Source organism: Micromonospora antibiotica (assembly GCF_017599305.1).
Classification (GTDB): domain Bacteria; phylum Actinomycetota; class Actinomycetes; order Mycobacteriales; family Micromonosporaceae; genus Micromonospora; species Micromonospora antibiotica.
Window position 1 is genome coordinate 1 of the sequence record NZ_JAGFWR010000018.1, and the last position, 55011, is coordinate 55011.

General features: G+C 74.2%; 55 protein-coding genes and 1 pseudogene (1 of these 56 only partly in view). 31 read left to right on the forward strand and 25 right to left on the reverse strand.

Annotated elements, in window-relative coordinates; genetic code table 11:
- Positions 1-289: 289 nt before the first annotated feature.
- Entirely contained in the window at positions 290-877 is a 588-nt protein-coding gene (locus JQN83_RS23805) for a DUF1684 domain-containing protein (protein WP_208569380.1), read from the forward strand.
- A 69-nt stretch (positions 878-946) separates the two neighbouring features.
- Here JQN83_RS23805 and JQN83_RS23810 read toward each other — a convergent pair whose 3' ends face one another.
- The gene (locus JQN83_RS23810; protein WP_208569381.1) at positions 947-1534 is read right to left on the reverse strand and encodes a YflT domain-containing protein; all 588 of its coding nucleotides are present in this window, start codon (positions 1532-1534) and stop codon (positions 947-949) included.
- A 339-nt stretch (positions 1535-1873) separates the two neighbouring features.
- On the opposite strand from JQN83_RS23810, the gene JQN83_RS23815 reads away from it, so the two are divergent.
- Entirely contained in the window at positions 1874-3715 is a 1842-nt protein-coding gene (locus tag JQN83_RS23815; RefSeq protein ID WP_208569382.1) for a glycoside hydrolase family 15 protein, read from the forward strand.
- Positions 3716-3945: 230 nt separating this feature from the next.
- Entirely contained in the window at positions 3946-4446 is a 501-nt protein-coding gene (locus tag JQN83_RS23820; protein WP_208569383.1) for a metallophosphoesterase family protein, read from the forward strand.
- A gap of 2 nt (positions 4447-4448) precedes the next feature.
- On the opposite strand, the gene JQN83_RS23825 is transcribed toward JQN83_RS23820, so the two are convergent.
- On the reverse strand, positions 4449-4664 hold the full coding sequence (locus JQN83_RS23825; RefSeq protein WP_208569384.1) for a DUF3072 domain-containing protein: 216 nt from the start codon (positions 4662-4664) through the stop codon (positions 4449-4451).
- A 95-nt stretch (positions 4665-4759) separates the two neighbouring features.
- On the opposite strand from JQN83_RS23825, the gene JQN83_RS23830 reads away from it, so the two are divergent.
- Positions 4760-5698: an NAD(P)/FAD-dependent oxidoreductase gene (locus JQN83_RS23830; protein WP_208569490.1), complete on the forward strand. Its 939-nt coding sequence runs from the start codon at positions 4760-4762 to the stop codon at positions 5696-5698.
- Between the two features lie 19 nt (positions 5699-5717).
- On the opposite strand, the gene JQN83_RS23835 is transcribed toward JQN83_RS23830, so the two are convergent.
- Positions 5718-7013 (reverse strand): cation:proton antiporter, encoded by a 1296-nt coding sequence (locus tag JQN83_RS23835; RefSeq protein WP_208569385.1) that lies wholly within the window; start codon positions 7011-7013, stop codon positions 5718-5720.
- Between the two features lie 220 nt (positions 7014-7233).
- Positions 7234-9354: an ATP-binding SpoIIE family protein phosphatase gene (locus tag JQN83_RS23840; RefSeq protein ID WP_208569386.1), complete on the reverse strand. Its 2121-nt coding sequence runs from the start codon at positions 9352-9354 to the stop codon at positions 7234-7236.
- A 198-nt stretch (positions 9355-9552) separates the two neighbouring features.
- Between JQN83_RS23840 and JQN83_RS23845 the strand changes: the two genes are divergently transcribed.
- Positions 9553-10428, forward strand: coding sequence for a mechanosensitive ion channel family protein (locus JQN83_RS23845; protein WP_208569387.1), 876 nt, complete (start codon positions 9553-9555; stop codon positions 10426-10428).
- An 85-nt stretch (positions 10429-10513) separates the two neighbouring features.
- Here JQN83_RS23845 and JQN83_RS23850 read toward each other — a convergent pair whose 3' ends face one another.
- Both JQN83_RS23850 and JQN83_RS23855 read right to left on the reverse strand, forming a co-directional pair.
- Entirely contained in the window at positions 10514-10879 is a 366-nt protein-coding gene (locus JQN83_RS23850) for a DUF6401 family natural product biosynthesis protein (RefSeq protein WP_208569388.1), read from the reverse strand.
- A gap of 276 nt (positions 10880-11155) precedes the next feature.
- Positions 11156-12085, reverse strand: a complete 930-nt coding sequence (locus JQN83_RS23855; protein ID WP_208569389.1) for a hypothetical protein — start codon at positions 12083-12085, stop codon at positions 11156-11158.
- Positions 12086-12359: 274 nt separating this feature from the next.
- Here JQN83_RS23855 and JQN83_RS23860 point away from each other — a divergent pair, with 274 nt between their 5' ends.
- On the forward strand, positions 12360-13193 hold the full coding sequence (locus JQN83_RS23860; RefSeq protein ID WP_208569390.1) for a hypothetical protein: 834 nt from the start codon (positions 12360-12362) through the stop codon (positions 13191-13193).
- Between the two features lie 23 nt (positions 13194-13216).
- On the opposite strand, the gene JQN83_RS23865 is transcribed toward JQN83_RS23860, so the two are convergent.
- Positions 13217-13429, reverse strand: a complete 213-nt coding sequence (locus JQN83_RS23865) for a hypothetical protein (RefSeq protein ID WP_208569391.1) — start codon at positions 13427-13429, stop codon at positions 13217-13219.
- Positions 13430-13590: 161 nt separating this feature from the next.
- On the opposite strand from JQN83_RS23865, the gene JQN83_RS23870 reads away from it, so the two are divergent.
- Positions 13591-14907, forward strand: coding sequence for an MFS transporter (locus JQN83_RS23870; protein WP_208569392.1), 1317 nt, complete (start codon positions 13591-13593; stop codon positions 14905-14907).
- A 13-nt stretch (positions 14908-14920) separates the two neighbouring features.
- Here JQN83_RS23870 and JQN83_RS23875 read toward each other — a convergent pair whose 3' ends face one another.
- The 4 genes from JQN83_RS23875 to JQN83_RS23890 form a co-directional block, all read right to left on the reverse strand.
- Positions 14921-15184: a hypothetical protein gene (locus tag JQN83_RS23875; RefSeq protein ID WP_208569393.1), complete on the reverse strand. Its 264-nt coding sequence runs from the start codon at positions 15182-15184 to the stop codon at positions 14921-14923.
- Positions 15185-15320: 136 nt separating this feature from the next.
- Positions 15321-15782 carry an SRPBCC family protein gene (locus tag JQN83_RS23880; protein WP_208569394.1) on the reverse strand — a complete coding sequence of 154 codons (462 nt, stop codon included), beginning with the start codon at positions 15780-15782 and terminating at the stop codon, positions 15321-15323.
- 52 nt (positions 15783-15834) lie between these two features.
- Positions 15835-16251 (reverse strand): DUF2795 domain-containing protein, encoded by a 417-nt coding sequence (locus JQN83_RS23885; RefSeq protein WP_208569395.1) that lies wholly within the window; start codon positions 16249-16251, stop codon positions 15835-15837.
- 64 nt (positions 16252-16315) lie between these two features.
- Positions 16316-17299 (reverse strand): YihY/virulence factor BrkB family protein, encoded by a 984-nt coding sequence (locus tag JQN83_RS23890; protein WP_208569396.1) that lies wholly within the window; start codon positions 17297-17299, stop codon positions 16316-16318.
- Between the two features lie 164 nt (positions 17300-17463).
- Here JQN83_RS23890 and JQN83_RS23895 point away from each other — a divergent pair, with 164 nt between their 5' ends.
- On the forward strand, positions 17464-17865 hold the full coding sequence (locus JQN83_RS23895) for a ChaB family protein (protein WP_208569397.1): 402 nt from the start codon (positions 17464-17466) through the stop codon (positions 17863-17865).
- A 52-nt stretch (positions 17866-17917) separates the two neighbouring features.
- Here the strand turns inward: JQN83_RS23895 and JQN83_RS23900 are convergent, their stop codons facing one another.
- Positions 17918-19351 (reverse strand): aldehyde dehydrogenase family protein, encoded by a 1434-nt coding sequence (locus tag JQN83_RS23900; RefSeq protein ID WP_208569398.1) that lies wholly within the window; start codon positions 19349-19351, stop codon positions 17918-17920.
- Positions 19352-19421: 70 nt separating this feature from the next.
- Between JQN83_RS23900 and JQN83_RS23905 the strand changes: the two genes are divergently transcribed.
- Positions 19422-21035: a phytoene desaturase family protein gene (locus JQN83_RS23905; RefSeq protein ID WP_208569399.1), complete on the forward strand. Its 1614-nt coding sequence runs from the start codon at positions 19422-19424 to the stop codon at positions 21033-21035.
- Positions 21036-21092: 57 nt separating this feature from the next.
- Here the strand turns inward: JQN83_RS23905 and JQN83_RS23910 are convergent, their stop codons facing one another.
- Together JQN83_RS23910 and JQN83_RS23915 are read right to left on the reverse strand one after the other, a co-directional pair.
- Positions 21093-21860, reverse strand: coding sequence for a polyprenol monophosphomannose synthase (locus JQN83_RS23910; RefSeq protein ID WP_208569400.1), 768 nt, complete (start codon positions 21858-21860; stop codon positions 21093-21095).
- Between the two features lie 90 nt (positions 21861-21950).
- Complete coding sequence (locus tag JQN83_RS23915) at positions 21951-22409, reverse strand: SRPBCC family protein (protein ID WP_208569401.1); 459 nt, start codon at positions 22407-22409, stop codon at positions 21951-21953.
- 140 nt (positions 22410-22549) lie between these two features.
- Between JQN83_RS23915 and JQN83_RS23920 the strand changes: the two genes are divergently transcribed.
- The 8 genes and pseudogenes from JQN83_RS23920 (at position 22550) to JQN83_RS23955 (ending at position 31604) form a co-directional block, all read left to right on the forward strand.
- The gene (locus JQN83_RS23920; RefSeq protein ID WP_208569402.1) at positions 22550-24295 is read left to right on the forward strand and encodes an HAD-IIIA family hydrolase; all 1746 of its coding nucleotides are present in this window, start codon (positions 22550-22552) and stop codon (positions 24293-24295) included.
- Positions 24292-25266: a glycosyltransferase gene (locus JQN83_RS23925; protein ID WP_208569403.1), complete on the forward strand. Its 975-nt coding sequence runs from the start codon at positions 24292-24294 to the stop codon at positions 25264-25266. Before JQN83_RS23920 ends, JQN83_RS23925 begins: the two co-directional genes overlap by 4 nt.
- Positions 25251-26468 (forward strand): glycosyltransferase, encoded by a 1218-nt coding sequence (locus JQN83_RS23930; RefSeq protein WP_208569404.1) that lies wholly within the window; start codon positions 25251-25253, stop codon positions 26466-26468. The genes JQN83_RS23925 and JQN83_RS23930 overlap by 16 nt, the downstream gene beginning before the upstream one ends.
- Positions 26468-27172 (forward strand): annotated as a pseudogene (locus JQN83_RS23935) (D-sedoheptulose-7-phosphate isomerase); the annotation flags it as partial. The gene JQN83_RS23930 and the pseudogene JQN83_RS23935, both read left to right, overlap by 1 nt.
- A 230-nt stretch (positions 27173-27402) precedes the next feature.
- Positions 27403-28911, forward strand: a complete 1509-nt coding sequence (locus tag JQN83_RS23940) for a PfkB family carbohydrate kinase (RefSeq protein ID WP_208569405.1) — start codon at positions 27403-27405, stop codon at positions 28909-28911.
- Positions 28908-29609 carry an SDR family oxidoreductase gene (locus JQN83_RS23945; RefSeq protein ID WP_208569406.1) on the forward strand — a complete coding sequence of 234 codons (702 nt, stop codon included), beginning with the start codon at positions 28908-28910 and terminating at the stop codon, positions 29607-29609. Before JQN83_RS23940 ends, JQN83_RS23945 begins: the two co-directional genes overlap by 4 nt.
- Entirely contained in the window at positions 29606-30619 is a 1014-nt protein-coding gene (locus JQN83_RS23950) for a glycosyltransferase family 9 protein (protein WP_208569407.1), read from the forward strand. Before JQN83_RS23945 ends, JQN83_RS23950 begins: the two co-directional genes overlap by 4 nt.
- Before the next feature lies 1 nt (position 30620).
- Complete coding sequence (locus JQN83_RS23955; RefSeq protein ID WP_208569408.1) at positions 30621-31604, forward strand: DNA topoisomerase IB; 984 nt, start codon at positions 30621-30623, stop codon at positions 31602-31604.
- Between the two features lie 193 nt (positions 31605-31797).
- Here JQN83_RS23955 and JQN83_RS23960 read toward each other — a convergent pair whose 3' ends face one another.
- The 5 genes from JQN83_RS23960 to JQN83_RS33880 all read right to left on the reverse strand — a co-directional run bounded on the left by JQN83_RS23960 (position 31798) and on the right by JQN83_RS33880 (position 36759).
- Positions 31798-32832, reverse strand: a complete 1035-nt coding sequence (locus tag JQN83_RS23960) for an AraC-like ligand-binding domain-containing protein (RefSeq protein ID WP_208569409.1) — start codon at positions 32830-32832, stop codon at positions 31798-31800.
- 261 nt (positions 32833-33093) lie between these two features.
- Positions 33094-33597, reverse strand: coding sequence for a hypothetical protein (locus JQN83_RS23965; RefSeq protein ID WP_208569410.1), 504 nt, complete (start codon positions 33595-33597; stop codon positions 33094-33096).
- Between the two features lie 187 nt (positions 33598-33784).
- Positions 33785-35416 (reverse strand): RecQ family ATP-dependent DNA helicase, encoded by a 1632-nt coding sequence (locus tag JQN83_RS23970; RefSeq protein ID WP_208569411.1) that lies wholly within the window; start codon positions 35414-35416, stop codon positions 33785-33787.
- 188 nt (positions 35417-35604) lie between these two features.
- A complete protein-coding gene (locus JQN83_RS23975; RefSeq protein WP_208569412.1) occupies positions 35605-36555 on the reverse strand; it encodes a TIGR03557 family F420-dependent LLM class oxidoreductase in 951 nt (316 codons plus the stop codon).
- Positions 36556-36633: 78 nt separating this feature from the next.
- Positions 36634-36759, reverse strand: a complete 126-nt coding sequence (locus tag JQN83_RS33880) for a hypothetical protein (RefSeq protein ID WP_255470159.1) — start codon at positions 36757-36759, stop codon at positions 36634-36636.
- A gap of 139 nt (positions 36760-36898) precedes the next feature.
- Between JQN83_RS33880 and JQN83_RS23980 the strand changes: the two genes are divergently transcribed.
- Entirely contained in the window at positions 36899-38386 is a 1488-nt protein-coding gene (locus JQN83_RS23980; protein ID WP_208569413.1) for a glycoside hydrolase family 3 protein, read from the forward strand.
- Between the two features lie 120 nt (positions 38387-38506).
- On the opposite strand, the gene JQN83_RS23985 is transcribed toward JQN83_RS23980, so the two are convergent.
- Entirely contained in the window at positions 38507-39733 is a 1227-nt protein-coding gene (locus JQN83_RS23985) for a cysteine desulfurase-like protein (protein ID WP_208569414.1), read from the reverse strand.
- An 81-nt stretch (positions 39734-39814) separates the two neighbouring features.
- Between JQN83_RS23985 and JQN83_RS23990 the strand changes: the two genes are divergently transcribed.
- From JQN83_RS23990 to JQN83_RS24020, 7 genes are all read left to right on the forward strand, one after another.
- Positions 39815-40177 (forward strand): hypothetical protein, encoded by a 363-nt coding sequence (locus JQN83_RS23990; RefSeq protein WP_208569415.1) that lies wholly within the window; start codon positions 39815-39817, stop codon positions 40175-40177.
- 59 nt (positions 40178-40236) lie between these two features.
- Entirely contained in the window at positions 40237-41058 is an 822-nt protein-coding gene (locus JQN83_RS23995; protein WP_208569416.1) for a DUF1206 domain-containing protein, read from the forward strand.
- 80 nt (positions 41059-41138) lie between these two features.
- A complete protein-coding gene (locus tag JQN83_RS24000) occupies positions 41139-42377 on the forward strand; it encodes a mechanosensitive ion channel family protein (protein ID WP_208569417.1) in 1239 nt (412 codons plus the stop codon).
- 226 nt (positions 42378-42603) lie between these two features.
- Positions 42604-43038, forward strand: coding sequence for a phage holin family protein (locus JQN83_RS24005; RefSeq protein ID WP_208569418.1), 435 nt, complete (start codon positions 42604-42606; stop codon positions 43036-43038).
- A complete protein-coding gene (locus JQN83_RS24010; RefSeq protein WP_208569419.1) occupies positions 43035-43400 on the forward strand; it encodes a DUF3618 domain-containing protein in 366 nt (121 codons plus the stop codon). The genes JQN83_RS24005 and JQN83_RS24010 overlap by 4 nt, the downstream gene beginning before the upstream one ends.
- On the forward strand, positions 43397-43669 hold the full coding sequence (locus JQN83_RS24015; RefSeq protein WP_208569420.1) for a DUF4235 domain-containing protein: 273 nt from the start codon (positions 43397-43399) through the stop codon (positions 43667-43669). Before JQN83_RS24010 ends, JQN83_RS24015 begins: the two co-directional genes overlap by 4 nt.
- Positions 43670-44029: 360 nt before the next feature.
- Positions 44030-44233: a cold-shock protein gene (locus JQN83_RS24020; protein ID WP_067306996.1), complete on the forward strand. Its 204-nt coding sequence runs from the start codon at positions 44030-44032 to the stop codon at positions 44231-44233.
- A gap of 110 nt (positions 44234-44343) precedes the next feature.
- Here JQN83_RS24020 and JQN83_RS24025 read toward each other — a convergent pair whose 3' ends face one another.
- Entirely contained in the window at positions 44344-44538 is a 195-nt protein-coding gene (locus tag JQN83_RS24025; RefSeq protein WP_208569421.1) for a hypothetical protein, read from the reverse strand.
- An 85-nt stretch (positions 44539-44623) separates the two neighbouring features.
- The gene (locus JQN83_RS24030) at positions 44624-45607 is read right to left on the reverse strand and encodes an aldo/keto reductase (RefSeq protein ID WP_208569422.1); all 984 of its coding nucleotides are present in this window, start codon (positions 45605-45607) and stop codon (positions 44624-44626) included.
- An 85-nt stretch (positions 45608-45692) separates the two neighbouring features.
- On the opposite strand from JQN83_RS24030, the gene JQN83_RS24035 reads away from it, so the two are divergent.
- Both JQN83_RS24035 and JQN83_RS24040 read left to right on the forward strand, forming a co-directional pair.
- Complete coding sequence (locus JQN83_RS24035; RefSeq protein ID WP_208569423.1) at positions 45693-46487, forward strand: trans-aconitate 2-methyltransferase; 795 nt, start codon at positions 45693-45695, stop codon at positions 46485-46487.
- Positions 46484-47503, forward strand: a complete 1020-nt coding sequence (locus tag JQN83_RS24040; protein WP_208569424.1) for an adenosine deaminase — start codon at positions 46484-46486, stop codon at positions 47501-47503. The genes JQN83_RS24035 and JQN83_RS24040 overlap by 4 nt, the downstream gene beginning before the upstream one ends.
- 243 nt (positions 47504-47746) lie before the next feature.
- Here JQN83_RS24040 and JQN83_RS24045 read toward each other — a convergent pair whose 3' ends face one another.
- Positions 47747-49147, reverse strand: coding sequence for a HAMP domain-containing sensor histidine kinase (locus JQN83_RS24045; protein ID WP_208569425.1), 1401 nt, complete (start codon positions 49145-49147; stop codon positions 47747-47749).
- 29 nt (positions 49148-49176) lie between these two features.
- A complete protein-coding gene (locus tag JQN83_RS24050; RefSeq protein ID WP_204961325.1) occupies positions 49177-49866 on the reverse strand; it encodes a response regulator transcription factor in 690 nt (229 codons plus the stop codon).
- Between the two features lie 73 nt (positions 49867-49939).
- On the opposite strand from JQN83_RS24050, the gene JQN83_RS24055 reads away from it, so the two are divergent.
- Positions 49940-50863, forward strand: coding sequence for an ADP-ribosylglycohydrolase family protein (locus tag JQN83_RS24055; protein ID WP_208569426.1), 924 nt, complete (start codon positions 49940-49942; stop codon positions 50861-50863).
- 199 nt (positions 50864-51062) lie between these two features.
- On the opposite strand, the gene JQN83_RS24060 is transcribed toward JQN83_RS24055, so the two are convergent.
- A complete protein-coding gene (locus tag JQN83_RS24060; protein ID WP_208569427.1) occupies positions 51063-51962 on the reverse strand; it encodes a DUF1775 domain-containing protein in 900 nt (299 codons plus the stop codon).
- Positions 51963-52173: 211 nt separating this feature from the next.
- Here JQN83_RS24060 and thrS point away from each other — a divergent pair, with 211 nt between their 5' ends.
- The 3 genes from thrS to JQN83_RS24075 all read left to right on the forward strand — a co-directional run.
- Entirely contained in the window at positions 52174-54177 is a 2004-nt protein-coding gene (gene thrS, locus JQN83_RS24065) for a threonine--tRNA ligase (RefSeq protein WP_208569428.1), read from the forward strand.
- A 70-nt stretch (positions 54178-54247) separates the two neighbouring features.
- Entirely contained in the window at positions 54248-54820 is a 573-nt protein-coding gene (locus JQN83_RS24070) for an HIT family protein (protein WP_372444113.1), read from the forward strand.
- Positions 54821-54919: 99 nt separating this feature from the next.
- On the forward strand, positions 54920-55011 hold the start of the coding sequence (locus tag JQN83_RS24075) for a CG0192-related protein (protein ID WP_208569429.1). The gene runs 547 nt beyond the window's last position; only the first 92 of its 639 coding nucleotides appear in the window; the start codon lies at positions 54920-54922; its stop codon lies off the right edge, out of view.

The window sequence follows — 55011 nt, forward strand, 5'->3', positions numbered from 1 at the left end:
CGACCCGAAGCCCACAGATGCTCCAACACCTGCCGATGCCCGAACGTCAACACACCCGGCTTCGCCACCAGGACCTCCAACCCAACCCAAGATCAGTTGCACTGAAGCCTAGAAACCGCCGCGGAATGTTGACGCAAACCTCTTGATCACCGGGCAAGGCGGTGTGAGTGCGGGGAGTGGGGAAGGCGGTGTGAGTGGGGGGACGGGGGCGGGAGAGCGGGGACGGGCGGGGGAGTAGGCGAGCGGGGAGAGGGGGCCGGGGGGAGTGGTGGGTGGTTAGGGTCGGTGGGTGGACGATCTCGACGTGCTCGACTGGCGGGAACGCACCGCCGCTCTCTTCCTGTCCGACACCGACCTGGCCGGCTTCCGGGCCGCCCGGGACGAGTTGTTCCGCACTCACCCGGCCAGCCCGCTGCCGGCCGCCGACCGGGCCGGTTTCCCCGGGCTGGGCTGGTTCCCGGCGGATCCGACGGCGGTGGTCGAGGCCCCGCTGCGTCCCGCCTCCGGCACCGAGACCATCGACACCGGCGGCCCCGACGGGGTGGTGCGCTACCGGCGGGTGGCGGTCGCCGAGACCCCGTGGGGGCCGCTGACCCTGTGGTGGATCGAGGCGTATGGCGGTGGGCTGTTCGTGCCGGTCCGCGACGGCACCAGCGGCCGGGAGACGTACGGCGGTGGTCGGTACCTCACCGACACGGTCAAGGGGACCTTCGGGCGGGGACTCACCGTGCTCCCCGGGCACCGGGTCCGCCTCGACGCCAACTATCTCTACAACCCCAGCTGCGCGTACGACGACACCTGGGCCTGCCCGCTGGCACCCCCGGAGAACCGGGTCGACGTGCCGATTCGGGCGGGCGAACTGGCGTACCACCGCTGAGGCCGACCGGACGGGGACGCCGCCCCGACGCACGTGGGGTGCGGCGGGGCGGCGGTCACACGGAGCGGGTCAGCGGGCGGTGGCCCCGGTCGGGGTCAGGTGCATCCGACCGAGCAGTTGCCGCGCCTGATCGGCCAGGCCGGCGTCCACGGTCACCGCGTACTGGCCGGCCCGCAGGGAACTGGCCGAGGTGAAGTCACGCTGGCCGCCCGACATGGCGTGCGCCACCGCGCCGAATACGGCCCCCCAGATCGCGCCGATCACCAGCCCGACCAGGATCACCGCCAGCCAGTTGCCGACGGTGAAGATGCCGAACAACAGGCCGATGAAGAGGCCGAACCAGGCGCCGGTACCGGCGCCCAACAGGGCGGCGCGTCCCGTGGTGAGCCGGCCGAGGACCGTCTCCACCAGGGTGAGGTTGGTCCCCACGATCGCGCTGTGCTCCACCGGGAACCGGTTGTCCGCCAGGTAGTCCACCACCCGTTGCGCGGACGGATAGTCCGGGTACGCGCCGATCGTCACCGCCGGCGCTCCGGCCTGCGGGCCGTGCCCGTCCCCGGGGGGCGTCGCCGGCCGGCCGGCCGGACCGGACGGGAGGTTGTCGCCGCCCGGCATCCCGGGTCGCCAAGTGGCGGTCGGGTTCGCTGCTCTGGTCATGGCATCCTCCTTCGTCAACGACCGGCGTTCCCGCCGGCCCGCCGAGGTAACGCCGGCAGCTCCGGCAATCCGGGCCCGCCGGGGTGACGTGGGCAGCTCCGGCAATCCGGGCCCGCCGGGGTGGCGTCGGTCGGTCCGGCGAGCCGGGCCCGCCGGGGGTGACGCCGGCAGGCCGGGGCAGCCAGGGCTGCCGGGTGCGGGGCTGGCGGGGTGCCGGGATGCGGGGCTGGCGGGGTGCGGGGCTGGCGGGGTGCGGGGCTGGCGGGGGGAAGTCCACGGGTCGGACAGAAGACGGTGTGGTCGAGGAATGCGCTCCGGGGTGCCCGGGTAACCCGGCCCGTGGACAGCGGACGGATCAGCGAGCACGGGTTCCTTGCCGACGGTCGCAGCGCCGCGCTGGTGGACCGGCACGGCTCGGTCAACTGGTGGTGCCCCGCCCGGTTCGACAGCCCGTCGGTGTTCGGGCGGATCCTCGACGACCGGGCGGGGCACTGGACGATCGCGCCCGAGGACGACGACGTGCGGGTGACCCGCTCCTATCTGGACGACTCGTTGGTGCTGCGTACCGTCTTCCACACCGGGGCTGGGTCGGTGGCCGTCACCGACGCGTTGGCGCTGGAACCGGACGCACGCGGACACGACATCGGCCTGCGTTCGCCCCGGGTGCTCGCCCGGCTGGTCGAGGGGCTCTCCGGCGAGGTGCCGGTACGCGTCGAGTTCGCTCCCCGGTTCGAGTACGGCCGGGTCACCGCGTACCTGACCCGATCCGACGGGGTGATCGACGCGCGGGCCGGCGCGTGCCGGCTCAGCCTGCGCTCCGACGTGCCGTTGGCCTGCCGGCACGGCGACGCCGTCGGCCGGGCGACCGTCCGGGCCGGGGACACCCTGCGCTTCACCCTCGGGTACGCGCCGACCTACGACGGCGGCGAACCCGCGCTGCCCGACGCCGACCGGGTGGTGGCCGACGCGGTGGCGGGCTGGCGGTCCTGGGCCGACCTGCACGACTACCAGGGCCGCTACCGCGACCAGGTGCGACTGAGCGCGATGGTGGTGCAGGGCATGACCTACCAGCCCAGTGGCGCGATCGTCGCGGCGGCCACCACCTCGCTGCCGGAACAGCTGGGCGGCGACCGCAACTACGACTACCGCTACGTCTGGGTGCGCGACTTCAGCCTCACCCTCCAGGCGCTGTGGCGGTCCGCCTGCCCGGACGAGGCCGACCGGCAGTTCTCCTGGGTGGCGCGGGCGATGGGCCGCATCGACGACGGCCGGGTGCCGATCATGTACGGCGTGGAGGGCGAGCGGGACCTCACCGAGCACTCCCTCGACCACCTGCGCGGGTACGCCGACAGTCGGCCGGTGCTCGTCGGCAACGACGCGTGGAAGCAACGGCAGAACGACGTGCTCGGTGAGATCCTCGACGCCGCCTGGCTGATGCGGCACTACCTGGACCCGATGTCACCCGACGTACGGCACCTGCTGCGGGCCCTGGCCGACCAGGCGGTCCGCAGCTGGCACCTGCCGGACTCCGGAATGTGGGAGACCCGCGACGCCGAACGGCACTACGTGTCGTCGAAGGTCCAGTGCTGGACGGCGTTGGACCGGGCGGTGCGTTTCGGTCCCCGCCTCGGCGACCCGGCCGACGTCCGGCGGTGGTCGGGGGCCCGCGACGAGGTCCGCGCGGCGGTGCTGGAGCGGGGGTGGAACGACCGGCTGGGCGCGTACACCGGGGCCTTCGACTCCGACCGGTTGGACGCCTCGGTGCTGCTCATGCCCCTTGTCGGTTTCCTGCCGGCCGCCGACCCGAGGATGCGTACCACCATCGACGTGGTGGAGCGGCGGTTGTCGCGCGACGGTCTGCTGCGCCGCTGGGACGGTGATCCGGCCGGCTTCCTGATCTGCTCGTTCTGGCTGACCAGCTGCCTGGCCCTGGCCGGTGAGCAGGAGCGGGCCGTGCGGCTGTTCGAGCAGCTCGCCGGCCGGGTCAACGACCTCGGCCTCTATGCCGAGCAGATCGACCAGGCCACCGGCGAGCAGGTGGGCAACTTCCCGCAGGCCTTCTCGCACATCGGCCTGATCAACGCGGCCGGGTTGCTCACCGACGTCGCCGAGCGGCGGCGCGAGGTCCCGGCGGACCGGCCGCATTTCGTGACGACCGGCACCGACGTGGCGGCGACGTAGCCGTGAGCCGGGCCGACCGACGGGACCGACGGCGCGTCCGACGGGTCCGACGGGTCCGACGGCGCGAACACGCTGACGAGCGGACGGCCGGTGACGACGCCGACCACGCGAACGGGCCGACCACGTGACCGGGTCGACGTACGTCGCCGACGGGGGCCTGATGCAGAATCAGGGCCGGGACGCCTGAGTCGGCCGCCCACACCCGCCCCCGCTCCCGGAAGGCCCACCCGATGCGGTTGCTCGTGATCGCCGACACCCACCTGCCCCGCCGCGCCCGGGACCTGCCCGACGAGGTCTGGGCGGCGGTGGACGCCGCCGACGTGGTGCTGCACGCCGGGGACTGGGTCGAGGTGGGACTACTCGACCGGCTGGCCGGCCGGGCCCGTCGGCTGGTCGGCGTGTACGGCAACAACGACGGCCCCGACCTGCGGGCCCGGCTGCCCGAGGTGGCCGAGGTGGAGCTGGCCGGGCTGCGGGTGGCCGTGGTGCACGAGACCGGGCCGAAGACCGGCCGGGAACAGCGCTGCGCGGCCCGGTTCCCCGATCGGGACCTGCTCGTCTTCGGCCACTCGCACATCCCGTGGGACAGCGTCGCACCGGGCGGCCTGCGGCTGCTCAACCCCGGCTCGCCCACCGACCGGCGGGCCCAGCCGTACGCCACGTACCTGACCGCCGAGGTGGTGGCGGGGCAACTCGACCGGGTCGTGCTGCACCGCCTGCCACCCCGTTGAGGTCACCGGCCCCGGCCGGTCTCCTCCTGCAACTCGTCGATCCGCTGGGACGCCTCCGCCTTCGTCAGGTCGTCCGGCACCTCCTCGCCGGCCTCCCGGGCCAGGGTGTGCAGGTACGACTCCTGGGCGGCGGTCGGCGGTTCGTCGCCGGTCACCCACTCCTGCGGATCCTTGATCGCCCCACGTGGGTCGGGCTGCTGGTCGTTGCGGTCGGTCATCAGGATTCACCTCTCCTCGAACAGCCGTGCCAATACCCCGCCGGTCGCCCGGTCATGCCGGTCGCGGCGCATACGATCACCGGGTGGACGCGGATGTGATCGTGGTGGGTGCCGGCATCTCCGGGGTGGCGTGCGCCGCAGAACTGGTGCGGGCGGGCGTGCCGGTGCAGATCCGGGAACGCGGTCGGGTGGCCGGGGGCCGAATGGCCAGCCGACGCTTCGACGGCCGCCCCGCCGACCTGGGTGCGGCGTACCTGACCGCCGACGACCCGGACTTCGTCGAGGTGGTCGGGCGCTGGCAGGCCGCCGGGCTGGTGCGGGAGTGGACCGACACCTTCGTCGCGTACGGCCCGGACGGCCGGCGGGAGGTGCCCGGACCGGTCCGCTGGGCCGCCCCGCGCGGCCTGCGTTCCCTGGTCGAGGAGTTGGCCCGGGAGTTGCCGGTGACCGTGGACCGGTTCGTGTCGGGCGTCGCACCGGGCCCGGTGGTGGACGGGGAGTCCGCCGCCGCCGTGGCGCTGTGCACCCCGGGTCCGCAGGCCGCCCTGCTGCTCGACCCGGCGCTGACGGGTGCCACCGGGGCCGCCGTACGGCAGGGGTGGTCGCCGGTGCTCGCGGCGGTGCTGCGCTTCCCCGGCCGGCGGTGGGCCGACTTCCGGGGCGCGTTCGTCAACGGGCACCCGGTGCTCGCCCTGGTCTGCGACGACGGCGACCGGCGCGGCGACGCCGCCCCGGTGCTGGTCGCCCACACCACGCCGGAGTTCGCCGCCGGGCACCTGGCCCAGCCCAGGGCGGCCGGCCCGGCGATCGAGGAAGCCGTCCGCGACCTGCTCGGCCTCCCGGACCCGGCGGAACTGGTCCACGTGCACCGCTGGACGTACGCCCGGCCGGTCGAGCCGGACCCCGACGGGACGTTCTTCCTGGACGACGACCTGGTCGGGCTGGCCGGGGACGCCTTCGGCAAGCCCCGGGTGCAGAGCGCCTGGCGCTCCGGCCGGGACCTGGGCCGGGAGTTGGCCCGCCGACTGACCTGACCGGCCACCCGGCCACCGGTCAACCCCGCGCGCCGTCCAGGGCCGGCTCGTCGCGTCGACCCTGCTCCGACGGGTCGCCGGTGCGTTCACCGGCCCGGTCCAGCAACTGCATGACCGGGGTCGCGGCCATCCCGTGCACCACCACCGACACGACCACCACCAGGCCGACCGTCGCCCAGATCAGGTCCGCCTGGGCGAAGTCCGCCTTGGTGGTGGCGTACGCCAGGTAGTAGAACGAGCCGACGCCCCGGATGCCGAACGACGAGATCACCCAGTGCTCGGCCGGCCGACCCGGTGCGCCGCGCAGCGACAGCCACCCCACCAGCGGCCGGATGACGAACACCAGGGCCAGCCCGACCGTCGCCGCCTGCCAGGTGAGCGGGGCGAGCAGACCGGTGATCACCGCGCCACCGAAGAGCAGCAGCAGGAGGACGGTCAACAGCCGCTCGGTCTGCTCGGCGAAGTCGTGCAGCACGGTGTGGAACTCGTGGGTCCGCTCGGCGGCCCGGATCGCCCGCGCGGCGACGAAGACGGCCAGGAACCCGTACCCGCCGACCACCTCCACCAGCCCGTACGCCAGGAAGGTGGCGGCCAGCGCGAGGAACCCCTCGGCGTGCCGGGCCAGCCGCAACTCGCTCGGGGCGCGGAAGAAGAGCTTGCCGAGCAGCCAGCCGATCAGCAGGCCACCGCCGACGCCGACGGCCAGCTTGTAGAGCACGTCGACGGCGAACCACTCGGCGAACCAGCCCGACGGGGCCAGCCCGACGCTGGCGATCGCGATGGCCGCGTAGACGAACGGGAACGCCAGGCCGTCGTTGAGGCCCGCCTCGGAGGTCAGCGCGAAGCGCACCTCGTCCTCGGAGTCCTCGGCGTCGGTGGGTTCGCCGACCTGGACGTCCGAGGCGAGCACCGGGTCGGTCGGGGCCAGGGCCGCACCGAGCAGCAGCGCGGCGGCCGGCACCAGACCCGCCCACCACCAGCCGAGCAGCGCCACCGCCGCGATGCAGATCGGCATCGCGATCGCCAGCAACCGCCAGGTCGACGACCAGCGTTTCCAGCTCAACGGTCGGTCGATCTTCAACCCGGCGCCCATCAGCGCCACGATCACGCCGATCTCGGTCAGGTGGGTGGCGACCTGCGGGTAGCGCAGCGGGTCCGGGGAGGGCAGGCCGATGGGCAGCGCGAAGACCAGCATCCCGAGGCCGAGGAACGCTATCGGCATGGACAGCGGGCGACGCTCCAACAGTCGGGGTAGCACCCCGGCCAGCAGGGCCCCCACGCCCACCAGCGCGAACTCGACATCGACCAGTTCCACCCCGACCACCTCTCGCCCCCGGCCACGGATGTGGGCGGGGGTGGGACTGTGCCCCGTCGATGGCCGGGCTAAGCCTGGGTGTCCGGCTTGTCTGCGGACCCGTACCCAGGTAGGCAAGATCGCGCTACTTCCAGGTTGTAGTGGTCTACGGCCGTAGCGAGGCCACTACAACATGGTTCGAGCGTGACCTTGAAGTGTGGCCCCCGGCGGGGACTCCCGGTCAGGTCGGGGGCAGGAGGATCTCGAACCAGACGGTCGAGCCCCGCACCGTCGGGTCGGTGCCCCAGGCGTCGGAGAGCTGTTCGATCAACCCGAGGCCCCGGCCCCGGCTGCTCAGCGTGTCGGTCTGGGCCCGGGTCACCGTGCCCCGGGTGCCCGAGTCGGCCACCGACACCAGCAGGCGCTCCGGGCTGAGGTCGATCTCCACCCGGGCGGCGGTGCCGGCGTGCAGCAACGCGTTGGTGGTCAGCTCGCTGGTGCACAGCACCGCCGCGCCGATCACCGCGTCGGGCACCTGCCACTCGCCCAGTTGTGCCGTCATCCAGTGGCGTACCCGGCTGGGTGCGGTCGGCTCGGCGGGCATCTCCATCCCGGCGGAGCGGCTCGGCTTGAGCGCGTGCTCCACCGCGAGTACCGCCACGTCGTCCTCGGTGGCGCCGGGGACCGCGCCGGTGGCGACGGCGCAGAGCGCCCGGGGGTCACCGCTGGCCGCCCCGGTCACCGCCGCCGCCAGCCCGGCCAGGCCGGCGGTGAGGCTCTGCCGTCGCCGCTCGACCACCCCGTCGCTGTAGAGCAGCAGGGTGTCGCCGGGGGCGAACGGCACGGTGGCGGTGGGGGGCCGGCAACCCAACCCGAGGGGTGCGCCGGTCGGCAGCTCGACGAAGGTGGCGGTGGCGACGCCGTCCGGCCCGCCGCGCCGGATCAGCGGCGGGGGGTGCCCGGCGCTGGCCAGGGTGATCTCACTGCGGTCGGCGTCGACCACCCCGAAGACCACGGTGACGAAGAGTTCGTGGGTGCCCGTCTCGGTGCCCAGGCTCGCCACCAGCCGGTCCAGCCCGGCCAGGACAGCGTCCGGTCGCGGGTCGGTCAGCGCCAGCGCCCGCAGCGCCGCCCGGACCTGCCCCATCCGGGCCGCCGCCTGCACGTCGTGCCCGGCGACGTCGCCGAGCACCACGCCCAGGTCGCCGGAGGGCAGCAGGAACGCGTCGTAGAAGTCACCACCGGCGGCGTTGCCGTCGACACCCGGGTCGTAGCGGGCGGCGATGCGCAGCCGGGGCAGGGCCGGTAACTGCTCCGGGAGCATGCTGCGTTGCAGCAGTTGCGCCGTGCCGTGCTGGGTCTCGAACCGGCGGGCCCGCTCCGCCGCCTGGCCGACCAGCTCGGCCGAGGCGGCCAGCAGCGCCCGTTCCGCCGCCGACCAGCCGTGCGGGGTCTGGTAACCCACGGCGAGCCCGCCCCGGATCACCGACGAGCGCAGCGGCAGTGCGGCCAGCGAGCGGATCTTCTGGTCGTGCCGGTCGACGGCGGTGTCCCGCAGCGGCTGGCCGTCCCCGGCGAAGAAGGGCACCCCGCTGCGCGCGCCGACCACCACCGGCGCGGTGGTGTCCGCCGGGACCGGCCGCCACAGCGGGGGCAGCCGCTCGTCGGCCTCGTCGAGCAGTTCGCCCCGGATCCGGCGGACCAGCCGCCAGGCCGGGCCGTCGTCGACCGCGAAGGACACCTGGTCGGCGTCGAAGGAGAGCAGCGCGTAGCGCAACGTGACCCGGGCCACGTCGTCCAGGGTGAGGGTGCCCGACAGTGCCGCGGCGAAGTCGGACAGGCTCTGCAACTGCTGGGTGAGTTGCGTGGTCTGGGCGGCGACGGTGAGCACGCCGACGATCCGTCCGGTGCTGTCGCGCACCGGGGAGTGCCCCCGGGTGAAGACCGCGTGTTCGCCGGTGGCGTGCTGGTGGACCGGGAGCACCGACTCCTTCTGCAGGAACGACTCCCCGTGCCGGTAGGCCCGCTCGATCACCTCACCGACGCCGGGGGCGTGCCACAGGTCGGCGTACACCTCGGGGGCCGGCCGGCCCAGCGCGCCGGGGTGCCGGTCGCCGATCACCTCGGCGTACGCCTGGTTGTAGAGCAGCACGAAGTCGTCGCCGTAGTGCAGCGCCATCGGTACGGGGGAGGACAGGATCACGTCGACCAGCACGCGGACCGTCACGTCCCAGCCCTGTTGCGGGCCCAGCGGGGTGTCGGCCCACGGGTGGGCCCGCACGGCAGCCACCGCCGGTGAGACCCCGTCCGGTCCCGGTACGGGGGCTGGTGACGTCGGGACCCGCCCGACCGTGCCTGGCATGTCCGCAGCCTATCCGGCGGCGTCCCGGGGTGAACCGATCGTGCCCCGTGCCGCCTGCCCGACGCCGCTGCCGGAGATGTTCGTGCAGGTCAGGGGCCTTTCTAAAGACATGTCGTAAAAATCCGTACGGATTCTGCGGCGTGCTGGTCCGACGGACGGGTAACCGGGCGGCGCAGTCCATTGGACAGGAGGGACATCATGCCGGAAACCCTTGCGGTCAGGCAGGTCGACATCGGTAGCGCCTTGACCGACATGTGGCGGTCGGTGCTGCTCTTTGTGCCGAGGGCCATCGCGTTCATCGTCATCCTCGTGGTGGGCTGGCTCATCGCCCGCGCGGTACTCAAGATCGTGGACGCGGCGCTGGAACGGGTGGGCTTCGACCGGGCGGTCGAACGGGGCGGGATCAGACGGGCGCTGGAACGCACCAAGTACGACGCCAGTGACATCCTGGCCCGACTGGCGTACTACGCGGTGCTGCTGTTCACCCTGCAGTTCGCCTTCGGGGTGTGGGGGCCCAACGCGATCAGCGACCTCATCCGGGGGGTGGTGGCCTGGCTGCCGCGGGCGTTCATCGCGATCGTCATCGTGGTGGTGGCCGCCGCCATCGCCAACGCCGTCCGGGACCTGGTCTCCGGTGCGCTCGGCGGCCTGTCGTACGGCAAGGTGCTCGCCGACCTGGTGGCGGTCTTCATCCTGGCGCTGGGCGTCATCGCCGCGCTGAACCAGGTCGGTATCGCCACCACGGTCACCACGCCGGTCCTGATCGCGGTGCTCGCCACCGTGGCCGGCATCCTGATCGTCGGCGTCGGGGGTGGTCTGGTGAAGCCGATGCAGTCCCGCTGGGACGGCTGGCTGGACCGGGCGGCCGAGGAGTCGCGGGCGGTCCAGGAGCACCGGCGGGCCCGCGCGGCCGGGCAGGGCGACATGAGCCGGCAGATGGCCGACCGGGGCGGCGAGCGGACGCAGACCATGCCGCGCGTCGACGAGGCCCGGACGATGGCCGGTGGCCGGGGCACCTACCAGTCGGGTCAGTCCGGCGACGAGACCCAGCAGTTCGGTCGTCCGGGCAGCTGAGTCGGCACGTACCACCGGGAGGGTGTCCGCGCGACGCGGACGCCCTCCCGTTCGCGCTGCGCCGGGCCGTCCCCGCCGCGGTCGGTCAGGCCGGTTCGAGGTGCCGGGGGTCGAGGGTGCGGGCCAGGGCGCAGACCGCGAGCAGCCGGGTCAGCACCCAGTCCGGCGCGGCGAAGTCGGCCGCGCCGACGGGCAGCAGGCCGTGCGCGCTGGCGGTGTCCCGGATCCCCTCGGCATAGCCGGCCAGGGCCGCCGGGGTGAGCGGCCGGCGGTCACCGTCGAGGCTGTCCCGGATGGCGGCGGCGTGCTGGTCGACCAGCGCCAGCAGGCCCGGCCGGGCCCGCGCGGCGGCGAGGCCGGGAGCACCGACCGAGGCGGTGAGCAGGGCCAGCCGGGAGCGTGCCGCGCGCACGGCGGTCCCGGTCGCTCCCTGGGGGTACGGCACTCGCATGGGGACCGAGGTTAGCCACCGGCTGACCGGGGCGGAGTCGGCCGCCCGGCCGGTCCCGGCGCACCCTTGCGGCCGGCCGGCCTCCGCCACGCGGACCGACCCGGTCCCCGGCGGGCAGAGGGAACACCGCGCTCACCGGCCACCTGCGCGGCCGGGACGGGCGGCAACGGGACGACCCGGACGCCCGATCCGGGTCCCCGGGCCCGTCCCAGGCTGGCCCGGGGCGTGTCCCAGTGCTGGCCCCGGGCCCGTCCCAGGCTGGCCCGGGGCCGCGCCTCAGGGGGCCAGCGAGCCGAGCAGGACGGTGCCGGCGCAGGGCAGTTGCCCGACGTTGCCGACGGTCAGGAGGTACTGCCGTTGGCTGGTGCCGTCCGGGTTGATCCGCTGCGCGTACCGGCTCCGGGTCACCTCCAACTGGCAGGCGGTGCCGCCGCCGGCACCCGTCGGGGACAACCCGGGCAGGTAGACCGCGCTCAGCGGGTTGGCGTTGGTCCAGGTCCAGCTGGCCGAGGCGCCGACGGCCAGGGCGCCGGTCGACCAGGAGGCCGCCGGGCCGGTCTGGGCGAGCTGGAACTGCCCGGAGCAGGTGATCGTGCCGATGTTGCGCAGCACGAAGTAGAACTTCCGGACCCCGTCGGGTTCCTGCCGGTACCAGCTGCGGGTGATCTCCAGCTGGCAGGCGGCCGTCGCGGTCGCCCCGGTCGGCGTCAGCCCCAGCAGGTACGACACCGTCGGCGCGATCTGCTCCACCCAGCCGTAGTTGCCGCTCGCCCCGGGGGCCAACGCCCCGGTCGACCAGTCGTGGGTCGGGGTCAGCCAGGACAGCAGGACGGTGGCCCCACAGCTGGTCGTACCGCTGTTGCGGATCACGAAGTGGAAGCGCCGCTCGCCGCTGGGCTGCCGGGAGTACCAGCTGCGGGTCACCTCGAACTCGCACGGGGTCGTGGAGTTCGCCCCGGTCGGGGAGAAGCCCACCTGGTAGGCGGCGTTGAGCGGGTTGGCGTTGTTCCACACCCAGCCCTGGGTGGCACCGGCGGCGACCGGGCCGGTGGACCACGACGCCTGCTGCGCGGCGCTGCGGGTGGTGGCCCGGTCGCGGGCGTCCCGTTCAGCGCCGGCCGGGGCGGCCGAGGCGGGCGTCGGGGCGAGCAGCACGGCTGCCAGCAGGCTCAGCAACCAGGTCCACACCGTCGGTCGTCTCGTCACGGTCGGTGCTCCTCAGCGGTCGGGTCGGCGGTGGTCCGGGTGCCGCCGGTCGGCGCACGGTGCTCCGGTTGCCCGGGGGCGGCTGTCGACCTGCGTCGGTCGCTGCCCGGGGGCGGCAGCCGACGTGGGTGGTCGTGGTGCCGGGGTGCGGCATGGGGACAAGGTCGCACAGGGACGGCCGGCGCGGCGGGGCCGATATCCGACAGCGCGGGAGCGTCCCCGCGGCGGCCCGACGTCGCTACAGTCCAGATCCCGCCCGGAAGGAATCCCACCGATGGCATTGTCCCGAACCGGCCGCCGGTGGTGCGGCGTGCACCTCGCCGGCCTCCTCGTGGTGGCCCTCGCCGCACCGCTGCCGTACCCCGGCGCGGCGGTCGCCGGCACCGGGCTCGGCGACGGCGACGTGCTGGTCGCCCGCACCGTGCAGGACTACGTCTACCGCACCTACCAGCGGCGCTGGTCGGTGGTCGCCGTCCAGCCCGGGGCGACCGCCGACTGGGACCTGACCCTGCGCGATGCCGCCGGCACCACCCTGGCCACCAGCTGGTACGGCGTCGGGCGCACCGACTTCGTGGTGGTCGACTCCACGGCCGGGCACCGGCCGTTCGGCGCGTACACGGCCGCCGTGAGCGCGTACACGGCCGGCCCGTACTGGGTGCAGCAGCGCACCGACACCACCACGATCACCCTGCCGCCGGTGACCCACTCCGGCACCACCGGAGCGGCCGACCCCGACCTGACCTTCTCCAGCCTGGTCGACCACGACGTGATCACCGTCGCCGACCTCTACCTGACGGCGGGGGAGTCGTTCTGGGCGAACACCACGACCGCCGCCTCGTCGCTGCTGCTGGCGGAGAGCGACCCGGCCGACCCGACGACGTTCGCCCAGGGTCGGGCCACCGTGGCCGCCCGGCAGCACACCCAGGTCCTCGACGGCTGCACGCTCTATACCGCCCAGCGCACCGGCTGGCACGCCCTGGTCCAGCTCGGCGACCGGGCACCCAGCACGCACGTCCCGACCCAGGGGACCGGGTACGCCCTGCACCGGGTCGACCCGGCCCGTCCGCTCAGCTGCCCGCAGCGGGAATTCCCCGGCCCGACCCCCTGATCAGCGGTGCGGCCGGGCGGGTGTCATTCCGCGGGGGTGGCGTCGGCCGGACGACGACGGCTGGCGTCGTCGGCGATGATCACGGTGGCCACCATCAGCGCGACGCAGAGGCTGAACAGCCACGAGTCGTCGGAGGAGAATTTGGCGGAGACCGGAGCCTGGAGCGCGGCGAGCAGGAAGCCGAGCCAGGCCAGGCGACGCTGACGAGGGGTGAGGAAACCGGAGCCCTGTTGCATCCCGAAAGTCTTGCGCGCCCCCTGCGGATTACCGTCAGCCGAACGGTGGATTCTGGACTACCTGTCCGCTTTCCTGCCCGTCCGGGCGTTCCAAACCACCGGTTCGGGGGAGGCGACAATCACGTCGACCCGTTCTCGATGATGCGGCAGGATGAGCCTCCGTGCCCGTCGCCCCGCCCCGTACCTCCCTGCTCCTGCTCGCCTACCTCGCCTTCGTCAGCCTCGGCCTGCCCGACGGCCTGCTCGGCGTCGGCTGGCCCTCGATCAGCACCGAGTTCGGCGTACCCACCGCAGCGGTCGGCCTGGTGCTCACCGCCGGCACGATCGGCTACCTGACCTCCAGCGTCCTGGCCGGGTTCACCCTCGCCCGGCTCGGCGTGGGCCGGCTGCTCGCCGGCAGCACCCTGCTGGCCAGCCTGGCGCTGACCGGGTACGCCAGCGCACCCGGGCTGACCGTGCTGATCGGCTGTGCGCTGGTGCTCGGCCTCGGCTCCGGAGCCATCGACTCCGGCCTCAACGCGTACGCGGCCGGGGCGTTCGGCCCCCGGCACATGAACTGGATGCACGCCTTCTTCGGCCTCGGCGTGGCGATCGGCCCCCTGGTGATGACCGCCATGCTGAGCACCGGCGCGGGCTGGCGCTGGGGGTACGCGGTCACCGCCGCCGCCCAGCTCGCGCTGGCCACCGCGTTCGCGCTCACCGTCGGCGCGTGGCGGGACCGGGCGGGCGGCCCGGGGTCGCCGAAGCGCGCCGGTCCGGCCGGGGAGACCGCCGCCAGTGCACCGGTCGACGCCGTCGCCGCCGCGCCGGTCGGGCCCCCGCAGCGTGGTCCGGTCGACGACGCTGTGCCGGGCGGGGTGGCGACGCCGGGCGGGGTGGCGGAGCCGGCCGTGGTGCGGATCGCCGAGACCCTGCGGCTGCCCGCCGTCTGGTTCGGCGCGCTCGCCTTCGCCATCTACGTGGCCATCGAGGTGTCCGCCGGGCTCTACGCGTTCCTGCTGCTCACCGAGGGGCGAGGGCTGTCCGCCGCGGTCGCCGGGCTGAGCGTCTCCGCCTACTGGGGGAGCCTGTTCGTCGGCCGGGTGGTGCAGGGGCTGGTCGCCGAGCGGCTCGGCACCGCCCGGGTGCTGCGGGGCAGCCTGCTCGGGATGGCCGTCGGGGCGGTGCTGATCGCGCTGCCGGCCCCGGGCTGGGTGACGGTGGCCGGCCTGGTCGTGCTCGGTTTCGCCGCCGCGCCGGTGTTCCCCCTGCTCACCCTGAGCACGGCGGAGCGGGTGGGTCGGCAGCACGCGGACCGGGTGATCGGCGTGCAGATCGGCGCAGCCGGGATCGGAGCCGCCCTCATCCCGGCCGGGCTCGGGGTGCTGCTCGGTGACACGTCGGTGCGGTTGCTCGGCCCGGTGCTGACGGTGCTGGCGGTGGCCCTGCTGGTGGCGCATGCGGCAGCCGCCCGCCGCACCGCCGCACCGGCCGACTGAGCGGGCCGTTGGGTCACATGGTGTCCGGGCCCGTACGTCCCGTCGTGGAGGGGCGGTAGGCACGCTCGGTGTCGGTCATCTCCCGGCGCTCGGCGGTCGGGCCGGCACCCCGGTCCACCGGTTCGGGGCCGTGCCCGAAGGCCGCCTCCTCACCCGCGTCGTTGCCGGTCGGATCGTCGGCCTGCCCGTCGATGGTGGACCGCGCGATCGCCCGGTCCAACTCCTCCAGCGGTGTCTTCTCCTCGTCCCGCCAGACCCTGCCGTCGTTGTCCGTCATCCCTTCGCGGTACCCCGACCAGATGATCGCAAACGGCCAACCCCGGGGCGGACCGCGACACCCCGGCACCGCGGACGGCCGCCGGGGGAGCCGGCGGCCGTCGATGGAGCACAGGATGTCCGTGCGGGGGTGTGGATCAGGGCTGCGGGCGGTCGACCGACCCGCGCCACGCGCCGGTCTCCTGACCGCGACGCTCGATGAACTGCTTGAACCGCTCCAGGTCACCCTTGGTGCGCCGGTCCACCACGCCCAGCTTGTCGCCGGCCTGCTCGACCACGCCGTGCGGCTCGAAGTCCATCTGCAGGGTCACCCGGGTGTTGTCCTCGTCGAGGCGGTGGAACGTCACCACGCCGGCCTGCTGGGTGCCGCCCGTCGACTTCCAGGCCACCCGCTCGTCGGGCAGCTGCTCGGTGATCTCGGCGTCGAACTCGCGCTTGACCCCGGCGATCTCCACCGTCCAGTGGGTCATCGTGTCCGACATCTGCCGGACCTCCTGCACCCCCTCCATGAAGTGGGGGAACTCCTCGAACTGGGTCCACTGGTCGTAGGCGGTCCGTACCGGTACGGACACGTCCACATGTTCGATAACGCCGCTCATTGGAAGTCCTCCTCTGCCCGCTGGTGGTCGTCCGGATCGTGGGCCGATCCGGTCACCAGCGCGTCGTCTCGTTTCGGTGCCCGAGGGCGGCCCACACCTCGGAAATCGTCTGGTAACGGGTGCCCTCCGGCAGCCGCTCCAGGGCGGCCACGAGGTCGTCGGGCGCCTGGTTCTCCCGCGCGTTGGCGACCAGGGCCAGGCGGTCCCCCGGCAGGGCCGCCATCGTGATGAACCGGCCCAACCGGCTGCGCGCCTCCACGTCCTCCGAGGTCATCCCCTGGGGGGTGCCGGTCCGCAGGTCGCCCGCCGGGGCCGTGGTGGCGCCCGGCTGGTCCTCGCCGGCCGGCTCCGCCTCGCGGAACTCCTCGACCCGCGAGCCCGCGGTGCCCGGCCCCTGGACGAGGCCGCTGACCTCCTGGCTCATCTGGTCGTCGACCCTCGGTGCGTGCTTGCTGCTGCCACGTTCCATGTCTGGTGTGCTACCCGCAGTCGGTGCGGGGAAACGTTGGGCCGGACCCGGGTACCCCGACCGGTCACGAACCGGCGGTGGCCTTCGGCGGCAACGCCGGCTCAGCCGCGGCGTCCCGGCCCGCCTGCAACCGGCGTCCCCGCTGCAACTCGGCGTTGATCTGCACCCCGAACATCAGCGCCGAGTTCGACAGGTACAGCCACACCAGGAAGGCGATGACCGCGCCCAGGCTGCCGTAGGTGACGTCGTACGAGCCGAAGTTGGCCACGTAGAGGCCGAAACCGAAGGAGGCGACGATCCAGGACAGCAGGGCCACCGCCCCACCCGGGGTGAGCCAGCGGAACCGGGGCTGCCGGACGTTCGGTGCGATCCAGAACATCAGCGACAACAGGGTCATCATCACCATGGCCAGTACCGGCCACTTCGCGACGCTCCACACCGTGCGGGCCAGTCCACCCGCCCCCACCAGGTCACCCACCGCGTCGGTCACCGGGCCGCTGACGATCAGGCCCAGCGCCACCACCGCGAGCAGCACCAGCGACAGCGCGGCCATCGCGATCTGCAACGGGCGGAGCCGGTAGAACGGGCGGCCCTCCTCGACCCCGTAGATCGCGTTGGAGGCCCGGGTGAACGCGCCGATGAACCCGGACGCCGACCACAACGCACCCGCCAACCCGAAGCTGAGCAGCACCTTCGTGCCGCTCTGCTGGTCGACCACCGTGCGGACCACCGAGACGAAACCCTCGTTGCCGACCACCGAGCCGGCCCCGATGTCGCGGGCCAGATCCAACACCGTGTCCACGGTGCGCTCGCCGTCGGAGACCAGACCGACCAGGGCGACCACCACGACCGTGGACGGAAAGAGGGCGAGCACCCCGTAGTAGGTCAACGCCGCCGCCCAATCGGCGCAGTTGTCCTTCACGAAACCCTGCCCGCTGCGGATCAGCACCCCCCGCCAGGTGGACCAGCTCAACTGGCGCATCCGCCGGGGAATCCGCAGCTGCGGTCCGTCCTCGGCGACCGCGGTCGGCTCCGTCGTCGCTGCCATGCTCGGCTCCTCGTCGCCCGGCGACCCGCGGACCCGACGTCCGGTGCGCGCCTGGGCCGGGCGGTACCCGACGGCGGAAATCGACAAACCCGACGCCCGTGTTTGCCGGTGCGGGCGCAGGGAACCGTGCAGACAGCCAGACAGTCGACGCGGAGGAGGACGAGATGCCCGGGCGCGAGGTACTGCCCAGCACGCTGCGACGCTCCCCGGACAAGGCGCAACGCACCTGGGAGAAGACACACGACTCGGCGGTGCAGACCTACGGCGAGGGGGAACGGGCGCACCGCGCCGCCTTCGCCGCCGTCAAGCACAGCTTCGAGAAGGTCGGCGACCACTGGGAACCCAAGGGACGCAAGGGACCCAGCGACCGGCAGGCCGCCGGCGGTGGCCCCGCCCGCCGGGCACCCACCGCCGGCGGGGTGGACGCCAACGCCACCAAGGACCACCTGATGCAGGTGGCGAAGAAACTCGACGTGCCGGGCCGCAGTCGGATGACCAAGCCGGAACTGGTCAAGGCCATCGAGAAGGCCAACGACCGGGCCACCCGCAAGGCCCGGGGCGACTGACCACCGGATCCGGTGAGGTACGCGGGCCGCCCCCGGTTCGGGGCGGCCCGGCTCACCAGTGCCCGCCGGCCGGCGGTTCCAGGTGGACCGCCTTGACCGTGCTGAACTCGTCCAGCAGTTCCGGGCCGTACCCGAAGCCCTGGCCGCTGCCCCGGCGTGGCTGCGCGGCACCACCCGGAGCGCCCCCGAACACCGCGTTGACCTTCACGGTGCCAACCGGCAGCTCCCGCCAGGCCCGCTGGGCGTGGCTCATCGACCCGGTCAGCACCGTCGCCGCCAGCCCGTACGGCGAGTCGGCGGCACACCGCAGCGCCTCGCTGAACGAATCCACCGAAACCACCGCCGCCACCGGCCCGAACGTCTCCTCCCGGACCAGCGTCATCTCGTGCCGGCAGTCGGTGACCACCGTCGCCGGATAGAACGCCCCCGGCCCGTCCGGCAGCACCCCACCGGCGCGCAGCGTCGCCCCCTGCGCCACCGCCGCCGTGACCTGCCCGTGCACCTGGTCGCGGTGCCGCCGGTCGACGAGCGGGCCCAGCTCGGTGGCCGGGTCGCGCCCCGGCCCGACGACCAGCGCCCCGGCCCGCTGCACCAGCGCGTCGACGAAGTCCTCCGCGACGTCCCGGTGCGCGTAGATCCGCTCCACCGCCACGCAGAGCTGCCCGGCGTTGGCGAACGCCCCGAGGGCCGCCTGTTCGGCCGCCCAGCCCGGGTCCACCCCGGCGTCGACCACCAGCGGGTCGCTGCCGCCGTTCTCCAGCAGGGCCTTGGCCCCGGTCCGGGCGCAGGCCGCCGCGATCGCCCGGCCGGTCGCGGTGGCACCGACGTGCGCCACCACGTCCACCGGCTGCGCGGCCAACGCCGCACCCACCTCCGCGCCCCCGGTCAGCAGGGACAGCACCCCCGCCGGGAACACCCCGTCGAGCAGCCGGGCCAGCAGCCAACCGGTCACCGGGGTCCGTTCGCTGGGCTTGAACAGCACCACGTTGCCGGTGACCAGGGCGGCACCGAGCAGGCCGCAGGAGACCGCCACCGGGTCGTTCCACGGGGTGATCGCGGCGACCACCCCCCGAGGCTGCGGCGTCATGAAGTCGATCGCGTCGATGCCGCCGTGCAGCGTCCGGCCGCCCCGCAGCGGGCCCAGTTCGGCGTACTGGCGCAGGGTGCCCACGCCGGCTGCCACCCCGCCCCGGGCGTCACCCAGCGGCTTGCCCATCTCCGCCGTGGTCGCCGCGGCCAACTCCTCCGCGTCCGCCGCCACCGCGTCCGCCGCCTGGAGCAGCAGCTCCGCACGCTGCGCCGTCGCGGTGGCCGCCCACTCGGCGGCCACCTCCCGGGCCGCCTCGACCGCCTTGGCCACCTCGTCCGCCGTCGCCACCGGCACGGTGCCGACGGGGGAGCCGTCGGCCGGGTCGTGGACCGTCAGCTCACCACCCTCGCCGCCCGCGCCCCACACCCCGCCGATCAGCTGCTCCACCCGGTACATGCGGCGGGATGCCCCGCTCCCGGCGAAGCAAACGCGTTTCGCCCGGTTGCCGGCCGGGTAGCCGGATCTGATGATCGCGACCGGCACGGACAGCGCGGACGCCGTCGTCATCGGCGCCGGACACAACGGCCTGGTGGCGGCCAACCTGCTCGCCGACGCCGGCTGGGACGTCCTGGTGCTGGAGGCGACCGCCCTGCCCGGTGGGGCGGTCCGGTCCGCCGAGGTCACCGCCCCCGGCTACCTCAGCGACCTCTACAGCTCCTTCTACCCCCTCGGGTACGCCTCCCCGGTGCTGGCCGGCCTCGACCTGCCCCGCTACGGGCTGACCTGGACGCACGCCCCCGACGTGCTGGCCCACCTGCTGCCCGACGGGCGGGCCGCGGTGATCAACCGGGACCTGGACACCACCGCCGCCTCGCTGGAGACGTTCGCCCCCGGCGACGGGGACCGCTGGCGGCACGCGTACGCCGACTGGGCGCAGGTGTCCGGGCCGATGCTCGACGCCATCACCACCCCCTTCCCCCCGGTACGCGGCGGGCTGGGTCTGCTACGCCAACTGCGGGTCGGCGGCGCGCTGCGCCTGGCCCGCCGGCTGGTCCTGCCGGTACGCAAACTCGGCGGCGAACTGTTCACCGGCGAGGGCGGCCCCGCGCTGCTGGCCGGTTGCGCCCTGCACACCGACCTGTCCCCCGAGGAGGCCGGCTCCGGCGTCTACGGCTGGCTGCTGGCCATGCTGGGTCAGCAGGTCGGCTGGCCGGTGCCGGTCGGTGGCGCCCAGCGGATCACCGACGCGCTGGTCGCCCGGCTCACCGAACGCGGCGGCCGGATCTCCTACCGGGCGCAGGTCGACCGGGTGCTCACCGCCCGGGGCCGGGCGATGGGGGTGCGTACCGTCGGCGGGGCCACGTTTCGGGCCCGCCGGGCGGTGCTCGCCGACGTGCCCGCTCCCGCCCTCTACCTGGACCTGGTGGGTGCCGCTCTGCTGCCACCCCGACTGGTGGAGGACCTGGCCCACTTCCGCTGGGACGGCTCCACCCTCAAGGTCGACTGGGCGTTGTCCGCCCCGCTGCCGTGGACCAACCCGGCGGTGGCCGGCGCCGGCACCGTGCACCTGGGCGCCGATCTCGACGGGCTCACCACGTACTCCGCCGAACTGGCCCGGGGCGAGATCCCGGCGCAGCCGTTCCTGCTGGTGGGGCAGATGAGCACCGCCGACCCGACGCACTCGCCGGCCGGCACCGAGTCGCTCTGGGCGTACACCCACCTGCCGTTCCGGCGGGACTGGCGGGCCGAGGACATCGCCCGCCAGGTGGACCGGATGGAGGACGTGCTGGAGGCCGCCGCCCCCGGGTTCCGCAGCCGGATCGTCGGCCGGCACGTCGCCGGTCCGGCCGAGCTGGAGCAGGGTGACCCGAGCCTGGTCGGCGGGGCGCTGGGCGGTGGCACCGCGGCGGCGTACCAGCAGCTGTTCCTGCGCCCGATCCCCGGCCTGGGCCGGGCCGACACCCCCATCGACCGGCTCTACCTGGCCAGCGCGTCGGCGCACCCCGGCGGCGGGGTGCACGGCGCACCCGGCGCGAACGCCGCCCGCGCCGCGCTGGCCCGCGACCGTGCCGTCACCGGCGGCCTGTACGCCGGGATGATCGCCGCCGCGCACCGGACGCTCTACCGCGCCGACCACTGAACCGGGCGGAACCGGCCCCGCAGCGGTCACCGGCGACCCCGGTCACCGGTGCCCTCGTCAGGAGTCCAGGTTGCGGTGCCGGGTACGCAGCTTGAACGGCATCAGCGCGCTCTCCACCTTGGTGGCGGTCGTCATCTTGGACAGGCCGTCGCGACGCTCCTCGAACCGGATCGGCACCTCCAGGATGGTGTGCCCCAGCTTGGTGGCCAGGTAGTGCATCTCCACCTGGAAGCTGTAACCGTTCGACTGCACCCGGTGCAGGCCGATGTCGCGCAACGCGTCGGCCCGCCAGATCTTGAAGCCGGCGGTCAGGTCACGGATGCGCACCCGCAGCAGCGTGTGCACGTACAGGTTGGCCCAGCCGCTGAGCGCCCGCCGGTAGAGCGGCCACGCCTCGTCGAGCTGGCCGCCGGGCACGTACCGGGAGCCGATCACCACGCCGGCCTGGGTGGACAGCAACGCCCCCAGCATCCCGGGCAGCGCCTCCGGCGGGTGCGACAGGTCGGCGTCCATCTGCGCCACGTACTCCGCGCCGCCGTCCAGGGCCCGGCCGATGCCGTCGACGTACGCCCGGCCCAGGCCCTCCTTGCCGGCCCGGTGCACCACCTGCACCTTGTCCGGGTGCTCGATGGCCAGCTTGTCGGCCACCTCGCCGGTGCCGTCCGGCGAGTTGTCGTCGGCGACGAGCACCTTCAACCCCGGCAGCGGAAGGGCCAGCAGCCGGTCGACCAACACCGGGAGGTTGCCCGCCTCGTTGTAGGTGGGGACCACGACGGTCAGGCGTGCGTCCCGCCACGGTGACGGCAGCTCCACGGGTTCGATCATGTCGGACATCCTCAGTCGGCGGACGGCATTCCCCCACAGGGTAGCCAAAAGCCCGGCGGGACCCCGCCGAGGCTCCCCGCGACCGTCCGGTCACCGATCGGCGTGCGTGTCGGCCTTCTGCCGTACGGCGATGTCGGAGAGCCGACGCAGGGTCTCCTTGTTGCGCTGGTGCAGCACCAGGTCGTTGAGCTTGGTGCGGAACCAGCGCAACGGGCCGGCGGCGAAGTCCTCGCCGATGCGGACCCGGGTCGCACCGTCACCGGTCGGGGTCAGGGTGAACACCACGATCGCCTCCCCGGCCGGCCACAGGCCGGCCCGCAGCACCAGCCGGTGCGGTGGGTCGCAGGCCAGCACCGTCGAGGCGTCCTCCAGCGAGAACGGCCACGGCCCGGCCCGGTGGTGCAGCCGGGTGCCCACCCGGGGCCACTGCGCGTCGACGTCGCGCACGTGCACCGTGCCGACCACCCAGTCGCTGTACGTCCACCCGTCGGCCAGCACGTCGAAGACCTGCTGCGGGGGTGCATCGACCACTCTCTCCACGATCGCCATCGCTGCCCTGTACCCGGGTCGTCCCGGCCTAACCCGGCGCGTTAGCTTCTCCGGGCCGACGGGTAACGCTGCACCGGCGACCCGACCCACCTGCCGACAGGGTCAGGTTTACTCCCCGGGGCCTCGGGAACCCGCCGCCCGTGCCACGGGACGCGGAGCCATATCAGTGCAGGTCAGGCCGGGTTGACCCGGGCGTTGGCCGGGGCCGTCCCGCGCTGTACGACGCGGTGCTGCTCGACCGCGACGGCACCCTGATCGAGGACGTCCCCTACAACGGCGACCCGGACAAGGTCCGGCCGGTGCCGGGGGCCCGGGCGGCACTGGACCGGCTGCGCGCCGCGGGCCTGCGCCTCGGGGTGGTCACCAACCAGTCGGGGCTGGCCCGGGGGCTGTTCACCGCCGCACAGCTGCGCGCCGTCAACGCCCGGGTGGAGGAGCTGCTCGGCCCGTTCGACACCTGGCAGCACTGCCCGCACGACGAGCGCGCCGGCTGCGGCTGCCGCAAGCCCGCCCCGGGCATGGTGCACGCCGCCGCGCGGGCGCTCGGCACCACCGCGGACCGCTGCGTGCTGGTCGGGGACATCGACGCCGACCAGGCCGCCGCCGCTGCGGCCGGTGCCGCCGCGATCCTGGTGCCCACCCCCACCACCCGGGCCGCCGAGGTGGCCGCCGCCGGACACGTCGCCGCCGACCTGCCCGCCGCCGTGGACCTGATCCTGCGCCGGGCCGCCCTGGTCGCCGCGCCGTCCCCGCGCCGCACCGGCACCGTGCTGGTGGTCCGCAGCGACTCCGCCGGGGACGTCCTGGTCACCGGTCCCGCCATCCGCGCCGTCGCCGGTCACGCCGGGCGCGTCGTGCTGCTCTGCGGCCCCCGGGGCCGGGACGCCGCCGCCCTGCTGCCCGGTGTCGACGAGATCGTCGAGTGGCCGCTGCCCTGGATCGACGGCGCACCCGCCCCGGTCGACCCGCAGGACATCGACCGGCTCACCGCCCGGCTGCGGGCGGTACGCGCCGACGAGGCGGTCGTCTTCACCTCCTTCCACCAGTCACCGCTGCCGCTGGCCCTGCTGCTGCGGATGGCCGGTGTCCCGAGGGTCAGCGCGATCAGTGACGACTACCCCGGCTCCCTGCTCGACGTCCGGCACCGGGTCCCCGCCGGGCTGCCCGAGCCGGAACGGGCGTTGTCGCTGGCCGTCGCCGCCGGCTTCGCCCTGCCCGACGGCGACGACCTGCGGCTGCGGGTGCGCACCGACCGGCTGCCGCCCGCACCGGCCGGGCTCGGCGACCCCGGCTACCTGGTGCTGCATCCCGGTTCGGCGGTGCCGAGCCGGGCCGTGCCACCCGACCTGGCCGCCCGGATCGTCCGGGTGCTCACCGCCGCCGGGCACCGGGTGGCGGTCACCGGCGGACCCGACGAGGCCGCGCTGACCGCCCGGGTGGCCGGCGACACCGGCATCGACCTGGGCGGCCGGACCGGGCTGGCCGACCTGGCCGGGGTGCTCGCCGACGCCGGTGCGCTGGTGGTGGGCAACACCGGGCCGGCGCACCTGGCCGCGGCGCTGGGCGTGCCGGTGGTCAGCCTGTTCGCCCCGACCGTCCCCTACGGACAGTGGGGTCCGTACCGGGTGCCGACGGTCCGGCTGGGCGACGCCGCCGCCCCCTGCCGGGACACCCGGGCCACGGTCTGCCCGGTACCCGGCCACCCCTGCCTGGCCGCCGTCGAACCGGGCCGGGTCCTCGACGCGGTACGCCTGCTGGGCGTTCCCGCCGACGCCCCGACCGGCCCGGTCGGCGTGCCGCTCCTCGGCCCGGCCGGACCGTCACCGGCCGGACCCTCGCCGGCCGGGTTGTCGCCGGTGACCGTGGGGCGGGGGAGTCACCGATGAACATCCTGCTCTGGCACGTACACGGGTCGTGGACCACGTCCTTCGTGCACGGCAAGCACCGCTACCTGGTGCCGGTCACCCCCGACCGGGGCGCGTACGGGCTGGGCCGGGCGCGCACCTACCCGTGGCCGGACAGCGCCGTCGAGGTGACCCCGCAGCAGTTGCGCCACGCCGACGTCGACGTGGTGCTGCTGCAACGCCCCGAGGAGTACGACCTGGCCGGCGAGTGGCTCGGCCGACCGGTGGGCCGGGCGGTGCCGGCGGTCTACGTCGAACACAACACCCCGAAGGGCGACGTGCCGAACACCCGGCACCCGATGGCCGACCGGGACGACCTGCTGCTCACCCACGTCACCCACTTCAACGAGCTGTTCTGGGACAACGGGAGCACCCGCACCGCAGTCGTCGAGCACGGGGTGGTGCCCCCCGCCGTCACCTGGACCGGCGAGCTGGACCGGCTCGCCGTGGTGATCAACGAGCCGGTACGCCGGGGGCGGATCACCGGCACCGACCTGCTGGCCCGGTTCGCCGAGATCGCCCCGCTGGACGTCTTCGGGATGAAGGTCGCCGGGCTCGCCGACCACCTGGGCCTGCCGGCCGACCGGCTGACCAGCCACGACGACGTCCCGCAGCACCGGATGCACGCCGAGTTGGCCCGGCGGCGGGCCTACCTGCACCTGTGCCGGTGGACCTCGCTGGGGCTGAGTCTGATCGAGGCGATGACCATCGGCATGCCCGTGGTCGCGCTGGCCACCACCGAGGCCGTACAGGCGGTGCCACCGGAGGCGGGGGCGCTGTCCACCCGGGTCGACACCCTGCTCGCCGCCGCCGCCGGGTTCGTCGCCGACCCCGCCGAGGCCCGCCGGGTGGGTACGCAGGCGCGTACCGCCGCGCTGGGCCGTTACGGCCTCGACCGTTTCCTCGCCGACTGGGACCGCCTGCTGGAGGAGGAAGTATGCGCATCGCGATGATCTCCGAGCACGCCAGCCCGCTCGCCGTGCTGGGCGGTGAGGACGCCGGTGGGCAGAACACGCATGTCGCGGAACTCTCCGCCGCGCTGGTGGCGGCCGGCCACGACGTCCGGGTCTACACCCGGCGCGACGCCGTCGACCTGCCGGTCACCGTCCGGGCCCCGGACGGGTACGAGGTGGTGCACGTGCCCGCCGGCCCGGCCGAGCCGGTCGCCAAGGACGCCCTGCTGCCGCACATGAAGGAGTTCAGCCACTGGCTCACCGCCCGGTGGCGGGGCGGGGACTGGACACCCGAGGTGGTGCACGCGCACTTCTGGATGAGCGGGCTGGCCGCGCTCGCCGCCAGCCGGCAGACCGGGGTGCCGGTGGTGCAGACCTACCACGCGTTGGGCACCGTCAAGAAGCGCTACCAGGGGGTGCAGGACACCAGCCCGGCCCGGCGGATCGGCTACGAACGGGAACTGGGCCGCGCCGTCGACCGGGTCGTCGCCCAGTGCCGCGACGAGGTCGGGGAGCTGGTCCGCCTCGGTGTCCCCCGGTCCCGGATGACCGTCGTGCCGTCCGGGGTGAACCTGGACACCTTCGCCCCGCTCGGCCCGGCCGTCGAGCGGGAACCCGACCGTCCCCGGGTGCTCACCGTCGGCCGGCTGGTCGAGCGTAAGGGCTTCCAGACGGTGATCCGGGCGATGGCACTGGTGCCCGACGCCGAGTGCCTGGTGGTCGGGGGGCCGCCCGCCGGGCTGCTGGAGACCGACCCGTACGCCCGGCGGCTGCGGGCGCTCGCCGGCACCTGCGGGGTCGCCGACCGGGTCCGGCTGGTCGGGGCGGTGCCCCGGGAGGAGATGGGCCGCTGGTACCGGTCGGCCGACGTGCTGGTCGCCGCGCCCTGGTACGAACCGTTCGGGCTGACCCCGTTGGAGGCGATGGCCTGCGGGGTGCCCGTCGTCGGTACCGCGGTCGGCGGCATCCGCGACACCGTGGTCGACGGGGTGACCGGCGACCTGGTCCCGGCCCGTGACCCGCAGGCGTTGGCCGCCGCGCTGGGCAGCCTGCTCGGCGACCGGATCCGCCGCTTCGGGTACGCCACCGCCGCGTTGCAGCGGGCCCGCCACAGCTACTCCTGGGCGACCGCCGCCGACCGGCTGGCCGAGGTGTACGCCGAGGTCGCCGCCGTGCACCGGCCGAGCCGGGTGGTCGCCTGATGACGACGTCGACCCGGGCGGCGCGGGCCGGCCTGCTGGACGCGCACCTCGACCTGTTGGTCGAGGCGATGCTGCCGTACCGCGCGGCGGAGCCGTTGCTGGCCCGCTGGGGCACCGAGCTGGCCGGCATCCTGGTCGGCGGCGGGCGGTTGCTGGTCGCCGGCAACGGGGGCAGCGCCGCCGAGGCCCAGCACCTCACCGCCGAGCTGGTCGGCCGGCTGCGTGACGACCGGCAGCCGCTGTCGGCGATCGCCCTGCACGCCGAGACCTCGGCGTTGACCGCGATCGGCAACGACTACGGCTACGACGAGGTCTTCGCCCGCCAGGTACGGGCCCACGGCCGGCCGGGTGACGTGCTGCTGCTGATGTCGACCAGCGGGGCCAGTGGCAACCTGCTCGCCGCCGTCGACGCCGCCCGGGAGACCGGGTTGCGCTGCTGGGCGTTCACCGGCCCCGCGCCGAACCCGCTCGCCGGGGCCTGCCACGAGGCGCTGACCGTCGCCTCCCCGGACAGCCAGGTGGTGCAGGAGCTGCACCTGGTCTCCACCCACGTGCTCTGCGAGTACGTCGACCGGGCGCTGCCCACGGCGCTGGCGGCCCTGGCCGGGCAGTCGGCCGCCGTGGCCGCCGACCGTGGCGTCGCCCCGACCGGGCCGCCGCCCGCCACCCCGGTCGCCGTCCCGGACCTGCCGGTCGACGGCCCGCCGGCCGACGAACCGCCCGATCCGCTGCTGGACGCCGTGCCCGATCCGTCGGTGGACGCCCTGCCCGACCCGTCGGACGGTCTGCCGGTGGACGGTCCGTTGGGGGATGGTCCGGCGGGGGATCGTCGGCCCGTGCCACCGCTGGCGGACCCCGGTCCGGTGCGGGCCGGGGTGGAGGTGGTCGTCGACGGGATCGACCCGGCGGCCGACGGGCACCGGGAGGATCCGGCGTGAGGGGCCCACTGGTGGTGGTCGGGGACACCCTGCTCGACCGGGACGTCGAGGGGGTGGTGAACCGGCTCTGCCCCGACTCACCCGTGCCGGTGCTGGACGAGACGGCGTACGCCGACCGGCCCGGCGGGGCGGGCCTGGCCGCCGTCTTCGCCGCCGCCGCAGGTGCCGAGGTGGCGTTGGTGACCGCCCTCGCCGACGACGCCGGGGCGGCCCGGCTCAGTTGCCTGCTGACCGCCGCCGGGGTGCAGGTGTACGGCCTGCCGCTGGCCGGGACCACGCCGGAGAAGATCCGGCTGCGGGCCCGGGGCCGGGTGCTGCTGCGCCATGACCGGGGCGGCGCGGCGGGAGAACCGGGGCCACCCTCCGAGGCGGTCCTCCGGCTGCTCGCGGGGGCGTCCGCGGTGCTGGTCAGCGATTACGGCCGGGGGGTGGCCCGGCAGCCGGCGCTGCGGGCGGCGCTGGCCGCGACCCGGGCCCCGGTGGTGTGGGACCCGCATCCGCGTGGCCCGGTCGCCGTGCCCGGGGTGCAGTTGGTCACGCCGAACGAGGCGGAGGCCCGGGACCTGGCGAAGGTGCCGCCGGGCGGGTCCCGGCTGGCGGTCGCGGCCCGTGCCGGGCAGGGGCTGCGGGACCGGTGGCGGGCCGGGGCGGTGGTGGTCACCCTCGGCGGTGACGGCGCGCTGCTCTGCTCCGCCGGTTCGACCCCGCTGATGGTCTCCGCGCCGCTGTCCGCCGAGGGGGACACCTGCGGGGCGGGGGACCGGTTCGCCGCGGCGGCCGGGCTGGCGCTGGCCCAGGGTGCGCTGGTCTCCGAGGCGGTCCAGGCGGCGGTCGGCGCGGCGTCGGCGTACGTGGCGGACGGGGGAGTGGCCACCGCGCTGCCCGCACCGGTGCGCGCCTGCCCGCCGGTGCTGGTCGGCGGCGGGGAGCGGATCGGGGCCGCCGCCGCCGGTGCGGTGGTGGCCGAGGTCCGGGCGGCCGGCGGGACGGTGGTGGCCACCGGCGGTTGCTTCGACCTGCTGCACGCCGGGCACGTGGCGACCCTCCAGGCCGCCCGGCAGCTCGGCGACTGCCTGGTGGTGTGCGTGAACTCCGACGCCAGCGTCACCGCGCTCAAGGGCCCGGACCGGCCGGTGATCCCGCAGGGGGACCGGGCCCGGCTGCTCGCCGCGCTGGGCTGCGTCGACGCGGTGGTGGTCTTCGACGAGACCACCCCGCACGCGGCGCTGGGCTGGCTGCGGCCCGACATCTGGGTCAAGGGCGGGGACTACGCCACCGGCGTCGGTGACGGACCGGCCCTGCCGGAGGCCGAGCTGTTGCGCCGGTGGGGTGGGGACAGCGTGGTGGTGCCGTACCTCGCCGGGCGTTCCACCACCGAGATGATCGCGGCGGCCCGCGGTGGACGCCGGACCGCCGCCCCGCAGCCGGGGTCGGCGGGTACCCCGGCCGGCCCGGCGCCTTCGACGGCGGGCCCGGCACGTACGACAGCGGAGGGAGCACGATGAGCAGCAGTCCACCCGGTGCCGGTCCGGCCGTCCTGGTCACCGGCGGGTCGAGCGGGCTCGGCGCGGCGGTGGTCGCCGCCGTGGCCGGCTCCGGCGGACGACCACTCGTGCTGGACCGACGCCGCCCCGGCGACGGGGTGCCGTGGGTCGAGTGCGACCTGGCCGACACCCGGGCCGCCGAGGAGGCCACCCGGGAGCTGGCCGAGCGGGTCGGCGGGTTGGACGCGGTGGTGACCGCCGCCGGGATGGACGTGCCGGGCCGGCTGGCCGACGTACCCCGCGACACCTGGGAGCGGATCGTCGTGGTGGACCTGCTCGCCACGGTGGCGGTGATCCGGGCCGCGCTGCCCTACCTGGAGGAGTCCCGGGGCAACGTCGTCACGGTCGCCTCCACCCTGGGCGTCAAGGCGGTCGGGGACGCCACCGCGTACTGCGCGGCGAAGTTCGGGGTGGTCGGGTTCACCCGGTCGCTCGCCGCCGAGCTGGCCGGCAGCGTCGGGGTGACCCTGGTGATCCCGGGCGGGATGCGGACCGCCTTCTTCGACGACCGCGACCCGCAGTACCGACCGGGGCCGGACGCCAAACTCAACGACCCGGCCGACACCGCCGCCGCGATCATGTTCGCGCTGTCCCAACCACCCGGCTGTGCCGTCCGGGAGCTGGTGGTCTGCGCCGAACAGGAGACCTCGTACCCGTGATCCTGGTGCTGCGGGCGCTCGGCGTCGGTGACCTGGCCACCGCGGTGCCCGCGCTGCGGGCGCTGCGGGCCGGATACCCGGACGAGGAGCTGGTGCTGGCCGCGCCGGCCTGGCTGGGCCCGCTGGTCGACCTGGTCGGCGGGATCGACCGGTTACTACCCACCGACGACCTCGGCCGGCCACCCTGGCCCGACCCGACCCGGTGGCCCGACCGGTCGTCCGGTGGTGCGCCGTCCTGGCCCGGGTCGTCGCCGTCGGGTGCGCCGGGGTGGTCCGGGCCGCCGCCGGAGGTGGCGGTCAACCTGCACGGTCGGGGACCGGGCTCGCACCGGATGCTGGCCGGGGCGGGCCGGCTGTGGGCCTTCCGGTGTCCGCCGGCCGGGCACTGCGCCGGCCCCGGCTGGCGCGACGACGAACACGAGGTGGACCGGTGGTGCCGGTTGCTCGCCTGGTACGGCGTCACGGCCGACCGCACCGACCTGGCGTTGCGCCGGCCGGCAGCGGGGCGGATGCCGACCGGGGCGACAGTCGTGCATCCCGGTAGCAAGGTCGAGGCGAAGCGGTGGCCGGCGGACCGGTTCGCCGCGTTGGCCCGGCAGCTGACCGACCGGGGGCACCGGGTGGTGGTGACCGGCTCGGCAGGCGAGCGGGAGCTGGCCGGCCGGGTGGCGGCCGACGCGGGCCTGCCGGGGTCGGTGGTGCTGGCCGGTCGGACCGACCTGGGTGAGTTGGCCGCGTTGGTGGCCGCCGCCCGGCTGGTGGTCAGCGGGGACACCGGGGTCGGCCACCTCGCGACCGCCTACCGGGTGCCGTCGGTGCTGCTGTTCGGCCCGGTGCCTCCGGCCCGGTGGGGGCCGCCGCCGGATCGGCCGTGGCACCGGGTGCTCTGGGCGTCGGGCGAGGATTGCGACGGTTCGTCCGGGGTACCACCGGCGTCGAGATGGGCGGCGCTCCCGGTCGACCGGGTGCTGGCCGCCGTGGACGAGGCCGAGGAAACGGTACGGGTCTGAGGTGCGACTGCGGCGCAGTGATCCGGGTCGGGCGGGGTACGGGCGTCGCCGACGCGGCAAGGGCTGGACCTTCCTGGACCGGCACGGTGACCGGGTCCGGGACCCCGACACCCTGGCCTGGCTGGGCGACCTGGTGATCCCACCGGCCTGGTCGGACGTGTGGATCGCGCCGTACCCCAACGGGCACATCCTGGCCACCGGTACCGACGCCGCAGGGCGCCGGCAGTACCTCTACCACCCCGAGTGGCGGCGTAAGCGGGACGAGGCGAAGTTCGACCACGTGCTGGAGGTGGCCCGGCGGCTGCCGAGCCTGCGGGAGCGTATCGCCGGTGACCTGGCCGGCCGGGGGCTGAACCGGGACCGGGTGCTCGCCACCGTCGCCCGCCTGCTCGACATGGGCACCTTCCGGGTCGGCAACGAGCAGTACGCCGTCGGCGAGGACGCCACCTTCGGGGTCTCCACCCTGCGCCCGGAGCACGCCCGGTCCCGGGGTGGCTGCGTGGTCTTCGAGTTCCCGGCCAAGGGTGGCATCGCCCAGGTCCGCCGGATCGAGGACCCGCAGCTGTGCCGGGTGCTGACCACCCTGCGGCGGCGACGGCGGACCGAGGAACGGCTCTTCGGCTACTGGGACGGGCGGGCCTGGCGGGACGTGCGCAGCGACGAGGTCAACGGATACCTGCGCGACGCCAGCGGCGGCGAGATGACCGCCAAGGACTTCCGCACCTGGCACGCCACCGTCCGGGCGGCCACGGAACTGGCGACCGTGGGGACGCAGCGTTCCATGACGGCCCGTCGCCGGGCGGTGGCCGGGGTGATGCGGGAGGTCGCCGAACTGCTCGGCAACACCCCCACGGTGGCCCGTACGTCGTACGTGGATCCCCGGGTGGTCGACCTCTACCACGACGGGGTGGTGCTGCCCGTGGCCGCCGGCTCCCCGCAGGAGCAGGTCGAGCGGCTGGTGCTGGAGTTGCTGGAGGAGGCCTGACCGGCCCCGCCGCGAGTCCTGGGGGGAAGGGCGACGGGGCCGGGGTCGGTGCGGCCGGGGAGCCCACCGCGCGATGTCGGTCGCGCCGGGTGGATGCGGCACCGGGGCGGTCGTCCGTGACCGTGGGTCACGGACGCCACCGCGGTCCCCCGTTACCGTCGGGCCGCACGGTCGGGTGACCGTCGGCCCACGGTCAGTATGTCGGCCCCGGGTTGACTTCGGACGCCGGGCTGTTGACTATCCGTGCCTGTTGCAGGTGGAGCGTCCGGTACGCCTGGGGGGTCAGCTGATGGGCGGCCCGGAAGGCGCGACTGAAGTGCGCCTTGTCCCGGAAACCCCAGCGGGCGGCGATGGCCTGGACCGGCCGGTGCGCCAGCGCGGGATCGGCCAGGTCCCGCCGGCAGCGCTCCAACCGCAGTTCCCGGATGTACGCCGCCACCGTGGTCTGTTCCGCCTCGAAGAGCCGGTGCAGGCTCCGTACGGAGACGTGGTGCGCCTCGGCGATGGTGGCGGGGGTCAGCCCGGCGTCGCCCAGCCGACGTCGGGCGTACGCCCGCACCTGGGCGAGCAGCGCCTGACGGCGTACCTCGCGGGGCAGCTCGTCCTCGGCGACCAGGTACCGGCCCAACATGGTGGAGACCAGGTCCAGCGCCACCCCGCCCAGCCGTTCGGCGTCGGCCTGCCGGTACTGCTCGGGGTACGAGGTGATCCGGGTCAGGTACTGGGCGACCAGCGCGCCGATGCCCTCGCTGGCCGACATCCGGCCGGCCAGCAGCGGTGTGAGCCGATCCGGGGTCAGCGGGATCGACCCGTACGGGATCAGGGCGACGATCGAGGCGGCGTGCTCCGCGCCGTTGCCGTCGCCGAGGTGGCTCACCTCGTGCGGCCGGGAGCCGTCGTAGAAGGTGAACTCGCCCGCGCCCAGGCGGCTCTCCCGCCCGGCCTGCCCGGCGATGCCGGTGCCGTTGGTGGTGAGGGCGAGCATGTGGAAGTCCACCTCGGTACGCCGGACCAGCTTCGCGGTGCGGACCGCCTCCAACGACGGGTAGCGGTACCGCACCAACTGGAGCGGACCCAGTTCGACGAACTCGGCGCGGGCCCGGAAGTCGTGCTGGTGCGCGGAGCGGATCCGCAACGGCGCGGCGGTCCGGGCGACCAGGTCCAGCCACATCCCGAACCGTTCCGTCGGTGGCAGTTGTTCGGTGTCGATCACTGTGCGGTGCACCATGTCCGGCCTCCCCGTCGGCGGGCATCACCCCACCATTGTGGACGAAGAGCCCACCCCGCGTGCACCCAGCAAGATCATGCTGCTTCCTGGTTGTAGTGGCCTCCGGGCGTGGCGATGCCACTACAACCATGTTCGAGCGTGACCTTGAGGCAGGAACCCGCGTACGCGCGGTGCGGTCGGCGCGGGTCGACGACGCTGACGACAGCGCGGGCCGGGCCAGCCTGACGGCGGCCCGGCCCGTAGCCGTACGCGGTGCGGTGTTCAGTCGTTGAGGACCTGGGAGAGCCGGTCGCGGAACCTGCGCTCCGAATCGCTGACCTGGTCGCCGCCGATGCCGAGCAGCCCCCCGCTGGACGCCGCCCCGACCACCTGCTCGGCGATCTCCACCAGCCAGTGCCGGTAGGCCCCGCCCTCGCCCTCGTCGACCTTGGCGGCCAGCAGGGCGGCCGCCTCCCCGGCCCGGACCAGCACGTCGTCGATGAGCGCCTGCGGATCGGCCGGCGAGATGACCGGCAACTCCTCGCCGGCCTCCGGGTCGCCCACCCGGGACACGATCTCCCCGGCGACGGCGGCGACCAGCGGGCTGGCCGACTCCCGGCCGGCGGAGATGGTCTCCAGCCCGGCCGCGTTCTCGGCCCGGGTCCGCCGGGCGCCGTCCGACTCGGCGGCGCTCGCCGCGGTCAGGACCGACTGCGGCAGGCCGACCAGCAGCCCCCACTCCTCGTCGGAGAACCCGAACCCGGTGTACGCCGGCTGTTCGATCACGACTGAGCCCCTCTCGGTTGTTTCCCCTGTGCCCCTCGCACGGGTGCACCGCGCGAAGGCATTCCTGCGGCACCGCCACCACCCGGCCGCGCCACCACCACTCCGGCGGCCACACCGCCACCACCCGGTCGCGGCACGGCACCGGGTCGTCCGGGCGGGGCAACGGCACCGGGTCGCCCGGGTCAGGCTAGTCCAGCGTCAGCAGACCCTGTTCGGACACCACGCGCACGGAGAGCGTCTTGTAACCCACCTCGTCGAAGAGCACCGTCATCCGGTCGTCCTCGTAGTTGAGGACCAGGCCGGGGCCCCACTCGGGGTGCCGGACCTGGCTGTGCACCGGGAAAGGGCCGACCGCGCCGTCGTTGGCGACGCTGGTGCCGGCGTGGCAGTTGTCGCAGTGCCCGCAGATGTGCGACATCTGCTCACCGAAGTAGGCCAGCAGCACCTGCCCCCGGCAGCCCGTGGTCTCGGCGAACGCCCGCATCATGTCGGTACGGGACCGGGTCACGGTCTGCTGCCGTTCCGCCTCGGCCAGGGCCGCCGCGCCGGCCGCCGCCGCGGTGGGGGCGTAGCGCGGGGCACCGATCTTCTGCCCGGCCCGGGGCTCGGCCGCGCCGATCTGCTCCAGCAGGGCCAGGTACTGGCCGAGCTTGCGCGGCCCGAGGCCGGTCGACTCGCGCAGCGCCTTCTTGGTGGCCGGTCGACGACGCAGCAGCGCGGCGAGGTCCCGCAGCTCGGTCTCGTCGGGTAGGCCGCCGGAGAAGTAGCGTTGCAGGCCGACGTCCTCGGCCCGCCACAGCAGCAGCACCCGGGCCGGCGCACCGTCACGCCCGGCCCGGCCGATCTCCTGGAAGTAGCTGTCCGGCGAGTCGGGCAGCGCCATGTGCACCACCCAGGCGATGTTGGGCTTGTCGATGCCCATGCCGAACGCCGAGGTCGCCACCATGATCGGCACCTGGTCGGCGAGGAACGCCTCGTGCAGCCGGTGCCGGGCGGCGGTGGGCATCCCGCCGTGGTAGAACTCCGCCGGGTATCCGGCGGTGGTCAGTCGCTCGGCCAACTCCTCGGCGGCCCGCCGGGTCGGCACGTAGATGATGCCGGGTCGTTCGTCGTCGCGCAGCAGCGCGATCAGCCGTCGCCAGCGGTAGTCGTCGGTCGGGCAGTGGGCGACCTCGACGAACAGGTTCGGCCGGTCCAGCCCGGAGACCACCACCTCGGGGTCGCGCAGCCGCAGCCGGGCGATGATGTCGTCGCGTACCGGCGGGGAGGCGGTGGCGGTCAACGCCACCACCGGCGGGCGGCCGAGACCGTCGATCAGGTGGCCCAACGCCAGGTAGTCGGGGCGGAAGTCGTGCCCCCACGCCGAGATGCAGTGCGCCTCGTCGATCGCCACCAGGGCCGGCTCCAGCGACCGCACCTCGGCCATCCGGTCGGGGTTGGCCAGCGCCTCCGGGGTGATGAAGAGGAACTCCGCCCGCCCCTGCCGGATCTCGGTGATCGCCTCGGCCTGCTGGGCCGCGCTCTCGTCGGAGCTGATCCGCACCGCGCGCAGCTCGGGCCGCTGGCGTTCGTTGAGCGCGGCGATCTGGTCCTGCTGGAGGGCCAGCAGGGGGGAGATCACCACCGTCGGCCCGGGGATCAGGCTGGCCGGGATCTGGTAGATCGCCGACTTGCCGGCTCCGGTGGGGAGTACCACCAGGGCGTCGCGTCGTTTCATCACCGCGCGCATGGCGGCGAGCTGGTTGGGCCGCAGCGCTTTCCAGCCGAACAGGCTGCGCGCCGCGCGGCGCAACGTCGTCGAGTGCATGGACAGCTTCATCGAGGGCCGGAGGTACCCGGGGGCATCGATGCCGAAACCGCTCCCACCGGATCGGACCCACCGCCCACGGGGGCCGGTACGTCGCAGGTCAGGCGTCGTGACCGGGCGCGCACGCGCGATCGACCACGGGTCACCGACGGCGGTGTGCGTCGGTGACCCGTGGTCGATCGTGGTCGGTGGGGGAGGGGTCAGCGGAGGTGGGGGAGCACCTCACGCTGGTAGAGGTCGAACAGGCCCTGCCAGTGCGGGCCGGCGTTGCCCACGTAGACCTCGTCGAAGCCGGCCTTGGCGTACCGGTCGATCATCTCGAGGTGGGCGTCGGCGCTGTTGCCGCAGACGAAGCCCTGCCGCACCTGCTCCGGGGTGACCAGTTGGGCCGCCTGCTCGAAGTGCCGGGGGGAGGGCAGCACCTGGGACAACTCGCCCGGCACCCCGGCGTTGGGCCACGTCTCGTACGCGATCCGGGCGCCCTCGTCCTCGGTGTCGGCGTACGCGGCCTTGAAGCCGGCCTGGCACGGCTTGTCGCCGCCGCCGTTGTCCCGGAACCGGCTGACCAGGTCGCCGTCGGGCATCATGCTCACGTAGCCGTCGCCGATCCGGGCGGCCAGGTCGACGGCCTTGGGTCCGAAGCCGGAGACGTACACCGGCGGGGGTGTGTCGGGCAGCGTGTAGATGCGGGCGTGCTCCACCGTGTAGTGCCGGCCGTGGTGGTTGACGAAGTCGCCCCGCCACAGCTCCCGCAGCACCGCGACGGCCTCCTCCAGCATGTCCAGCCGGACGTCGGTCTGCGGCCAGGCGTCGCCGAGGATGTGCTCGTTGAGCGCCTCGCCGGTGCCGACGCCGAGGACGAACCGGCCGGAGTGCATGACGGCGCTGGTCGCCGCGGCCTGCGCCAGTACCGCCGGGTGGATGCGGACCGTGGGGCAGGTCACCGCCGTGCTCACCGGTAACGAGGTGACCTGGCTCAGCGCTCCGATGACGGACCAGACGAAGGGGCTCTGCCCCTGGGCGTCCGTCCACGGGTGGTAGTGGTCGGAGATCCACAGTGCCTGGAAACCGGCCCGCTCGGCCCCCCGGGCCTGCTCCAGCAGTTGCGCCGGGGTGAACTCCTCACTGGACAGGAAGTAACCGATCTTCATGGTGTCCCCTCGCCGGGACGCCGCCGGGTGCGGCGTGACCTCCGCTAGCGGTACCCCGGGTGGTGGGGGATCAGTCGGTCAGCGGCGGCCGAACATGGCGCGGATCGCGGCCAGCAGCAGCAACCCGCCGACCACCAGGCCGAGCAGGCGTACGCCGGGGATGTCGGCCGGTGAGGTGGCGTCGGCGAGCGGCGGCAGGTCCATCCCCGCACTGTCGCATGCCGCCCCGACCGACGCCAGACAGTAACAGTAAGGTTTATTGACTATTACGTCGCCCGGTGTGACCATGGCAGCACCGCGACGGCACCGGGCCGTCGACACGCGACGGGGGTACCGGGGCCGGATGAACGAGCGCAACCTGGCGGGGCTGGCCGCCACCGTCCTGCAACCCGGCTTCGTCGGCACCACCCCGCCCGACTGGGTCTGCCGGTGGCTCGCCGACGGGCTCGGCGCGGTGGTGCTGTTCGCCCGCAACGTCGTCGACCCCGAGCAGGTGGCCGCGCTCACCGCGACGCTGCGCGCCGAGCGCCCCGACGTGCTGGTGGCCATCGACGAGGAGGCCGGCGACGTCACCCGGATCGAGTCCGGCCGGGGCAGCTCCCGACCCGGCAACCTCGCCCTCGGCGCCGTCGACGACCCCGCCCTCACCGAGGAGGTGGCCCGCGACCTCGGTGTCGAACTCGCCGACCTCGGCATCACCCTCAACTACGCGCCGGACGCCGATGTCAACATCAACCCGGCCAACCCGGTGATCGGGGTGCGTTCCTTCGGCGCCGACCCGCAGCTGGTGGCCCGGCACACCGCCGCCTGGGTACGCGGCCTCCAGTCCGCCGCGGTGGCCGCCTGCGCCAAGCACTTCCCCGGCCACGGCGACACCCGGGTCGACTCCCACCACGACCTGCCCCGGATCGCCGCCAGCCGGGCCCGGCTCGACGCCGGCGAGCTGGTCCCCTTCCGGGCCGCCGTCGCCGCCGGGGTGCAGGCGGTGATGACCGGGCACCTGCTGGTCCCCGCCCTCGACCCCGACCTGCCGGCCACCCTCAGCCCCCGCATCCTCGGTGACCTGCTCCGCGAGGAACTGGGCTTCTCCGGCGTGGTGGTCACCGACGCGGTGGAGATGCGCGCCGTCGCCGACCGGTACGGCTTCGCCGGCACCGCCGTACGGGCCCTCGCCGCCGGAGCGGACGCGATCTGCGTCGGCGGCGAACGCGCCGACGAGGCCACCGCCCGCTACCTGCGCGACGCGATCGTGGCCGCGGTCCTCGCCGGTGAGCTGCCCGAGGAACGCCTCGCCGAGGCCGCCAAGCGGGTCGGTCAGCTCGCCGAGTGGAGCACCGCCGCCCGCGCCGGCCGGCCCGCCCACGCCCCGCGCCCCGCCGACGGCTCACCGGTCGGCCTGACCGCCGCCCGGCGGGCGCTGCGGGTCAGCGGCGACGCGGTCGGCCGGCTGCCGTTGACCGCCGCCGCGCACGTGGTCGAGTTCGCCGCGCCACACAACATCGCGATCGGCGCGGAGACCCCGTGGGGGCTCGGGGCACCCCTGGCCGACCTGATTCCCGGCACCACCACCGTCCGGCTCACCGAGGCCGACCTGCCTGCCGACCCGACCGCCGCGGCGGCCGGCCGACCGCTGGTGCTGGTGGTACGGGACCTGCACCGGCACCCCTGGATGCGGGCCGCGGTCGACCGGGCGTTGGACACCCGGCCGGACGCCGTCGTGGTCGAACTGGGCCTGCCCGAGCTGGTCACCGGCGGGCTGCACCTGGCCACCCACGGCGCGACCCGGGCCGCCGCCCGGGCCGCCGCCGAACTGCTCACCGGAGCCCGCTGACCCGGCCCCGCCGGCCCGCCCCGGCGGCCTGACGCCGCCGGCCCGGCCCCGCCGACCCTCCCCGCCGAACCACCCGGCCGAACCGCCGGTTCAGCGGCCAGGCCGGTCGGCCCCGGCGGTTCAGCGGGCCGCCGGTTCCCCCTGGTCGGTGAGCCGGTCCAGCTCGGCCAGCAACCGGTCCACCTCGTCGAGGGTGTTGTAGTGGTAGACGCTCGCCCGGACGGCACCGCCGCTGTCGCGCCACCCGAGCGCCTGGAAGTACTCGTAGGCGTAGTAGTCGCCGCTGGACAGGCAGAGCCCGGCGGCGCCGAGCGCGGCGGCCAGCCCGGCCGGCGTCCACCCGGCCAGCCGGAACGACACCGTCGGGCAGCGGCGTGCCCCGGCCGGCAGGACGGTCACCGCCGGGCGGGCGGCCAGCCCGGCGGCCAGTCGGGCGAAGACCGACCCCTCGTGCGCCTGGGCGGCGGCCAGGCCGGCCCGGATCCGCGACCGGCGGTCCCCGGTCGCCGTCGGGTCCAGCCCGGCCAGGTGGTCGACGGCGGCGGCCACCCCGGCGAGCAGCGGGAAGCTCGGGGTGCCGGCCTCGAACCGGTCGGGCACCGCGTCGGAGGAGGGGATCAGCTTGGCCGGGTGCAGCCCCGCCCAGCGGGCCGGGTCGGCCACCACCGCCCCCAGGTGCGGCCCGGACCACTTGTAGGCGCTGGTGACCAGGAAGTCGGCACCCGAGGCGGCCAGGTCGGTCGGACCGTGCGGCACCGAGTGCACCCCGTCCACACAGACCAGCGCGCCGACCGCGTGTGCCGCCGCGGCGATCGCCGCCACGTCCGGCATGGTGCCGGTGGCGTTGCTGCCGGCGGTCACCGCGACCAGCCGGGTCCGCTCGCCGACCAGGTCGGTGAACTGCCCGGCGGGCAGTTCACCGGTGCCCGGGTCGAACTCCGCCCAGCGGACGGTCGCCCCCGCCGCCTCGGCCGCCTGCACCCAGGGCCGCACGTTGGCGTCGTGGTCGAGCCGGGAGACCACCACCTCGTCCCCGGGACCCCAGTCCGCACCCAGCGTCCGGGCCAGGGTGTACGTCAGCGTCGTCGCGCTCGACCCCAGCACCACCCCCTCCGGTGCGCCGCCGAGCAGATCGGCCACCGCCGTGCGGGCCTGCGTCACCAGCTCCAGCGAACGCCGGCCGGGCACGGAGGCGGTGCTGCGGTTGCCCACCGCGAGGCGCATGGCGTCGGCCACCGCGTCGATCACCGGTTGCGGGGTCTGGGTGCCACCGGCACCGTCGAAGTGGGCGAAGCCCTCGGCGAGCGCGGGGTACGCGGCCCGGGTCCGGGTGATGTCGATCGGCATGCCGGGACCCTAGCCCGCCCGCCACCAGGCCGGAGATCCACCCGGGTGGTGGGCTGGGCCACGTCTCGTACCCTTGGTGGGGTGACGAAGCGAAGCGCCACCGCCCCCACCCCCCTCCGTCGGACCGCCGGCCTGCTGGCCGGCCTGGCGCTCGGCGTGGCCGTGCTGGCCGGATGCAGCTCGGACGGCGCCGACACCGACTGCGGGCTGGACGCCTGCACGGTCACCTTCGACCGGGGTGTCGACGCCCGCGCCTCCATCCTCGGCGTCGAGGCGAAGCTGATCGGCGCGCAGGGTGACCAGGTCACCGTCGAGGTGGCCGGCGAGCAGCTCTCGTTGACCATCGGCCAGCAGGCCACCGAGGTGGGCGGTTTCGCGGTCACCCTGGACAGCGTCACCGACCAGCAGGTGCAGATCCGGGTGTCGCGCAACGCCGGCAGCTGACCTGCCCCGGGCCGGCGGCACCACGTTTGGGGATCTTCCCGAACGGAGATTGTGGGCCCATGTCTCTCACCCGGAACGCCCAAGCCACCGCTAGCCGCACCGCGGACAGCCGCTGGCTGGAACTCCTCGCCCGGGCCGGTTTCATCGGCTACGGGATCGTCCACCTGCTCTTCGCCTGGGTCATCCTCCAGATCGCCTTCGCCGGCTCCGGCGAGGAGGGCAACCAGAACGGTGCCCTGCGCGCCCTGGGCGCCCAGCCGATGGGCAAGTTCCTGCTGATCGCGATCGCCGTCGGCCTGATCGCGATGGCCATCTGGCAGGCGCTGGAGGCGGCCGTCGGCCACCACGCCAAGCGCGGCAAGGAACGTCTCTTCGAGCGGATCGCCTCGGTCGTGCGTACCGTCGTCTTCCTCTGGCTCGCCTGGACCTCGATCAAGGTGGTGCAGGACGCCAGCTCCAACAGCGCCGACCAGCAGGAGCAGTTCAGCGAGAAGCTGATGGCCTCCAGCGGCGGCCGTGGTCTGGTCGGGTTCGCCGGCCTGGTGCTCGCCGCCGTCGGCATCGGCATGGTGATCTACGGCTACAAGAAGAAGTTCGAGCGGAACCTCAAGACCAACGAGATGAACGGCAAGACCCGGCAGACGGTCCGCCGGCTGGGCATGGCCGGTTACATCGCCCGGGGTGCGGTGTTCGCCGTCGCCGGCCTGCTGATCGTGGTCGCGGCGATCAACTACGACCCGGAGAAGGCCCGTGGCCTGGACGCCGCGCTGCGCACCCTGCGGGACCAGCCGTACGGGCCGTTCATCCTGGCGCTGATGGCGCTCGGCATCGCCGCCTTCGGGGTCTACTGCTTCTTCCAGTCCCGGTTCCGCAAGATCTGAGCCTGGTCGATACCGGAAACGCCGGGCACCATTGGGCCTTTGCCCGATTGCGATCAGCCCGGCCGGAGGGAGACAACCACGTGCAGGACTACCTCGAGACGATCGCCGCCGCGGCCACCGCGGCGGCGATCGCGCTGTTGCTCGTCGAGGTGGTACACCGGGTGATCCGGCGGCTGGGCCGCCGGTCCCACCTGATGACCGAGTTGACCGCACACGTGCACCGGCCGTTGCAGGTCGCCGGCACGGTGGTGGCCGTCCAGTTCGCGGTCCGCTGGACCACCGGCTACGCGGTGGGCACCGGGTGGCGGCAGGCCGTGCTGCACATCCTGGTGCTGGGGGTGGTCGCCGCGGTGGCCTGGCTGGTCGCCTCGTTGCTGGTGGTGGCGGAGGACACCGCGTTGGCCCGCTTCCTGCGGGTCGACGTGCCCGACAACCGGCACGTCCGGCGGGTACGCACCCAGGTGGTGCTGCTGCGCCGGTTGACGATCGTGGTGATCGTCGTGCTCGCCGTCGGTGTGATGCTGATGACCTTCCCCGCGGTACGGGGCATCGGCGCGGGCGTGCTCACCAGCGCCGGCCTGGTCGGTGTGGTCGCCGCGCTGGCCGCGCAGAGCCTGCTCGGCAACGTCATCGCCGGCCTCCAGCTCGCCTTCAGCGACGCGGTCCGCCTCGACGACGTGGTGGTGGTCGAGGGGGAGTGGGGCCGGATCGAGGAGTTGACGCTCAGCTACGTGGTGGTCCAGATCTGGGACGACCGGCGGCTGATCCTGCCCACCTCCTACTTCACCAGCACCCCGTTCCAGAACTGGACCCGGACCGAGGCGGCGGTCCTCGGCACCGCCGAGTTCCACCTCGACTGGTCGGTGCCGGTGCAGTCGATGCGGGAGGAGCTGCGTCGGCTGGTGGAGAGCACCGACCTGTGGGACGGTCGGGTCTGCGTGCTCCAGGTCACCGACGCCACCGGCGGCGCGATCAAGGTACGAGCCCTGGTCAGCGCCGCCGACGCCGGCAGCCTGTGGGACCTGCGCTGCCTGGTGCGCGAGCACCTGGTCGGCTGGGTCCGCGACCACCGCCCCACCGCGCTGCCCCGGACCCGTACCGAGCTGGGGGACTCCTCGGGCAGCCTGCCCTGGCAGTGGGTGCAGCCGCGCCGGCCGGCCCGCCGCCGGTCCGAGGGCGAGGTGCCCGACGACGCCCGGGTCTTCGGTGGCAGCGACGACGGCGACGCCCGCAGCGAGGCGTTCGTGGGTCCCGACGGCGACGCCCGCGGCGACGGCGTCGTCGTCGGTGCCGACCATGGTGTCGCCGGCCGCCGCTGAGCCGATCCGCCGGCCGGCGCTGAGCCGGGTGGAAGTGCCGCCGGCCGCCGCCGGGCCGTCACACAGCCCCCGTGACAGTTGGTCGCGGGGGCTGTGTCGGTCCCGCTTCCGCGTTTCGCCGGACGATCCGGGCCCACCTGGGGTCAGATGTGGTTGGTCACCGTGTGCAGGATTGACGGACGGCGGCTCCGGGCATACAGCGCGGTGATGACGAAAGGAGGACAGCATGGCTGACGTCGCGAACCACCGTACGTCCCGGACCGGGAGCGAGCCGTCCACCGCCGAACTGGTGCAGCGGGCCACCGAGCAGGTCTCCCGACTGGTCCGGGACGAGTTGGCCCTGGCCCGGGCGGAGCTGACCCAGAAGGGCAGGCACGCCGGGATCGGGATCGGCCTCTTCGGCGGGGGCGGGGCGCTGGCCCTGTACGGGCTCGGCGCACTGGTCGCCGCCGCGATCCTGCTGCTGGCTCTGGTGCTACCCGCCTGGGCGGCGGCGTTGATCGTGGCGGTGGTGCTCTTCCTCATCGCCGGGGTGCTCGCCCTGGTCGGGAAGAAGCAGGTCAGCCAGGCGGTCCCCCCGATGCCGGAGGCGACCGTGCGTAGTGTCCGCGCGGACGTGGACACCGTCACCGCCGCGGTGAAGGACAGGGGACGGGCATGACCGGCACGACAGGAAGCAACGGCAACGGCAACGGGACCGGAGACACCGAGGCGCTGCGCGAGGAGATCCGGCGGACCCGGGTGGAGTTGGGCGAGACGATGGAGATGCTGGCCGCCAAGGCCGACGTCAAGGCCCGGTTGAAGGACTCGGCGGAGCAGGCGAAGGAGCGGGTGCGTGAGCAGGCCGCGCTGACCGTGGCTCGGGTACGGGGCCAGGCGGCGCAGGGTGTCGACCTCGCGCGGGCCCAGGCGTACGACACGTCGGTGGCGGTCCGGCGCGATCCGGTGCCGTGGGCGACGATAGCGGCCGGTGCGGTGGCCGCGGTGGTGGTGTTGTTGATCATTCGGGGGAGGCGCAGGTGAGCAAGGGCATCAGCAGGACCGCGTACAAGCCGGTCGGGGTGTTGCTGGGACTGGCGGCCGGCGCGCTGGCCGGAACGATCTTCCGGCAGGTGTGGAAGGCGACCGCCGGGGACGGTGAGGCACCCGACCCGACCGACGAGGACCGCCGCTGGGGCGAGATCCTCGCGGCGGCGGCGTTGCAGGGGGCGATCTTCTCCGTCGTCCGGGCGGCGGTGGACCGGGGCGGCGCGGTCGGCGTACGACGGTTGACCGGGCGCTGGCCCGACTGACCCGTCCCGGTGCGCGCCACCGTGGCCGGCGCGGCGACCGCGCCAGCCACGACGGCGGCCCTCCGGTCCGGTGACGACGACCTGTGGCCCCCCGACCCATCGACGGGCGGGGGGCCTTTTGCCTGGCTTTGCCGAGCCGGTCAGCAATCGTCGGGCATCCGTCAGGTCACATGTCGAAGAATTTCGTCGATTAGGCTGTGCAGAGTTTTTGGGTACGTGGTTTGCTGATCCCCGCTGTTGCGAGACGGCGTCGGCACGGAGCGGTCTTCCCCTCGTGGGCGGCTGCCCGGGTCACCGCTGCTCGAAACGGCCAATCGGCCGCACGGCGTGCTCGGCCGCCAGTTTTAGAAGGAGATACACATGGCGCAGGGAACCGTGAAGTGGTTCAACGCTGACAAGGGCTTCGGCTTCATCACCGTCGATGGCGGGGGTGCTGACGTGTTCGTCCACTTCTCGGCGATCCAGTCCAGCGGCTACCGCTCGCTGGAGGAGAACCAGCGGGTGGAGTTCGAGATCGCCCAGGGTCAGAAGGGTCCGCAGGCCGAGCAGGTCCGCCCCCTCTGAGCGAAGCCGGTCGGCTAACGCCAGCCCGGGTGATCCGGCCAGCCGGATCAACGAGAAGCCCCGTGTCCACCTCAGGACGCGGGGCTTTCCGCATCGCGCGGCTGCCCGGGTCAGGGCAGCCGGCGGGCGCGCAGGCCGCGCCGCAGCAGCACCAGCCCGGCCAGCACCAGCAGCACCCCGGCGACGGCCCAGAACGGTTGGTCGCTCATCAGGCTGCCGTCGAGATAGCCGAGGCCCTGGACGGTCCAGACGGCACCGACCACCACGGCCAGCAGGCCCAGGGTGAGCGTGAGCCACCCTCTCACCGGTCCCCCCTCCCCGGGTCGGAGCCGACCCGGTCACCAGGATGCGGGCCGGGCCGGGCCGATGCGACGACCCGGCCGGCGTGGCTCACCACCGGTCGTGCACCCGGGGGCGGACCAGCTCGTCGTAGACCGACCGGACGGTGTCGAGTTCGGTCGCCGTCAGCGCGGGGGCGTCGGCCGCGGCGGCGTTGCCGCGGGCCTGCTCCGGGTTGCGGGCACCGGGGATGACCACGGTCACCCCGGGCTGGTCGATGATCCAGCGCAGGGCGAACTGGGCCATCGTGCGTCCGTCGCCGACCAGCGGGGCGAGCCGACGCACCACGGTCAGGCCGAGGTCGAAGTCGACGCCGGAGAAGGTCTCGCCGACGTCGAAGCTCTCCCCGTGCCGGTTGTAGGTGCGGTGGTCGTCGGCGGCGAAGGTGGTGTGCTCGTCGTAGCGGCCGGAGAGCAGGCCGCTGGCCAGTGGCACCCGGGCGATGATCCCGACGCCGGCCGCGGCGGCGGCCGGCAGCACCTCGTCGAGGGGCTTGAGCCGGACCGCGTTCAGGATGATCTGGACGCTGGCCACCCCCGGCCGGGCGATCGCGGTGAGCGCCTGGTCGCAGGTCTCGACGCTGACGCCGTACCCGGCGATGCGCTTCTCGGCGACCAGGGTGTCGAGGCCGTCGAAGACCCGGTCGTCGGCGAAGACCTCGGTCGGCGGGCAGTGCAGCTGCACCAGGTCGAGGGTGTCCACGTCGAGGTTGGCCCGGGACCGGTCGGTCCAGGCCCGGAAGTTGTCCAGGGTGTACGCCTGCGGCGTCTGCTCGACCCGGCGGCCCATCTTGGTGGCGACGGTCAGCCCGTGCCCGGGGTTGTCCCGCAGGAACCGCCCGATCAGCTGTTCGCTGCGGCCGTCGCCGTAGACGTCGGCGGTGTCGAGGAAGGTGACGCCGGACTCCACGGCGGCGTCGAGGACGGCCCGGGCGTCGCTCTCGCTGACCTGTCCCCAGTCCGCGCCGAGCTGCCAGGCCCCGAGACCGACCACACCCACCTGCCGGCCGAGCCGGTCGAAGCTGCGCTGTTCCATGTGGTGAAGCCTAGTGACCAGGTTGCCGGGGCGCAGCGTGGGCCGTACCGTCGCAACAAAACGTACGTACGGTATGGGGGCAGTCATGTGGGACCCGACCAGCTATCTCCGCTACGGCGACGAACGGTCCCGGCCGTTCCACGACCTGCTCGCCCGGGTCGGGGCGGAGCACCCACGCGCCGTCGTCGACCTCGGCTGCGGGCCGGGCACCCTGACCGCGACCCTCGCCCACCGCTGGCCGGCCGCCCGGATCGCCGGCCTCGACTCGTCCCCCGAGATGATCGACCGGGCCCGCACGCTCGACACCACCGTCGACTTCACCGTCGGTGACGTCGCCGACTGGCGGCCCGCCCCCGACGTGGACGTGCTGGTCGCCAACGCGGTGCTCCAGTGGGTGCCCGACCACCCGGCCCTGCTACGCCGCTGGGCCGGCGCACTGCCGCCCGGTGGGTGGCTCGCCTTCCAGGTCCCCGGCAACTTCGCCGGCCCCGCACACCGGGCGCTGCGCGAGGTCGCCGAAGACCCCCGCTGGGCGGCCACCGTCCGGCCGTTGCTGCGCGAGGACCCCGTCGACGACCCGATCGGGTACGCCGACGCGCTGACCGCCGCCGGCTGCGCCGTCGACGCCTGGGAAACCACCTACCTGCACCTGCTGCCCGCCGGTGCCGACGCCGAACACCCCGTGCTGAGCTGGCTGGACGGCACCGCCCTGCGCCCCGTGCGGGCGGTGCTCGACGACACCGCCCTGGCCGACTTCCGCGCCACGCTGGCAGCCCGGTTGGCCCACGCGTACCCGGTACGGCAGGGTCAGGTGTACTTCCCGTTCCGTCGGATCTTCGTGGTCGCCCGCACGGGTGCCCGTCAAGAGGAGCAGCAGTGACCGACCTGTCCGCCTTCATCGCCGAACTGCCCAAGGTGGAGCTGCACGTGCACCACGTGGGCTCCGCGTCCCCCCGGATCGTCGCCGAACTGGCCGCCCGGCACGAGGGACGCAGCCCCGTCCCGGCGGACCCGGACGCCCTCGCCGACTACTTCGCGTTCCGCGACTTCGCCCATTTCATCGAGGTCTACCTCAGCGTCGTCGACCTGATCCGCGACCCCGACGACGTCTGGCTGCTCACCCACGAGGTGGCCCGCGAACTGGCCCGCCAGCAGGTCCGCTACGCCGAGCTGACCGTCACCCCCTACTCGCACGTGCGCCGGGGCATCCCCGCACCGGCGTTCTGCGAGGCCATCGAGGACGCCCGCCGCCGCGCCGAGGCCGACTTCGGCATCGCGCTGCGCTGGTGCTTCGACATCCCCGGCGAGGCCGGCCTACCGGCAGCCGAGGAGACCCTGCGGATCAGCCTCGACGAGCGCCCCGACGGGCTGGTCGCCTTCGGCCTCGGCGGCCCCGAGATCGGCGTACCCCGGCCGCAGTTCAAGCCGTACTTCGACCAGGCACGGGCGGCCGGGCTGCACTCGGTCCCGCACGCCGGGGAGACCACCGGCCCGCAGACCGTCTGGGACGCCCTGCGCGAGTTGGGTGCCGAGCGGATCGGCCACGGCATCTCCGCCGCGCAGGACCCGGAGCTGCTCGCCCACCTGGCCGAGCGGCGCATCCCGCTGGAGGTCTGCCCGACCTCCAACGTGCGCACCCGGGCCGTCGCCCGGATCGAGGAGCACCCGTTGCGGCAACTGGTCGACGCGGGGGTACGGGTCACCATCAACTCCGACGACCCGCCGATGTTCGGCACCACCCTCAACGACGAGTACGCGGTCGCCGCCCGACTGCTCGACACCGGACCGGACGGCCTCGCCGCGCTGGCCCGGGAAGCGGTGTCCGCCTCGTTCCTCGACCCGGCCGGCCAGGCCCGCATCGTCGCCGAGATCGACGCCTTCGTGGCGGCCCACTGACCCACCACGGGGTCGGGAGAAGTGGTGTACACGCGGCGGGAGCTGGTGTGGGGGACCGTGCCCCCGCCGCGCGTACCGATCCACCGGCCGGTGGGTGTCAGGGGCGACAGGCCGGTGGAACTGATGGGTTCGGACAGATCCTGTCAGCCGGCACGTCCCGCGTCGCCGTCGTTAATCCGGATCTAAGGAAACCTTGCGCCGCAGCACAGTCACGGCCGGCGCGACCCGGCCCGGAGGCGGCGCTCAGTCGTCGGTCGGACGCGGCCGGGGCCAGCGGCGGCCACCCTTCTGCTCGCGTGCCTCGCGTGCCATCCGGCCCACCAGACCGAACCGGTTGACCTGCCGGGGCGTCGCCTGCGGATCGGCCAGCAGCATCACCACACTCGCCCCGCCCAGCCGGGCCCGGTCGAGGCTCACCGAGCCGTTGGCCTGCAACGCCACCCGCCGGGCGATGTCCAGCCCCAGCCCGGTCGAGCCCTGGCCGCTGGCACCACGCCGCAACGCCCGGTCCGGGTTGGCGATGCCCGGCCCCGCGTCGTCGATCCGGATCGCCACGTAACCGTCCCGACGGGAGACGGCCACCTCGAACGCGGTGCCCTGCGGGGTGTAGCGGAAGACGTTGCCGATCACCGCGTCCAGGGCGGCGGCCAGCTCGGCCCGGGGCACCAGCACCGGAATCCGGAACTGGGCGCCGCTGACCCGGTGCGGGCGGTTCTGGTCGCCGGCCAGCGCCGCCCAGAACACCATCCGGTCCCGGACCACCTCGCTGACGTCACACTCGGCCGGCCCGGCCTCGTGCGCGACGGACTTACGGGTCGTCTTGATCAGGACGTCGATCTCGCCCTCCAGGGTGACGATCGCCTGCCGGATCCGCCGGATCGTGCGCCGCCGGTCCAGCTCCGCCGGGCTGAACGAGCCGACACTGGTGTCGTCGGAGTCCAGCCCCTCGGCGTCCAACCGCAACACCGTCAACGGGGTACGCAGCCGGTGCGACAGGTCCGCCACCAGTTCCCGCTCGTCGGTGCGGGCCGCCACCAGCCGGTCGGCCATCCGGTTGAACGCGTACCCGGCCTCGGCCAGCTCACGGGGACCGCTCGGCTCGACCCGTACCCCCAGGTCACCGTCGCCGACGGCGAGCGCGGCGCGGACCAGCCCCCGGGTGGAGTCGACGGCGCGCGCGGCGACCCGGTCCACCACGACCACCGCCGCGCCGACCAGTGCCACGGCCACCCCGGTGAGCAGCAGCCAGGTGCCACCCGCCCCCTCGTCGAGGACGGCGGCGGGCACGAAGACCTCGACCACGGCGACCCGGCCGTCGAGCACCACCGGGTCGAGCCGCACCAGCCCACCATCGACGTCGACGACCCGCGACTGCTCCCCGGCGCGGGCCCGCTCCACATCCTCGGCGGAGGCCCGGCCGGCGGGCTGCTCCCCGGCCAGGCCGTGCACCACCGGCCGGGTCGCCGGGTCGTCACCGGTGGCCTCGACCGCACGGCGGACCGTCGCCGGGGCGGTGCTGACGGCGAGCGCGCCCGTGACCATCGCGCCGCGTCGCGCCGCGTCGGCCAGCGCCTCCTCCCGGACCTCACCGCGCAGGGTCAGCCCGAGCGGAACGAGGAACGCCGACGCGACCAGCGCGCACATGCCGGCCGTCAGGGCGGCCAGCGCCGACCTCAGTCGGGGGCCACCAGCCGGAACCCCACCCCCCGCACGGTGCGCAGGTAGCGCGGCTTCGCCGCGGACTCGCCCATCTTTCGCCGCAGCCAGTACAGGTGCACGTCGATGGTCTGGTCCTCGCCGACCGACGGCTGGCGCCATACCTCCTCCAAGAGCTCCCGCCGGGACACCACCCGGCCAGGTCGTGCGGCCAGGTACGCCAGCAGGTCGAATTCCTTGCGGGTGAGCGCCAGTGGCTCCCCGTCGAGCACCGCACTGCGTTCGCCCACGTCCACCCGCAGGCCGCTGACGGTGTGCACGGCCGGGGCCACCGTCCGGCTGGCCCGGCCGACCCGGCGCAGCACGGTGGTGATCCGGGCGTCCAGATGGGCGCCGGTGAACGGCTTGACCATGTAGTCGTCCGCGCCGGCCCGCAGCAGCCGGACCACCGACTGCTCGTCGTCGCGGGCGGTGGCGATGATGATCGGTACGTCGGTGATGCCGCGCAGCATCCGCAACGCGTCCGAACCGTCCAGGTCGGGCAGGCCCAGGTCGAGCACGACCAGATCGGGGGTCTCGGCGGCGACCCGGCGCAACGCGTCCAGGGCTGTCCCGACCGCGTGCACCGCGTGCCCCCGTTCGCTGAGCGAGCGCAGCATCGCGCCGCGGACGACGTGGTCGTCTTCGACCAGGAGCACGGTGGCCACGTCAGCACCGTACTGCCCGTGGCAAGTCGGGTGCGTTGCGACGGACCCGTGAACCGGGCAAACTGGTACGACGATGCCGTTCACCCTCTTTCCCGACGCACGGCTGGCGCTGGCCCGGGACAGCCTGGCCGGGCTGTCCGTCGGCGACGCCCTCGGTTCCCAGTTCTTCGTCCCGGGCCGGCGGCCCGACGACCTCGCGGCCGGCCGGTTGCCCCCGCCGCCCTGGCAGTGGACCGACGACACCGAGATGGCCTGTTCGGTACTTGCCGAACTCGCCACCCACGGCGACGTCGACCCCGACCGGTTGGCGCTGGCCTTCGCCACCCGGGCCGAGCCCTACCGGGGCTACGGCCCGGGTGCGGTGACGATCCTGCGGTTGATCCGCACCGGCACCCCGTGGCCGGTGGCCGCCGCGTCGGCCTTCGACGGTCAGGGTTCCTGCGGCAACGGCGCCGCGATGCGGGTCGCCCCGCTCGGCGCGTGGTACGCCGACTCGACCACCCGGGCGGCGACCCGGGCCCGCGCCAGCGCCGAGGTCACCCACGCCCATCCGGAGGGGGTGGCGGGCGCGGTGGCGGTGGCCGTCGCCGCCTCACTCGCCGCCCGGACCCGGCTTGAGGGGGAGCACCGTCCCGACGTCACCCGGCTGCTCGCCACCGTCGCCGGGGCCCTCGACCCGAGCACCGAGGTGCACCGGGGGACACGCCGGGCGGCCGGTCTGCTCGGCCGCCCCCTCGACGAAGCGGTCGCGGCCCTGGGTAACGGCTCCCGGGTCACCGCCCAGGACACCGTCGCCTTCACCCTCTGGGTGGTCGCCACCCACCTGGCCGACTACCCGGCCGCCATCCGTGCCTGCGTCGAGGCGGGCGGGGACGTCGACACCACCGCAGCGATCGTCGGCGGGATCATCGGCGGCCACACCGGGGTCGGCACGCCCGGCGGGGTGCCGACCGACTGGGTGGCCGCCCGGGAGGCGCTCCCCGCCTGGCTGGACTGAGACCGCCCGCTCAGCGTGCTGCGGCCCGGTCGGCGCTCAGCGTGCTGCCGGCTGCCCACCGCTCAGCGTGCCGCCAGCCGTTCCGCGCTCAGCGCTCAGCGTGCTGCGGTCCGGTCGGCGCTCTGCGTGCTGCCAGCCCCTCGCCGCTCGGCGGGCCGCCAGCCGTTCCGCGCTCGGCGTGCTGCGGTCCGGTCGGTGCTCAGCGTGCTGCCACCTGCTTGGTGTCGGCGTGGTCGGTCGGGACGTGCTCGTCGAGCCGCCAGCCCCGGTCGGAAGGGGTGCGCCCGACCGGGGCGCGGTCGGTGTCCGACGTCGGGTCGTCGGCCCCGGCGGGCTCCGTGTCCCCGGCGGGCTCCGTGTCGGCGGCGGCCCGACGGCGGGAGCGGCTCGCCACCCAGCCGATCGCCGCGCCGCCGCCCAACCCGACCAGCAGGCCGCCGCCGAGCAGCAGGTCGGCGCTGGGGCCGCCCCCGCCCTCCGTCCGTGCGGCGGCGTCCGGGGCGGACTGGGCGTCCGTCGCGTCGGCCGCCCCGCCGTGGTGCCCGGGGGCGGCACCGGGGGCGGGCGGCACCAGTGCCAGCGTCGGAGCGGGATGCCCACCCCCCACCGGGTCGGCCCAGCGCACCACCGTGCCGTCGGAGTAGGTCTGCACCACCTCGAAGGTCATCCGGTCGAGCTGCGGCAGCGGGCCCATGGCCACCGAGAGCCGCGCCGGACCCGACACCGCCGGTCCGGCACCCCGGGTCCAGACCACCGCCGAGGTCACCGTGCTCACCGACGGGGCGTGGATCCCGGCGACCGGCGCGTCCAGGTCGCGGGAGGTGATCAGCGGTGCCCAGCCGTCCACCGACAGCGGGTAGACCTCGCCGATCGGGGCGTCCGGCGGGAGCCTGAACTCGATCTTCTCGGTGCGCGCGCCGGGCCGCTCCTCGGGCACCACGAAGGTCAACTCCACCGCGTCGCCCTGCACCGCCTGACCCGGGCTGGACGTCACCCCGTCCGCCGACGCCGCGGTCGGGGCGCCGAACACCCCGGCCGCCACCGCCGCCAGCACCAGCACGCTCCGACGCCGCCGGGCGCCACCACGGGTCGTCGCCATCTTCCGCCCCCATCCGTCTCGCCGCGGCCGACACCGGCTCCGGCCACACCTGGTAGTTCGGACGGCGGGCCGGAAAGGTTCAACGCCGGTGCGGGTCGATACCGCGACCGGGCTTCCTTTCCCGGCGACCGGGGGCGACGGCGGGACCGATAGCATCGAAGCAGCCGGCGCGTCCGGCCCATCCGTGCCGCCTGCCGTTGAGGAGTTCACCGTGTCCGCACCCCGTACCCCCGTCGTGGCCGACCCCGTCGTCGTCGCCGCCGGGACGACGGCGGCCGACGCGGTGGCCGCGGCCGGGCTGCCCGCCGCCGGCCCGAAGGCGGTCGTGGTGGTCCGCGACCCGCAGGGCCAGCTCCGCGACCTGGACTGGACCCCGGCCGAGGACACCACCGTCGAGCCGGTCAGCCTCGACTCGCCGGACGGGCTCAACGTGCTGCGGCACTCCACCGCCCACGTGCTCGCCCAGGCCGTGCAGGACGTCTTCCCCGAGGCCAAGCTGGGCATCGGCCCGCCGATCGAGAACGGCTTCTACTACGACTTCGCCGTCGACAAGCCGTTCCAGCCCGACGACCTGGCCAAGCTGGAAAAGCGGATGCAGGAGATCGTCAAGTCCGGCCAGCGGTTCCGCCGCCGCCGCTTCGACAGCCTGGACGAGGCCCGCACCGAGCTGGCCGCCGAGCCGTTCAAGCTCGAACTGATCGAGGTCAAGGGCGAGGGGCTGGACACCAGCGAGGTGATGGAGGTGGGCGGCGGCGAGCTGACCATCTACGACAACCTCGCCGCCGGTGAGGACAAGGTCTGCTGGTCGGACCTGTGCCGGGGCCCGCACCTGCCGAACACCCGGCTGATCGGCGCGTTCAAGCTGATGCGTTCGGCCGCCGCGTACTGGCGGGGGTCGGAGAAGAACCCACAGCTCCAGCGGGTGTACGGCACCGCCTGGCCGACCCGCGACGAACTGAAGGCGTACCTGAAGCTGCTGGAGGAGGCCGCCCGGCGCGACCACCGCAAGCTCGGCGTCGACCTCGACCTGTTCAGCTTCCCCGACGAGCTGGGCTCCGGCCTGGCGGTCTTCCACCCCAAGGGCGGCATCATCCGCCGGGAGATGGAGAACTACTCCCGGATCAAGCACGAGCAGGCCGGCTACTCGTTCGTCAACACCCCGCACATCACCAAGGGCCACCTGTACGAGGTCTCCGGGCACCTCGACTGGTACGCCGACGGGATGTTCCCCCCCATGGAGGTCGAGGGGGCGAACTACTACCTCAAGCCGATGAACTGCCCGATGCACGACCTGATCTTCCGGTCCCGGGGCCGCTCCTACCGGGAGCTGCCGCTGCGGATGTTCGAGTTCGGCACGGTCTACCGGTACGAGAAGTCCGGCGTGGTGCACGGCCTGACCCGGGTCCGGGGCATGACCCAGGACGACGCGCACATCTTCTGCACCGAGGAGCAGATGGCCGGCGAGCTGAAGTCGCTGCTCGCCTTCGTCCTGGAGCTGCTGCGCGACTACGGACTGGACGACTTCTACCTCGAACTGTCCACCCGTAACCCGGACAAGTCGGTCGGCACCGACGAGAACTGGGTGCGGGCCACCGAGGCGCTGCGCTCGGCCGCCGAGGAATCCGGCCTCACCCTGGTGCCCGACCCGGGCGGCGCGGCGTTCTACGGCCCCAAGATCTCCGTCCAGGCCAAGGACGCCATCGGCCGGACCTGGCAGATGTCCACCATCCAGGTCGACTTCAACCTGCCCGAGCGGTTCGGCCTGGAGTACCAGGCGGCCGACGGCAGCCGGCAGCGGCCGGTGATGATCCACCGGGCGTTGTTCGGGTCGATCGAACGGTTCTTCGGGGTGCTCACCGAGCACTACGCCGGGGCGTTTCCGGCCTGGCTGGCGCCGGTGCAGGTGGTCGGCATCCCGATCCGCGAGGACCACACCGAATACCTGCACGGCTTCGTCGCGGCGCTGCGCGCCGAAGGCATCCGGGCGCAGGTCGACGCGGGTGACGACCGGATGCAGAAGAAGATCCGCACCGCCCAGCAGCAGAAGATCCCGTTCATGGTGATCGCCGGGGACGACGACGTCGCCGCCGGCACCGTGTCGTTCCGCTACCGCGACGGTTCCCAGCGCAACGGGGTGCCGGTCGCCGAGGCGGTCGCCCACGTGCTCGACGTGGTCTCCTCGCGTACCAACTCGGGGCCGTCCGCCGGCAGCTGACCCCGGCCCGCCACCGGCCGCGTACCCACGGCCGGTGGCGGTCGGCGCGGGAGATCGTAGGATCGGCGGTGTGACTGGGGCGGAGCGGCACCTCGACGGCGACACGGACCACGGCCCGGCGGACGACGGCCTGGCGGACGGGCTCGACCGGCTCTGGACCCCGCACCGGATGACCTACATCTCCGGGGGGGACCGGCCGGAGGGCGGCTACGAGGAGCCCGCCGGCTGCCCGTTCTGCCTGGCCCCCGGCCTGCCGCCGGAGCGGAGCCTGGTGGTGGCCCGGGGTGAGCACGTCTTCGCGGTGCTCAACCTCTACCCGTACAACCCGGGGCACCTGCTGGTCTGTCCCTACCGGCACGTGGCCGACTACACCGCACTCGACCAGGCCGAGACGGTGGAGCTGGCGGCGTTCACCCAGACCGCGATGCGGGTGGTCCGGCAGGTCAGCAGCGCGCACGGGTTCAACCTGGGGATGAACCAGGGCGGGGTGGCCGGCGCCGGCATCGCCGCCCACCTGCACCAGCACGTGGTGCCCCGGTGGGGTGGGGACATCAACTTCATGCCGGTGATCGGCCGGACGAAGGTGCTCCCGCAACTACTCTCCGACACCCGCGAGTTGCTCGCCCGCGCCTGGCCGTCCTGACCGGCCACCCGCCACGGCAACCCGGGTCGGGCGCGGGTCGGTGGGCCGGGCCCGCGTGACGGGTGCGGCGGTCGGTGTGCCGACTCCTAGGATGTGATCATGGCGTTGTTGCACCAGGCGGAGATCCGCCCCACGAAACTCGAACTCCTGGCCGGTTGGCTGCCGGGCCGGCGCTGGTATTCCGGGCCGGC

What these genes read in the sequence shown, in the direction of transcription:
- JQN83_RS23980 (WP_208569413.1), top strand. Translation starts at nt 36,899, where the DNA reads ATGAACGAGCGCAACCTGGCGGGGCTGGCCGCCACCGTCCTGCAACCC.
- JQN83_RS23825 (WP_208569384.1), bottom strand. Translation starts at nt 4,664, where the DNA reads ATGACCGACCGCAACGACCAGCAGCCCGACCCACGTGGGGCGATCAAG.
- JQN83_RS23900 (WP_208569398.1), bottom strand. Translation starts at nt 19,351, where the DNA reads ATGTACCGGGTGGAGCAGCTGATCGGCGGGGTGTGGGGCGCGGGCGGC.
- JQN83_RS23820 (WP_208569383.1), top strand. Translation starts at nt 3,946, where the DNA reads ATGCGGTTGCTCGTGATCGCCGACACCCACCTGCCCCGCCGCGCCCGG.
- JQN83_RS23985 (WP_208569414.1), bottom strand. Translation starts at nt 39,733, where the DNA reads ATGCCGATCGACATCACCCGGACCCGGGCCGCGTACCCCGCGCTCGCC.
- JQN83_RS23910 (WP_208569400.1), bottom strand. Translation starts at nt 21,860, where the DNA reads ATGATCGAACCCGTGGAGCTGCCGTCACCGTGGCGGGACGCACGCCTG.
- JQN83_RS24045 (WP_208569425.1), bottom strand. Translation starts at nt 49,147, where the DNA reads ATGTGCGCGCTGGTCGCGTCGGCGTTCCTCGTTCCGCTCGGGCTGACC.
- JQN83_RS23850 (WP_208569388.1), bottom strand. Translation starts at nt 10,879, where the DNA reads ATGCGAGTGCCGTACCCCCAGGGAGCGACCGGGACCGCCGTGCGCGCG.
- JQN83_RS24030 (WP_208569422.1), bottom strand. Translation starts at nt 45,607, where the DNA reads ATGGAACAGCGCAGCTTCGACCGGCTCGGCCGGCAGGTGGGTGTGGTC.
- JQN83_RS23840 (WP_208569386.1), bottom strand. Translation starts at nt 9,354, where the DNA reads ATGCCAGGCACGGTCGGGCGGGTCCCGACGTCACCAGCCCCCGTACCG.
- JQN83_RS23945 (WP_208569406.1), top strand. Translation starts at nt 28,908, where the DNA reads ATGAGCAGCAGTCCACCCGGTGCCGGTCCGGCCGTCCTGGTCACCGGC.
- JQN83_RS23905 (WP_208569399.1), top strand. Translation starts at nt 19,422, where the DNA reads ATGATCGCGACCGGCACGGACAGCGCGGACGCCGTCGTCATCGGCGCC.
- JQN83_RS33880 (WP_255470159.1), bottom strand. Translation starts at nt 36,759, where the DNA reads ATGGACCTGCCGCCGCTCGCCGACGCCACCTCACCGGCCGACATCCCC.
- JQN83_RS23885 (WP_208569395.1), bottom strand. Translation starts at nt 16,251, where the DNA reads ATGGAACGTGGCAGCAGCAAGCACGCACCGAGGGTCGACGACCAGATG.
- JQN83_RS23865 (WP_208569391.1), bottom strand. Translation starts at nt 13,429, where the DNA reads ATGCAACAGGGCTCCGGTTTCCTCACCCCTCGTCAGCGTCGCCTGGCC.
- JQN83_RS24010 (WP_208569419.1), top strand. Translation starts at nt 43,035, where the DNA reads ATGACCGGCACGACAGGAAGCAACGGCAACGGCAACGGGACCGGAGAC.
- JQN83_RS23960 (WP_208569409.1), bottom strand. Translation starts at nt 32,832, where the DNA reads ATGGTGCACCGCACAGTGATCGACACCGAACAACTGCCACCGACGGAA.
- JQN83_RS24005 (WP_208569418.1), top strand. Translation starts at nt 42,604, where the DNA reads ATGGCTGACGTCGCGAACCACCGTACGTCCCGGACCGGGAGCGAGCCG.
- JQN83_RS23995 (WP_208569416.1), top strand. Translation starts at nt 40,237, where the DNA reads ATGTCTCTCACCCGGAACGCCCAAGCCACCGCTAGCCGCACCGCGGAC.
- JQN83_RS23930 (WP_208569404.1), top strand. Translation starts at nt 25,251, where the DNA reads ATGCGCATCGCGATGATCTCCGAGCACGCCAGCCCGCTCGCCGTGCTG.
- JQN83_RS23975 (WP_208569412.1), bottom strand. Translation starts at nt 36,555, where the DNA reads ATGAAGATCGGTTACTTCCTGTCCAGTGAGGAGTTCACCCCGGCGCAA.
- JQN83_RS24055 (WP_208569426.1), top strand. Translation starts at nt 49,940, where the DNA reads ATGCCGTTCACCCTCTTTCCCGACGCACGGCTGGCGCTGGCCCGGGAC.
- JQN83_RS23890 (WP_208569396.1), bottom strand. Translation starts at nt 17,299, where the DNA reads ATGGCAGCGACGACGGAGCCGACCGCGGTCGCCGAGGACGGACCGCAG.
- JQN83_RS23925 (WP_208569403.1), top strand. Translation starts at nt 24,292, where the DNA reads ATGAACATCCTGCTCTGGCACGTACACGGGTCGTGGACCACGTCCTTC.
- JQN83_RS23875 (WP_208569393.1), bottom strand. Translation starts at nt 15,184, where the DNA reads ATGACGGACAACGACGGCAGGGTCTGGCGGGACGAGGAGAAGACACCG.
- JQN83_RS23810 (WP_208569381.1), bottom strand. Translation starts at nt 1,534, where the DNA reads ATGACCAGAGCAGCGAACCCGACCGCCACTTGGCGACCCGGGATGCCG.
- JQN83_RS23845 (WP_208569387.1), top strand. Translation starts at nt 9,553, where the DNA reads ATGCCGGAAACCCTTGCGGTCAGGCAGGTCGACATCGGTAGCGCCTTG.
- JQN83_RS23860 (WP_208569390.1), top strand. Translation starts at nt 12,360, where the DNA reads ATGGCATTGTCCCGAACCGGCCGCCGGTGGTGCGGCGTGCACCTCGCC.
- JQN83_RS23895 (WP_208569397.1), top strand. Translation starts at nt 17,464, where the DNA reads ATGCCCGGGCGCGAGGTACTGCCCAGCACGCTGCGACGCTCCCCGGAC.
- JQN83_RS24020 (WP_067306996.1), top strand. Translation starts at nt 44,030, where the DNA reads ATGGCGCAGGGAACCGTGAAGTGGTTCAACGCTGACAAGGGCTTCGGC.
- JQN83_RS23915 (WP_208569401.1), bottom strand. Translation starts at nt 22,409, where the DNA reads ATGGCGATCGTGGAGAGAGTGGTCGATGCACCCCCGCAGCAGGTCTTC.
- JQN83_RS24060 (WP_208569427.1), bottom strand. Translation starts at nt 51,962, where the DNA reads ATGGCGACGACCCGTGGTGGCGCCCGGCGGCGTCGGAGCGTGCTGGTG.
- JQN83_RS23880 (WP_208569394.1), bottom strand. Translation starts at nt 15,782, where the DNA reads ATGAGCGGCGTTATCGAACATGTGGACGTGTCCGTACCGGTACGGACC.
- JQN83_RS23970 (WP_208569411.1), bottom strand. Translation starts at nt 35,416, where the DNA reads ATGAAGCTGTCCATGCACTCGACGACGTTGCGCCGCGCGGCGCGCAGC.
- JQN83_RS24035 (WP_208569423.1), top strand. Translation starts at nt 45,693, where the DNA reads ATGTGGGACCCGACCAGCTATCTCCGCTACGGCGACGAACGGTCCCGG.